Source organism: Kangiella sp. M94 (genome assembly GCF_054926195.1).
Genome location: NZ_CM142903.1, coordinates 1,954,246 through 2,011,916 on the forward strand (window position 1 = coordinate 1,954,246; position 57,671 = coordinate 2,011,916).

The 57,671-nt window shown below is 43.7% G+C and carries 52 protein-coding genes and 1 other RNA gene (2 of these 53 only partly in view); 14 read left to right on the forward strand and 39 right to left on the reverse strand.

Translation table 11 applies throughout. The features are described 5' to 3' along the window. Window positions 1-705 carry the final stretch of an EAL domain-containing protein gene (locus ACYTXU_RS09020; protein WP_462209400.1) on the forward strand. 1,365 nt of this gene lie to the left of the window's left edge, so only the last 705 of its 2,070 coding nucleotides appear in the window; its start codon lies off the left edge, out of view; it ends in the stop codon at window positions 703-705. An 18-nt stretch (window positions 706-723) separates the two neighbouring features. Here ACYTXU_RS09020 and serB read toward each other — a convergent pair whose 3' ends face one another. Beyond that, complete coding sequence (gene serB / locus ACYTXU_RS09025) at window positions 724-1,611, reverse strand: phosphoserine phosphatase SerB (RefSeq protein ID WP_462206360.1); 888 nt, start codon at window positions 1,609-1,611, stop codon at window positions 724-726. Window positions 1,612-1,731: 120 nt separating this feature from the next. On the opposite strand from serB, the gene ACYTXU_RS09030 reads away from it, so the two are divergent. Continuing rightward, window positions 1,732-2,826 carry a hypothetical protein gene (locus ACYTXU_RS09030; RefSeq protein ID WP_462206361.1) on the forward strand — a complete coding sequence of 365 codons (1,095 nt, stop codon included), beginning with the start codon at window positions 1,732-1,734 and terminating at the stop codon, window positions 2,824-2,826. A 93-nt stretch (window positions 2,827-2,919) separates the two neighbouring features. On the opposite strand, the gene parC is transcribed toward ACYTXU_RS09030, so the two are convergent. The 5 genes from parC to ACYTXU_RS09055 all read right to left on the reverse strand — a co-directional run bounded on the left by parC (window position 2,920) and on the right by ACYTXU_RS09055 (window position 9,229). Then, the gene (gene parC / locus ACYTXU_RS09035; protein ID WP_462209401.1) at window positions 2,920-5,160 is read right to left on the reverse strand and encodes a DNA topoisomerase IV subunit A; all 2,241 of its coding nucleotides are present in this window, start codon (window positions 5,158-5,160) and stop codon (window positions 2,920-2,922) included. Window positions 5,161-5,187: 27 nt separating this feature from the next. Next, complete coding sequence (gene parE, locus ACYTXU_RS09040) at window positions 5,188-7,077, reverse strand: DNA topoisomerase IV subunit B (protein WP_462206362.1); 1,890 nt, start codon at window positions 7,075-7,077, stop codon at window positions 5,188-5,190. A 148-nt stretch (window positions 7,078-7,225) separates the two neighbouring features. After that, window positions 7,226-8,008: a 3',5'-cyclic-AMP phosphodiesterase gene (cpdA, locus tag ACYTXU_RS09045; RefSeq protein ID WP_462206364.1), complete on the reverse strand. Its 783-nt coding sequence runs from the start codon at window positions 8,006-8,008 to the stop codon at window positions 7,226-7,228. Between the two features lie 81 nt (window positions 8,009-8,089). Continuing rightward, a complete protein-coding gene (locus ACYTXU_RS09050; RefSeq protein WP_462206365.1) occupies window positions 8,090-8,566 on the reverse strand; it encodes a DUF1249 domain-containing protein in 477 nt (158 codons plus the stop codon). Between the two features lie 33 nt (window positions 8,567-8,599). Beyond that, window positions 8,600-9,229, reverse strand: coding sequence for an NUDIX domain-containing protein (locus tag ACYTXU_RS09055; RefSeq protein ID WP_462206366.1), 630 nt, complete (start codon window positions 9,227-9,229; stop codon window positions 8,600-8,602). Window positions 9,230-9,412: 183 nt separating this feature from the next. Between ACYTXU_RS09055 and ACYTXU_RS09060 the strand changes: the two genes are divergently transcribed. Both ACYTXU_RS09060 and ACYTXU_RS09065 read left to right on the forward strand, forming a co-directional pair. Next, on the forward strand, window positions 9,413-10,081 hold the full coding sequence (locus tag ACYTXU_RS09060; RefSeq protein WP_462206367.1) for a protein-L-isoaspartate O-methyltransferase family protein: 669 nt from the start codon (window positions 9,413-9,415) through the stop codon (window positions 10,079-10,081). A 60-nt stretch (window positions 10,082-10,141) separates the two neighbouring features. Next, the gene (locus ACYTXU_RS09065) at window positions 10,142-11,515 is read left to right on the forward strand and encodes a TolC family outer membrane protein (RefSeq protein WP_462206368.1); all 1,374 of its coding nucleotides are present in this window, start codon (window positions 10,142-10,144) and stop codon (window positions 11,513-11,515) included. Between the two features lie 44 nt (window positions 11,516-11,559). On the opposite strand, the gene waaA is transcribed toward ACYTXU_RS09065, so the two are convergent. The 3 genes from waaA to ACYTXU_RS09080 are packed head-to-tail and all read right to left on the reverse strand — an operon-like array spanning window position 11,560 to window position 13,571. After that, the gene (waaA, locus tag ACYTXU_RS09070) at window positions 11,560-12,807 is read right to left on the reverse strand and encodes a lipid IV(A) 3-deoxy-D-manno-octulosonic acid transferase (RefSeq protein ID WP_462206370.1); all 1,248 of its coding nucleotides are present in this window, start codon (window positions 12,805-12,807) and stop codon (window positions 11,560-11,562) included. A 39-nt stretch (window positions 12,808-12,846) separates the two neighbouring features. Beyond that, the gene (locus ACYTXU_RS09075) at window positions 12,847-13,140 is read right to left on the reverse strand and encodes an RnfH family protein (RefSeq protein WP_462206371.1); all 294 of its coding nucleotides are present in this window, start codon (window positions 13,138-13,140) and stop codon (window positions 12,847-12,849) included. After that, window positions 13,140-13,571 carry a type II toxin-antitoxin system RatA family toxin gene (locus ACYTXU_RS09080; RefSeq protein WP_462206373.1) on the reverse strand — a complete coding sequence of 144 codons (432 nt, stop codon included), beginning with the start codon at window positions 13,569-13,571 and terminating at the stop codon, window positions 13,140-13,142. Before ACYTXU_RS09080 ends, ACYTXU_RS09075 begins: the two co-directional genes overlap by 1 nt. Window positions 13,572-13,711: 140 nt before the next feature. Here ACYTXU_RS09080 and smpB point away from each other — a divergent pair, with 140 nt between their 5' ends. Both smpB and ACYTXU_RS09090 read left to right on the forward strand, forming a co-directional pair. Further along, window positions 13,712-14,185, forward strand: a complete 474-nt coding sequence (smpB, locus tag ACYTXU_RS09085; RefSeq protein WP_462206374.1) for an SsrA-binding protein SmpB — start codon at window positions 13,712-13,714, stop codon at window positions 14,183-14,185. A gap of 192 nt (window positions 14,186-14,377) precedes the next feature. Next, window positions 14,378-15,325 carry a LysM peptidoglycan-binding domain-containing protein gene (locus tag ACYTXU_RS09090; protein ID WP_462206375.1) on the forward strand — a complete coding sequence of 316 codons (948 nt, stop codon included), beginning with the start codon at window positions 14,378-14,380 and terminating at the stop codon, window positions 15,323-15,325. A gap of 86 nt (window positions 15,326-15,411) precedes the next feature. Here ACYTXU_RS09090 and ACYTXU_RS09095 read toward each other — a convergent pair whose 3' ends face one another. From ACYTXU_RS09095 to ACYTXU_RS09105, 3 genes are read right to left on the reverse strand one after another with little or no spacing between them, the layout of a single operon-like run. Beyond that, window positions 15,412-17,136 (reverse strand): protein kinase domain-containing protein, encoded by a 1,725-nt coding sequence (locus ACYTXU_RS09095; protein WP_462206377.1) that lies wholly within the window; start codon window positions 17,134-17,136, stop codon window positions 15,412-15,414. Window positions 17,137-17,143: 7 nt separating this feature from the next. Further along, window positions 17,144-17,692 carry an FHA domain-containing protein gene (locus ACYTXU_RS09100; protein WP_462206378.1) on the reverse strand — a complete coding sequence of 183 codons (549 nt, stop codon included), beginning with the start codon at window positions 17,690-17,692 and terminating at the stop codon, window positions 17,144-17,146. A gap of 12 nt (window positions 17,693-17,704) precedes the next feature. Beyond that, entirely contained in the window at window positions 17,705-18,508 is an 804-nt protein-coding gene (locus tag ACYTXU_RS09105) for a PP2C family protein-serine/threonine phosphatase (RefSeq protein ID WP_462206379.1), read from the reverse strand. A gap of 136 nt (window positions 18,509-18,644) precedes the next feature. Here ACYTXU_RS09105 and ssrA point away from each other — a divergent pair. Further along, window positions 18,645-18,992, forward strand: a transfer-messenger RNA (tmRNA) gene (gene ssrA, locus ACYTXU_RS09110). A 543-nt stretch (window positions 18,993-19,535) separates the two neighbouring features. Here ssrA and ACYTXU_RS09115 read toward each other — a convergent pair. The 5 genes from ACYTXU_RS09115 to ACYTXU_RS09135 form a co-directional block, all read right to left on the reverse strand. Further along, complete coding sequence (locus ACYTXU_RS09115) at window positions 19,536-20,108, reverse strand: SCO family protein (RefSeq protein ID WP_462206381.1); 573 nt, start codon at window positions 20,106-20,108, stop codon at window positions 19,536-19,538. Window positions 20,109-20,123: 15 nt separating this feature from the next. Continuing rightward, a complete protein-coding gene (locus ACYTXU_RS09120; RefSeq protein WP_462206382.1) occupies window positions 20,124-20,933 on the reverse strand; it encodes a formylglycine-generating enzyme family protein in 810 nt (269 codons plus the stop codon). A gap of 31 nt (window positions 20,934-20,964) precedes the next feature. Next, window positions 20,965-22,320, reverse strand: coding sequence for a copper-containing nitrite reductase (nirK, locus tag ACYTXU_RS09125; protein ID WP_462209403.1), 1,356 nt, complete (start codon window positions 22,318-22,320; stop codon window positions 20,965-20,967). Window positions 22,321-22,743: 423 nt separating this feature from the next. Continuing rightward, entirely contained in the window at window positions 22,744-25,320 is a 2,577-nt protein-coding gene (locus ACYTXU_RS09130; RefSeq protein WP_462206383.1) for an EAL domain-containing protein, read from the reverse strand. Next, a complete protein-coding gene (locus tag ACYTXU_RS09135; protein ID WP_462206385.1) occupies window positions 25,310-26,734 on the reverse strand; it encodes a sensor domain-containing diguanylate cyclase in 1,425 nt (474 codons plus the stop codon). The genes ACYTXU_RS09130 and ACYTXU_RS09135 overlap by 11 nt, the downstream gene beginning before the upstream one ends. A 259-nt stretch (window positions 26,735-26,993) precedes the next feature. On the opposite strand from ACYTXU_RS09135, the gene ACYTXU_RS09140 reads away from it, so the two are divergent. Next, window positions 26,994-27,962, forward strand: a complete 969-nt coding sequence (locus ACYTXU_RS09140; RefSeq protein ID WP_462206386.1) for a calcium/sodium antiporter — start codon at window positions 26,994-26,996, stop codon at window positions 27,960-27,962. Here the strand turns inward: ACYTXU_RS09140 and ACYTXU_RS09145 are convergent. From ACYTXU_RS09145 to ACYTXU_RS09180, 8 genes are all read right to left on the reverse strand, one after another. Next, window positions 27,959-29,422, reverse strand: a complete 1,464-nt coding sequence (locus tag ACYTXU_RS09145) for an efflux transporter outer membrane subunit (RefSeq protein WP_462206387.1) — start codon at window positions 29,420-29,422, stop codon at window positions 27,959-27,961. The two genes, ACYTXU_RS09140 and ACYTXU_RS09145, sit on opposite strands and share 4 nt — an antisense overlap. A gap of 6 nt (window positions 29,423-29,428) precedes the next feature. Beyond that, complete coding sequence (locus tag ACYTXU_RS09150) at window positions 29,429-29,905, reverse strand: cytochrome c (RefSeq protein ID WP_462206389.1); 477 nt, start codon at window positions 29,903-29,905, stop codon at window positions 29,429-29,431. 17 nt (window positions 29,906-29,922) lie between these two features. Next, window positions 29,923-30,636 carry an ABC transporter ATP-binding protein gene (locus tag ACYTXU_RS09155; protein WP_462206390.1) on the reverse strand — a complete coding sequence of 238 codons (714 nt, stop codon included), beginning with the start codon at window positions 30,634-30,636 and terminating at the stop codon, window positions 29,923-29,925. Window position 30,637: 1 nt separating this feature from the next. Continuing rightward, on the reverse strand, window positions 30,638-31,840 hold the full coding sequence (locus ACYTXU_RS09160) for an ABC transporter permease (protein WP_462206392.1): 1,203 nt from the start codon (window positions 31,838-31,840) through the stop codon (window positions 30,638-30,640). Further along, window positions 31,837-33,018 carry an efflux RND transporter periplasmic adaptor subunit gene (locus ACYTXU_RS09165; RefSeq protein WP_462206394.1) on the reverse strand — a complete coding sequence of 394 codons (1,182 nt, stop codon included), beginning with the start codon at window positions 33,016-33,018 and terminating at the stop codon, window positions 31,837-31,839. The genes ACYTXU_RS09160 and ACYTXU_RS09165 overlap by 4 nt, the downstream gene beginning before the upstream one ends. A 2-nt stretch (window positions 33,019-33,020) precedes the next feature. Then, window positions 33,021-33,623, reverse strand: coding sequence for a TetR/AcrR family transcriptional regulator (locus ACYTXU_RS09170; RefSeq protein WP_462206396.1), 603 nt, complete (start codon window positions 33,621-33,623; stop codon window positions 33,021-33,023). Window positions 33,624-33,931: 308 nt separating this feature from the next. Next, window positions 33,932-34,378 (reverse strand): Rrf2 family transcriptional regulator, encoded by a 447-nt coding sequence (locus ACYTXU_RS09175; protein ID WP_462206398.1) that lies wholly within the window; start codon window positions 34,376-34,378, stop codon window positions 33,932-33,934. A 49-nt stretch (window positions 34,379-34,427) separates the two neighbouring features. Further along, window positions 34,428-34,841 (reverse strand): YbaN family protein, encoded by a 414-nt coding sequence (locus tag ACYTXU_RS09180; RefSeq protein ID WP_462206399.1) that lies wholly within the window; start codon window positions 34,839-34,841, stop codon window positions 34,428-34,430. Between the two features lie 283 nt (window positions 34,842-35,124). Here ACYTXU_RS09180 and ACYTXU_RS09185 point away from each other — a divergent pair, with 283 nt between their 5' ends. From ACYTXU_RS09185 to ACYTXU_RS09195, 3 genes are read left to right on the forward strand one after another with little or no spacing between them, the layout of a single operon-like run. Continuing rightward, the gene (locus ACYTXU_RS09185; RefSeq protein ID WP_462206400.1) at window positions 35,125-36,339 is read left to right on the forward strand and encodes an NnrS family protein; all 1,215 of its coding nucleotides are present in this window, start codon (window positions 35,125-35,127) and stop codon (window positions 36,337-36,339) included. Next, on the forward strand, window positions 36,326-37,015 hold the full coding sequence (gene ytfE / locus ACYTXU_RS09190; protein ID WP_462206402.1) for an iron-sulfur cluster repair protein YtfE: 690 nt from the start codon (window positions 36,326-36,328) through the stop codon (window positions 37,013-37,015). Before ACYTXU_RS09185 ends, ytfE begins: the two co-directional genes overlap by 14 nt. A gap of 2 nt (window positions 37,016-37,017) precedes the next feature. Then, on the forward strand, window positions 37,018-39,297 hold the full coding sequence (locus ACYTXU_RS09195) for a nitric-oxide reductase large subunit (RefSeq protein WP_462206404.1): 2,280 nt from the start codon (window positions 37,018-37,020) through the stop codon (window positions 39,295-39,297). A gap of 202 nt (window positions 39,298-39,499) precedes the next feature. Here the strand turns inward: ACYTXU_RS09195 and ACYTXU_RS09200 are convergent, their stop codons facing one another. The 5 genes from ACYTXU_RS09200 to ACYTXU_RS09220 all read right to left on the reverse strand — a co-directional run bounded on the left by ACYTXU_RS09200 (window position 39,500) and on the right by ACYTXU_RS09220 (window position 47,547). Next, on the reverse strand, window positions 39,500-41,662 hold the full coding sequence (locus ACYTXU_RS09200; RefSeq protein ID WP_462206405.1) for a TonB-dependent receptor: 2,163 nt from the start codon (window positions 41,660-41,662) through the stop codon (window positions 39,500-39,502). Between the two features lie 237 nt (window positions 41,663-41,899). Beyond that, window positions 41,900-43,243, reverse strand: coding sequence for a lysine N(6)-hydroxylase/L-ornithine N(5)-oxygenase family protein (locus ACYTXU_RS09205; protein WP_462206406.1), 1,344 nt, complete (start codon window positions 43,241-43,243; stop codon window positions 41,900-41,902). A 23-nt stretch (window positions 43,244-43,266) separates the two neighbouring features. Then, complete coding sequence (locus ACYTXU_RS09210) at window positions 43,267-45,120, reverse strand: IucA/IucC family protein (protein WP_462206407.1); 1,854 nt, start codon at window positions 45,118-45,120, stop codon at window positions 43,267-43,269. Then, on the reverse strand, window positions 45,117-45,740 hold the full coding sequence (locus ACYTXU_RS09215) for a GNAT family N-acetyltransferase (RefSeq protein ID WP_462206408.1): 624 nt from the start codon (window positions 45,738-45,740) through the stop codon (window positions 45,117-45,119). Before ACYTXU_RS09215 ends, ACYTXU_RS09210 begins: the two co-directional genes overlap by 4 nt. A 10-nt stretch (window positions 45,741-45,750) precedes the next feature. Then, window positions 45,751-47,547: an IucA/IucC family protein gene (locus ACYTXU_RS09220; RefSeq protein ID WP_462206410.1), complete on the reverse strand. Its 1,797-nt coding sequence runs from the start codon at window positions 47,545-47,547 to the stop codon at window positions 45,751-45,753. 161 nt (window positions 47,548-47,708) lie between these two features. On the opposite strand from ACYTXU_RS09220, the gene ACYTXU_RS09225 reads away from it, so the two are divergent. Genes ACYTXU_RS09225 through ACYTXU_RS09235 form a run of 3 tightly spaced genes read left to right on the forward strand, consistent with a single transcriptional unit; the run spans window position 47,709 to window position 50,794 of the window. Next, complete coding sequence (locus tag ACYTXU_RS09225; RefSeq protein WP_462206411.1) at window positions 47,709-48,962, forward strand: MFS transporter; 1,254 nt, start codon at window positions 47,709-47,711, stop codon at window positions 48,960-48,962. Between the two features lie 34 nt (window positions 48,963-48,996). Beyond that, window positions 48,997-49,248, forward strand: coding sequence for a hypothetical protein (locus ACYTXU_RS09230; protein ID WP_462206412.1), 252 nt, complete (start codon window positions 48,997-48,999; stop codon window positions 49,246-49,248). Then, window positions 49,241-50,794, forward strand: a complete 1,554-nt coding sequence (locus ACYTXU_RS09235) for a PepSY-associated TM helix domain-containing protein (protein WP_462206413.1) — start codon at window positions 49,241-49,243, stop codon at window positions 50,792-50,794. The genes ACYTXU_RS09230 and ACYTXU_RS09235 overlap by 8 nt, the downstream gene beginning before the upstream one ends. A gap of 53 nt (window positions 50,795-50,847) precedes the next feature. On the opposite strand, the gene fghA is transcribed toward ACYTXU_RS09235, so the two are convergent. The 9 genes from fghA to asnB all read right to left on the reverse strand — a co-directional run. Further along, window positions 50,848-51,684 carry an S-formylglutathione hydrolase gene (gene fghA / locus ACYTXU_RS09240; protein WP_462206414.1) on the reverse strand — a complete coding sequence of 279 codons (837 nt, stop codon included), beginning with the start codon at window positions 51,682-51,684 and terminating at the stop codon, window positions 50,848-50,850. A 9-nt stretch (window positions 51,685-51,693) separates the two neighbouring features. Continuing rightward, complete coding sequence (locus tag ACYTXU_RS09245; RefSeq protein WP_462206415.1) at window positions 51,694-52,818, reverse strand: S-(hydroxymethyl)glutathione dehydrogenase/class III alcohol dehydrogenase; 1,125 nt, start codon at window positions 52,816-52,818, stop codon at window positions 51,694-51,696. 610 nt (window positions 52,819-53,428) lie between these two features. Then, window positions 53,429-54,025 (reverse strand): hypothetical protein, encoded by a 597-nt coding sequence (locus ACYTXU_RS09250; protein WP_462206416.1) that lies wholly within the window; start codon window positions 54,023-54,025, stop codon window positions 53,429-53,431. Window positions 54,026-54,262: 237 nt separating this feature from the next. Then, window positions 54,263-54,754 (reverse strand): hypothetical protein, encoded by a 492-nt coding sequence (locus ACYTXU_RS09255; RefSeq protein ID WP_462206417.1) that lies wholly within the window; start codon window positions 54,752-54,754, stop codon window positions 54,263-54,265. A gap of 115 nt (window positions 54,755-54,869) precedes the next feature. Then, the gene (locus tag ACYTXU_RS09260; protein WP_462206418.1) at window positions 54,870-55,349 is read right to left on the reverse strand and encodes a hypothetical protein; all 480 of its coding nucleotides are present in this window, start codon (window positions 55,347-55,349) and stop codon (window positions 54,870-54,872) included. A 365-nt stretch (window positions 55,350-55,714) separates the two neighbouring features. Then, entirely contained in the window at window positions 55,715-56,119 is a 405-nt protein-coding gene (locus tag ACYTXU_RS09265) for a hypothetical protein (RefSeq protein ID WP_462206420.1), read from the reverse strand. Between the two features lie 100 nt (window positions 56,120-56,219). Further along, window positions 56,220-56,372 carry a hypothetical protein gene (locus ACYTXU_RS09270; RefSeq protein ID WP_462206421.1) on the reverse strand — a complete coding sequence of 51 codons (153 nt, stop codon included), beginning with the start codon at window positions 56,370-56,372 and terminating at the stop codon, window positions 56,220-56,222. A gap of 65 nt (window positions 56,373-56,437) precedes the next feature. Next, on the reverse strand, window positions 56,438-56,845 hold the full coding sequence (locus ACYTXU_RS09275) for a hypothetical protein (protein WP_462206422.1): 408 nt from the start codon (window positions 56,843-56,845) through the stop codon (window positions 56,438-56,440). Between the two features lie 181 nt (window positions 56,846-57,026). Next, window positions 57,027-57,671: the 3' portion of an asparagine synthase (glutamine-hydrolyzing) gene (gene asnB, locus ACYTXU_RS09280; protein WP_462206423.1), read on the reverse strand. The gene runs 1,374 nt beyond the window's last position; only the last 645 of its 2,019 coding nucleotides appear in the window; its start codon lies off the right edge, out of view; its stop codon occupies window positions 57,027-57,029.

Consider the following 57,671-nt stretch of genomic DNA (forward strand, 5'->3'; position numbering starts at 1 on the left):
CATATGACCCTCTTCTATCAACCTATGATGAGCCTGCAAGGGAGTCCTGATCAGCAATATATCTGCTACTTCCGCTACAAGATGCAAGATGGCAAGTGGGGCCTTGGTAAGGGTATATTTCCAATCTTCGAGAAGGTTGGTATTGATGCGGATATTGATAAAATCACATTCACCCATAGTTTGAAGATGCTTGCAAAGGAAAAAGCCGAAGGCAAATCAACCAAATTATTTCTGACGCTGCACCCCAATACATTATTGAGGGAAGATGCCAGCCGTTGGGTTCGCCAAAGCATTGCAAAATCGGGAATTGACAGTAAAAGTTTAATTCTAACGCTTAAGAGTCACTTTGCTGCGACCTACCTGAAAAAAGCTATTGAACTAAAAGATGTGTTTAATAAAGACGGTATTCAATTCTGTCTATCCGGTGTGCAAGCGAATGAATTAGAGCTTATTCAATCCGTTCGTCCTAACTACGTGGCTTTTGATGGACGCATGATTGAAGTATTGAAAGAACAAGGCACTGACAAGATAGCACCCCTGATAACAGCAGCCCATAATGTTCAAGCTAAAGCGATTATTACCAACCTGGAAGAGGCCTCATCGTTAGCGCAAATTTGGCCACTGGGCGTAGACTTTGTCACGGGTAACTATATCTCGAAACCAATGTCCAAACTGAACTATGACTTTGCTGATAACGATTTTTAAGTAACAGCGCTTACAAGCTTAGTCGTTATGCTTATGTCGCTGCTCAATCATGGGCAGCAATGCTATCAAACTGTCCAAGTAACCTACATTTAACACACAATCAGCCGACTTACCCAAAGTCGGCTTTGCTTTATAAGCAACACCAATTCCAGCCTCTTGCAGCATCTTTAAATCATTGGCACCGTCTCCCACGGCAATACAATGCTTGTCAAGCAAACCACCTGCTTCTGCCCACTCTTTTAAACTACGGGCTTTCACATCAGCATTAACAATCGGATGCTCCACTTCCCCAGTTAAGACTCCATTATCATCCATTAATCGATTAGCTTTAATCTGTAAAAAAGGAAGCCGATTGGCGAGCGTTTCTGCAAAAGGCATAAAACCACCGGAAGCAATTGCAATAGCACCTTTTTGCTTAACAAAAAAGTGACAAAATGACTCAACCCCAGGGTTAAACACTAGCTGACTCTTGACTACCTCGATCGCCTCCATCGATAACCCCTCGAGTTGCTTTACCCTTTGTTCCAAGCTTTGATTAAAATCAAGCTCACCACGCATAGCGGCTTCAGTAATGTTCGCTACTTCCTCACCAACCCCAGCCTGTACCGCCAGCTCATCTATAACCTCTATGGGAATCAAAGTGGAATCCATGTCAAACACAGCTAACTTAAATGGACCATATGACCTACCCACAGGCAGTAAACAATAGTCAAAGCGATGGACCAAGCTGTGCTCATAAAATGTAGACTTTAAAATGCTCTCAGAACCAGAAATCCTATATATGGCAATGGCTGAAGATTGAGTGCTTTCCTGAGTAAATGACTCTAATAAACCTGCATCTAGCAGTGGGTTAAGTGTGTATTCAGTGTTTTGTTGATTAAATAGATATAAATAATAGTCAGACATAAAAGGCTTCTGATTGGTTATCACAATAGAGACGATTCTATTCAGATAAAAAAACTATGGTATATTAACCCTCAAGAAAAGCCCACGGTAATTTATAGAATAAGGGATATTGGCATCAAATTGACATTATTCAAAAGCGCTAACACACAGGCACTGTTTTTTTCTGCTATCATTCTTGCTATTTCCAGTAGCCTGTTACATTTGTGGCTCACAGAGCAGCAGTATCAGCAGCAACAGAATTATATTAATAGCTATACTGAAATGCTAACTACAGCATCATCCAGTCAGTTGGGGAGTTTTATTCATACCGAGGATAAAGACTCGATAGAAGCTGTTGCCAAGGGCCTGTATGAGAACGATAGCATTTATAAAGTAACCATCTACCAACGTGATGGTAGCTTGATGTCCAATATGGAAGCAGATGAAATACCCAGCGACTTACGCTCTGTTGTCGCCGATATTTATTATCAGGATGAGAAGAATGGTTATTTAACCCTGTATTTCAGCCCCACCGCTCAAGCCTCTCTTATCTCACAAGCTGTTGCCCAGCCCATCATGATATGGATTATTAGCGGATTTAGCTGGGTGATTCTGTTATTCGTGCTATCTTTCAGAAATATTCGCAAGAGGTGGAAAAGTCGTAAACCCAAAGACCAATCCAGCGTAACCGGCAAAGAACCACCCAGTCAAAACCAATTGCTACGCCAACTCCTCAAGCATAGTAATGGTAAAAAAGAGCAGCAGGGTGGTGGCAGCCAATATGTCATTAAAGCCAATTGGGAACGTCTTGATGAACAAGCCACCCATCAGCTATTAACCGTTTTTAATCGCTGGCTGCCCAAAAACAAGATTTATTTTTTAAGCTTTAAACACTCTTTACTCATCCTGGGCAAAGATTCGCATAGGCTAGAGTCAAATCAATTAATACAGCTGCAGGTTCTGGCAAGAGCCATGAGACAACTCAAGCTTGAGCCTGTAATATTAATTCACAACCTAAATTTTGACCGTGATATCTATGAAACCTTTTTTGAAGTGATTGAGCCCGGAATCTGGTTGGAGTCGGATGTCAAACATCAGTCATTTATAGATAGTGAAGAACATATTGAGCTTGAGGTAGAATCAATCGGTGCAGTTGAGTTAACCCGGGTGCCTGATATCGAAGCACAGCAACGAAGTGGCATAGAGCGACAAGCCCGCTTCCTGCTAGGCAGTTAACTTATGGGGTTAACCAAACACAAACAAAAGGCCATCAGAAGATGGCCTTTTGTTTTTCCATGGATACTACAGTGTTACATACAGCGCGAATGCCTAAACTTTGCCGTCCACTTCGATACGCTCCACTCGCTGAAATCCGCGCGGTAGTTTATGGCCTCGACGACCTCGCTCACCTCGATAATGCTCCAGATCTTTTGGCTTCAGTGTGAGGTGACGTTTTCCTGAGTGGATCACCAAACTATCTTCTTCACTGATCGCCACCACAGCGACCATAAACTCTTCTCGTAGTTTTAGTTTCGCGGTTGGGATGCTAATGATTTTATTCCCCTTACCCTTTGCCAGCTCCGGCAAATCGGTTAGCGGGAAAACCAGCATTCGACCTTCATTAGACACAGCAACACAGAACTGGCTTGCTGGATCAGTAACAGTGCAAGGCTTAATAACCTTAGAGCCTGAAGGAAGATTCAAAAAGGCTTTGCCGTTTCGAGTCTTGGTCACCAAATCACTAAATTTAGCAACAAACCCATAGCCTGCATCAGTTGCGAACAGGAACCTATCATCGTCCTCTCCCATTAAAGTTGCCATAAACTCAGCGCCGGCAATAGGGTTAACCCTACCAGTTACAGGCTCGCCTAAGCCACGTGCAGATGGCAATGTATTGGCTAACAATGAGAAAGTTCTTCCAGTTGAATCAAGGAACACAGCGTATTGATTACTTTTACCTTGTGCTGAATCTAGGTACTTGTCGCCGGAGCGATAATTCATGCCCACAGCATCGACATCATGACCTTTAGCACAACGTACCCAACCCTTTTCGGAAAGAATCACAGTTACTGGCTCAGTCGGTAGCAATTCAGTTTCAGATAGCGCTTTGGCTTCCTTACGCTCTACAATCGGTGAGCGACGCTCATCGCCATATTGCTCGATAACTTCTTCAATCTCTTTCTTAATCAATGTTTTCATGCGCTGCTTTGAGCCAAGCGTTAGCTGCAACCAGTCCGCTTCATCTTCAAGCTCAGACTGCTCGCCTTTGATTTTCATCTCTTCAAGCTTTGCCAAATGGCGTAACTTCAACTCAAGAATGGATTCTGCCTGACGATCCGATAAATCAAAACGCTCCATTAATTTTGGCTTTGGTTTATCTTCAGTTCGAATAATATGAATCACTTCATCGATGTTCAGATAAGCAATCAATAAGCCATCCAAGATATGCAACCGGTCCATCACTTTATCTAAGCGATGCTGCAAACGACGGCGAACTGTTTCGTGGCGGAACTCAAGCCACTCCTTCAGCATCACACGCAGGTTTTTCACTTGTGGCCTGCCGTCGATACCAATCATGTTCATGTTAACGCGATAGGTACGCTCCAGATCGGTCGTTGCAAACAGGTGACGCATCAACTCTTCCACATCAACTCGGTTGGAACGAGGCTCTATCACCAAACGAGTCGGGTTTTCGTGATCAGACTCGTCACGTAAATCGCTAACCATCGGCAATTTCTTGGCCTGCATTTGGGCAGCAATTTGTTCAAGAATTTTAGATCCAGACGCCTGATGTGGCAGCGAGGTAATAACAATATCACCCTCTTCTTTCTCAAAGCGTGCTCGCATCCGAATCGAGCCACGCCCTTTTTCATACAGCTCAAGTATTTCAGACCTTGGCGTAATAATTTCTGCATCAGTCGGGAAGTCTGGCCCTTGTATAAACTCTAATAAGTCTGGCAACTCAGCTTTAGGATTTTCCAATAGATGAACACACGCTTTGCCCACCTCTGCTAAATTGTGTGGCGGAATGTCCGTAGCCATGCCAACCGCAATACCGGTGGTGCCATTAAGCAGAAGGTTCGGGATACGCGCAGGCAACACTTCCGGCTCATCCATCGTGCCGTCAAAATTAGCCGTCCAGTTGACCGTGCCATGCCCCAGCTCACTGAGCAACAGTTCAGCATAAGCTGCTAAACGTGATTCGGTGTAACGCATGGCCGCGAATGATTTAGGATCATCCGGAGCCCCCCAGTTACCTTGACCGTCGACCAATGGGTAACGATAGGAAAAGGGCTGCGCCATCAAAACCATGGCTTCATAACAGGCCGAATCACCATGCGGGTGAAACTTACCTAACACGTCACCAACAGTACGCGCGGACTTTTTATATTTTGCTGTTGCCTTTAAGCCCAGCTCGCTCATCGCATAAACAATACGACGCTGGACGGGTTTCAAGCCATCGCCGATATGCGGCAAGGCACGATCCATGATCACATACATGGAGTAATTCAAATAAGCCTGTTCGGTAAATTCCGCCAGCGACCTTTTCTCAATACCTTCGTAATTCATTTCTTCCACGACAGTTCACTTCTCGTTTTAAATTTCTGCTTTATTGCCTTTCAGCTCCAACCATTCTTTACGGTCAGAAGCACGTTTTTTCGACAACAACATATCCATAATATGCTCGGCCTCACCATCACCACCTAAGGTTAACTGCACCAAACGGCGAGTTTCGCGGGCCATAGTAGTTTCACGCAATTGCTTAGGGTTCATTTCACCCAAACCTTTAAAGCGCTGAACCTGAATTTTGCCACGCTTGTTCTCTGCTTTAATGCGATCCAATAAGCCCTGCTTTTCATCTTCATCCAGGGCATAAAAAACTTCTTTGCCCACATCAATACGATACAACGGCGGCATGGCGACAAACACATGGCCAGCACGCACTAATGGCCTGAAATGACGAACAAACAGAGCACACAGCAAAGTGGCGATATGCAGACCATCGGAGTCAGCGTCCGCTAAAATACAGACTTTGCCATACCTGAGTTTGCTTAAATCATCAGAACTTGGATCCAGACCAATCGCTACCGAAATATCGTGCACTTCCTGTGAAGCCAGAATCTGATTGGAATCCACCTCCCAGGTATTCAGGATTTTGCCGCGTAATGGCATGATTGCCTGATATTCTTTATCGCGTGCTTGCTTGGCTGAACCTCCCGCTGAGTCACCCTCTACCAGAAACAGCTCACTGCTCATGGCATCGGTGCCTGCACAATCGGCTAACTTGCCCGGTAACGCAGGGCCTTGTGTGACTTTTTTACGCACGATTTTCTTGCTTGCGCGCATCCGCTTGTGTGCATTGCTGATCGCACGCTCGGCGAGTGCATCGCCAATCACGGGGTTCTGGTTGAGCCACAAACTAAATGCATCTTTGACCACACCCGCAACAAAGGTAGCGCATTGACGAGACGATAAACGCTCTTTAGTCTGGCCTGAGAACTGGGGGTCATCCAGCTTGACCGATAGCACATAACTGATGCGATCCCACACGTCTTCGGCACTTAACTTAACACCGCGCGGTAATAAATTTCTGAATTCACAGAACTCACGCATGGCATCTAATAAGCCATTACGCAAACCATTGACGTGTGTGCCGCCTTGCGGCGTTGGAATCAGGTTGACGTAACTTTCTGCCAGGCATTCACCACCTTCCGGCAACCACATGAACGCCCAATCCACCGTTTCAGCTTCTCCCTGCAAAGAGCCAGTGAAAGGCTCTTCAGGTAATCTTTCAAAGCCACCCGCCTGCTCTAACAAATAAGCCGTTAAGCCATCTTCATACAACCATTCATCCTGCTCGCCTGCAGTCTTGTTATCAAAGACCACCTTTAAGCCAGGACATAGAATCGCTTTAGCTTTTAGAAGATGCTTAAGACGTGAGATTGAGAATTTTTCGCTATCGAAGTATTTGCTGTCCGGCCAGAATTTAACACTGGTTCCGGTATTGCGCTTGCCAACTTCACCAACCACTTCCAGATCTTTAACTTTAAAGCCATCTTCAAAGGCCATGAAGTATTGACTACCATCGCGCTTAACTGTCACTTCAACACGTTTCGACAAGGCGTTAACTACCGAGATACCGACACCATGCAAGCCACCTGAAAACTGGTAGTTTTTATTCGAAAACTTACCGCCTGCATGCAGTTTGCACATAATGAGTTCGACGCCCGGGATACCTTCTTCTGGATGAATATCAACCGGCATACCACGCCCGTCATCCTCAACCTCAAGGCTGCCATCTTTGTGTAAAGTCACCTTAATGGTTTTTGCATGTCCTGCTAAAGCTTCATCCACACTGTTATCGATCACCTCTTGTCCAAGATGATTAGGACGGCTGGTGTCGGTATACATACCGGGACGTTTTTTAACTGGATCAAGGCCGCTGAGAACCTCAATGGATTCAGCTGTATATTGATTATTCGCCATAAGTAAATTATTGATTTTGTGTTAGGAGAGTCAAATTGACTCAATATATTGTTATTCGGCTCTTATCCTATAAAGGCCGATCAGCAAGTGCAAGTAAAATTATTGAATGGTGTAAGGTGCTTTCAACAGAGACTAATTAAGCCGCTGATTAATAGCCAGAAATGGCAAAATTCACATTGGGTAAATAATGGTCAACCCGATAATGCTGCTTATCAATCGCCCCATCAGCATGACATTGATAGACTGCGTAGCCAGGAGTTTCTCCACTAGCAGCAAAGTCAGCTGAATGGCGTTTAAACTGAACACAGGTAGAAGGAACCGAGCAATAGACGGCATTATCAATTTTATACTCGGAGAATTGATGAACATGACCAAAGCCACATAGTTTCACTTGAGGATGCTCGGTCACTAACTCCAACAGATCGTCTTTATTACTGACACCAATTTCATCCAGCCAGTCACTGCCCACCGGAACCGGGTGGTGGTGCATATAGATCATGGTAGGTAAATCAGAGTTTTGTTCCAGGCAACGTCGAGCCCACTCAAGCTCAGATTGATCTATCTGACCATGAACTTCGTCTTCAATGTGACTCGCGACCATTAAAATCTGCCAATGATCGGTAAGAATTTGTTTATGGTTAAACAAGGGGGCTTCGGATAGAAAGTTGGCTAAGTACTCAACTTCGTCATGGTTGCCTGCGAGCGTAAAGACTGGCTTACCAAATTTAGCCATCTGCTTGGCAAAGAACTGATAGGAGGCTTTTGAATAGTCCTGGGAAATATCACCGGTGACGATAATCACGTCAGGATCGATAGCTCGCGCACGGATATCATCCAATACAGCGCAGAAACTTTCTTGTGTATTAACACCCAGCAGACTACCTTGGTCATCAGCAAACAAATGCGGATCTGAAAGGTGTAAAACAGTCATTTCAGGTCGCCCAATAAATAGGCGTTTGCAGTCGTAAGTCAAATCAATCTCCTATCTGTTATTAGTATTATCGCTTATATGCTATTGCAAAAACGCTAAGTGGGTCGTATTCGCAGTGTGAGATTGACCAAATTGTAGACAAAAGTTAAGCCATTCCCCCAAGAATCGATTCAATTGGAGCTTTTCATCGGGCTGTTTCATCTCGATATTGGGGTAGATATAGACAGGAGGTAGCATTCCTTCATTCAATCCTGACAAGACTTCGGCCATCTGGGCATCGTGGTATAGACGAACCAGGAATTCACGATTGACAGCCGCAGCATAGGGCGCCGAGCTATCGCAATACTGGCTCAAGCGATAGGTAGCAGTGTAACGACTCATTTGTTCCAGTGTTATTGTCACATCAGGTTGCTTTTCAACGCTCAGGTAAATCCCGTCAAACTCATGGCACAGTGACTCCCCAGCACTACCAATCAGTTTATTCAACTTAAGGTAGTTGCTGGCGCACAATGCCATAAACTCTTTCAGGTCCGGAACATATTTTCTTGCTAAAGGCATAAGCACCCATTAATAATCAATTATCTGTCCATGCTACGAGGGTCTGTTGACCCTTTCATCAGCAAGCTCCAGTTGCTGCTCATTCAATAAAAACCATTGGATGGCAATCAAAGCCATAGCATTACTAATACCGCCATTAGCCAGAAGTTGCAACATTTCTTGTCGCGACACTGCTAACACCTTGATATCTTCATGCTCACCATCCAAACCGGCATAGTCTACCAAGTTTGAGCTATCAACCAAACCCAGAAATAAATCCACATATTCCGTGCTACCACCTGGACTGACCCAGTAGCCCGGCATATCAATCAGTTTTTCGATGGTACAGCCGGCTTCTTCTTCTGCTTCTCGATGCGCTACCTGATGCGGCTCTTCTCCTTCTTCAACCATGCCGGCAATAATTTCCAGCAACCAGGGTGAGTCTTTATCTTTAAGGGAACCGGGGCGACACTGTTCAATCATGACAAAGCGATCAAGGCTTGGATCGAATAACAAGACACCAACTGCATTTCCACGCTCGAAAATTTCACGTTGAATGATTGGGCTCCAGTCACCTGCATACTGTCGATGGCGATAAATATATTTCTTCATACTGAAAAATCCCTGATAGAGATTTTCAGTCTTAATCATCTCAACATCATCTGGCCCAAATTGTTTTTTCAACTTCGCCACCTTTGATTGTTTAAAAACTGTGTTAGTAGAAGTGGCTAATGTAGCACCAACCATAGCCCAACCCAAGTCTGACCTTAGTCATCAACACGGTTAGCACTTCATAATCTGTTACACTTACTGTATTGTTTGAAATACCAATAATTACTATGCTTTAGCCAACCAAGAGAGGTGTCCATGGAGCAGCCGATATTTGATTTGGAACAGGCTCGACAAAACATGGTTGAACAGCAAATCCGTCCATGGAATGTGCTGGATAACCAGTTACTCGATTTGATTTCAGGCTTACCCCGCGACAGATTTGTACCCGAAGAATTTCGCTCACTGGCTTATGCCGACACGCAAATTTCAATCGGACATAGTCAATGCATGATGCCTCCTCGCGAAGAAGCTCGAATGTTACAGGCATTGCGCATACAACCCAGTGATGTGGTATTAGAAATTGGCACTGGTACAGGTTATTGTACTGCCTTAATGGCGCAATTGGCCCATAAAGTCTATAGCGTCGACATAGTTGGTGAATTTATTGAGCAAGCACAAGCTCGGACTTTGGAGCTTGGCCTTGAGAATATTGAGTTTGAAGAAGGCGATGCGGCGACTGGATGGCCACATTACAAGCCTTACGATGTTATCGCAATAACGGGTAGCTTTTATAAATTACCAAAAACATTCAAGCGTCATTTACCCATTGGTGGTCGTCTGTTTTGCATTGTAGGTCAAGAACCCGCAATGAAAGCAAAATTGATTACGCGAACAGGTGAGGATGAATGGCATGAAGAAATTTTATTTGAAACAGTTTTGCCTTATTTGATTAATGCAAAGCGCGCTGAACAATTTGAATTCTAGTTACAAGACAAAAGTAATAAGACCTCAGTACTTTTAAAACAATTAATGTTGGAATATGGTATGAAACCCACGCTAAAAATTAAACTGGTCGCTCTTGCAGTGCTATCAATGAGTAGCTTAACGACACATGCAAATACCGACCTCCTGGATGTCTATCAGGATGCACTGAAAAATGACCCGCAGTATAAAATCAGTGAAGCAAACTTACGAGCGACTGAACAAGGCGTACGCATTAATCGCTCAGGCCTGTTACCGCAAGTTAGTGCTTCTGCTATAAAAGGGAGAAGCGACTATGACTATTCAGGTCAAGGACTTGATGGTAGCCCTTCTGATCCTTTCAACAATGCAGTTGACTCAACAACTTACCGAGTACAGCTCAATCAATCGTTGTTTGATTGGAGCCTTTGGGTTGCCTTAGAGCAAGCCGAGATGCGAGTCAGAGTGGCGGAGTTAAACCATGCAGCCAATTTGCAGAATCTAATGACTCGCACAGCGCAGGCTTACTTTCAAACACTGAGTCGCAAAGAAGTATTAGAAGCTACCTCTTCCGAAAAAAGAGCTCTACAAAAGCAACTGGATTTAACCAGGGAACAATTTGAGTCTGGCCTCTCAACCGCAACTGATTTTTTAGACGCACAAGCTAATTTTGATCAGGCCCAAGTCAGTGAGCTGGTTGCTGAGAATGAATATAATAATGCCAAGGAAACCTTGCGCGAAATTACCGGTCAATATTATGCTGAGCTCGAAGCAACAGGCAATGACATCACTTTAACACCTCCAACACCAGCAAATATTGACGACTGGATGCGAGCGGCACGAGAAGCTAACCTGAGCTTAAAAGCTAAACAATTTGAGGTGAGAGTTGCTCGGGAAGAAGTGAAACGTAATCGTAGCGGCCATTATCCCACTGCTAATTTCAACGTTACTTATTCTGATCAGGAAACCGATACCGACCGTTTCTTTCCAGTTCAAAATATTGAGCAAAACACTTTGAATATGCAGGACGGTTATCAAGCGGGGATCACCGTTACCATTCCTCTATTCTCAGGATTTAGAACTTCAGCTCAAACTGAGCAAGCCAGGCAGAACTACTTGCGTACAACCCACGAGCTTGATCAGAGTGATCGATTGGTTCAAAAAAATGCTCGAACGGCCTACACCAATCTGCAAACAGCTATTAAATCATTTGAAGCCAATAAGCGTGCTTATGAATCAAGCCTAAGTTCACTTGAGTCAACCCAAGAGGGTTATCAGGCTGGTACCCGCAATATAGTTGATGTTTTAATTGCTACACGAGGAGCCTACTCTTCCCAACGTAATATGATTCGTGCGAAGTATGATTACCTCATCAGCAGTTTACAACTCAAAGCAGCGGCCGGAACTTTAACTGAGCAGGATTTAAAGATAGTTAACAATTGGTTAGAGCAATTCTAAACCGAACAACTTCATGTCGGTGTTATTGAGTAGCATCTTAATTACTACAGATACGATTCAATAACGCTGACCGTTTTATCTAATGCACCACGATTGGTGTTTATGACTACAGCAGCCTTAGAACCCATACTTTCTGCGTTCGACTTGCTTTCAAACAATTGAATGACAGCAGCGACCAACTCTTGCTGATCAGCTACCATCTGCGCGCCCCCGGCTTCAATTAAATCACCAAAAATTTCATTAAAATTGAAAATATGGGGTCCCGTTAAAACAGGCTTAGCTAATACGGCAGGTTCTATCGGGTTATGACCACCAATTTCTGCAAAGCTACCAGCGACCAAAGCAAGGTCTGAAATATTAAACGCCTGCATTAGCTCCCCCATCGTATCACCAAGTAAAACCTCAGCACTTTTGCACCAGGTATTAGGTTTCGAACGACGTGAAAGCTTAAAGCCAAAATCAGTAATAAGTCCCGCCACAGAATCAAAACGTTCTGGATGGCGAGGAACCAAAATCAAACGTGCTTGAGGAACTTTTTCACGAACTTTCTGATGTGCTTTCAGTACCAGCTCATCCTCACCCTTGTGAGTACTGGCAGCAATCCATACTGGCAATCCTTTCCAGTCAGGATAATAAGAGTGATCGGCAAACTGCGGAAGATCAATGTCAAATTTGATATTACCCGTCACCACCACGTTTTCAGCAGGCAACCCTAATCCTTTATAACGCTCAGCATCAGATTGATTTACAGCCAGAATTGCTCTGAATGACTCCATCATCTCTAATGCTAATGAGGACACTTTTTGATATTTTCTTGCCGAACGTTCGGACATGCGAGCATTCGCTAAAATGACTGGGATGTTGTTTTTCTTTAATTGGTGCAACCAGTTTGGCCACAACTCAGTTTCCATGATCACCAGTAATCGAGGTTTAGCACGGCGAATAAAGCGCTTGATGGTTCCCGGCAAATCACAGGGCGAATAATGATGTTTAACCCTGTCACCTAAACCGTTATGAATTTGTCGAGCACCTGTTGGAGTCGTAGTGGTTACGATAACATTGAGATCAGGATATTTAGCGAGAAGTTTTTTGATGATGGCGATAGCAGCATTCGACTCTCCCATTGAAACGGCATGAAACCAGATACTGCTTTTTTCTTCTTTATTGACAATGCCGAAGCGCTCGCGCAAGGGTTCTCGGTACTGTGGGGGCTTAAAACTTTTGTAGACCCAGCGTAGACACAGCAAAGGTGCAGCGAGGATATATAACAATGTATAAAGATAACGTACCAAGTAACTGTCTTCCTTATTGACTAAGGTCTTTTGACCTTATTATGTTTTATTTTTTTGTGCTCTTTGCTTACGAACTTCTTTAGGGTCTGCAATTAAAGGCCGATAAATTTCAACTCTATCCCCGTTGTGTAATGTATCCGTTAGCTTAGCCAGCTTACTGAAGATCCCAACCCTGTTTCGAGCGAGGTCAATCTCAGGATGTAACTCAAGTATGCCAGACTGATGGATAATGTCTTCAATGGTAGCTGACACCTCAACTTCTAACGACAATAATGTCTGTTTATCCGGCAAAGCATAGCAAACTTCTACTGTAATCTTATCGTCGGTTACCATTATGTATAGACCTTTCTTGCTCGCTTTGAGAAAGCATCCACAAAAGATTCTGCCATTTGATTAAATACAGCACCAAAAGCCAGATTAGCAAGGGGGTTAGAAAATTCAAACTTGACCACCAGCTCAATTTTACAGGCAGACTCGCTCAACTCATCAAAAGTCCATTGCCCCGACAAATGTTTGAATGGCCCCATTACCAGTTCCATAGCAATACTATTATAAGGCTGGTTTGTATTGCGTGTGGTAAACTCTTTAGCGAAACCGCCCTTTGCCACCGACAGAGTAGCGGTCACTGTATTCTCAGTTCTCTCAAGAACCTTGGCTTCATTGCAATTTGGCAAGAACTCAGGATATTTTTCGATATCATCTACTAAATCAAACATCTGTTTTGCCGAAAAGGGTAAAAGCGCTTGTCGCCGAATGGTTTTCATTGCCAAAAAAGCTAGTTATCAGGTTTAAAAGTGCGGCAATTGTAACACTGCCCTCCCCTTAAATACCAACTATTGAGCAATGGCAGCCAGACACCTATAATGCGGTCTAACTTTGCAACAACCTTGACACAGGATTAACCTTGGCTAAGAAAAAGGGCAAACCATCCGGCAATACGATTGCGCTTAATAAGCGTGCACGCCATGACTACTTTATCGAAGATACCTTCGAAGCAGGTCTGGTCTTGCAGGGCTGGGAAGTGAAAAGCATTCGTGCAGGCAAAGTTAACCTGGCGGAGAGCTATGTTTTACTCAAAGACGGTGAAGCATTCCTTTTTGGCTGCCACATAACACCACTAACCACTGCTTCAACCCACGTCATTGCAGATCCAACACGAACTCGAAAGCTATTGTTACACGACCGTGAGCTAGCCCAGCTATTTCGTGGAGTTGATCAGCAAGGCTACACCGTAGTTACTTTAGCCATGTACTGGAAGCAGCATCGTGTTAAATTGGAAATTGGCCTTGCCAAAGGTAAAAAAATGCATGATAAGCGCGCAACTGAAAAAGAACGCGAATGGAATAAAACTAAAGAACGGATCCTGAAGCGCCACTAAAGGCTATTCCTACAATCTTAAAATCCGTGTAAAGTGGTTGTTCTGTATAAGTGTGGTATAAGCCACATCAGACAGTTAAACGGTTTGATATCATAAAAAAGGTTCAGTAGGCTCTTGATTTATAAGATTTTACACCATTTAGTTTGAATATAGTCAGCACGATATTCGTCCACCGGAAAAAGGTACTATCTCTTGAAAGGTTACAGCACAATTTTTCTAGCACTGGCTCTAACAGGCTGCTCCTTTGTTGAAGACAGAAGTGAAGAGCCTGTCGAAATTATAGATGTCAGTGATGGTAGCCGTTCTTACCTGATCGGTAAGAGCGAACAACAATCTGATACAGTCCAATATACAGTGCGCTCCGGGGATACCTTGGGTTCAATCGCAAAAAAAATGCTGGGTAGTGCGCAGCGTTATCTTGAGATAGCAGAACTAAATGACCTTGAGCCTCAAGCGCCCATTTATGTCGGCCAGCAGCTGCAGCTTCCCAGCAAAGGGCTGATTTTAGTCAAACCCAAAGCCTCATCTCAAACAACCTCAAAACCTTCGCAGAGTCCCTCAGAGGTTGAATCTCAACCAACAGAAATGGATAGCTTGATATCAGAGCAACGTTATTACGAAGCAATTGAGCATGCTCGCGGCCAGGAGGATCTATCTGACAACAATGAACTTCAAGAAAAACTCATTATTGCCACTCAGAACCAAGTTCGCCTGTACCGTCAAGAAGGGCTGACTGGCGAAGCAGAAGAGTTATTGCAGGTGCTCATTGACGATAGCCGACTATCAGAATCAAGCCAGCAAATTTTACTCTCTAACCTAGCTGCGCTTAACGTTGAGCAGGATTTAGCGGAGGCCAAACAACTAGCCGATCAACAAGCCTTTGATAAATCTTACGACATATTACTCAGTGCTTGGCAGGTGTCAGGTACTCGCTTGGAATCTAATGCTTTATTTACAGGAGCTCGTAATAAGGTTAGTGAACACTATCATCAAAAAGCACTTCGCCTCTATCGCAACCAAGAGCTAGACGAGGCTTTACTTTATTGGGATAAAATTTTAGCCATTAACCCTTCTGATGATTTAGCATTAGTTTATAAGGACAGAGTAAAATCATTAAAAGAACGCCTCGACTCATTATAAGCATAACCAGTTAATGAAAACTAAAAAGGCTATCTGACGATAGCCTTTTTAGTTTAAACACATATCTAACACGCTACTTTCGTCACCTAATCTTTTTCTCGGCCTGACTCTTTTCTTATTTCAGCGTCAGTTTCATCCTGAGAAATAATCAAGGTTTTATCCAAATCGGTTATAGTTTCAAGCAAGCTGGGGTCGGGGGACGAGCTTATATACTGAGTTTGGGTCAAACCTGCCAACTTCTGAGACAGATCATTGACCTCCTGTTGCAAACGCCCCACCTCATCATGAGTATCAACCTTTAAAATATCAGCCTGCCCATGATTTCTAAGTTCGCGGATAACATGGCGAGTCTCGTTCACTCTCTGAATAAAGCGGTTGGCTAACCAGTAAACCCCTGAGAATACAGCTAACATGATTAAAAACATCCAGATAACCATTGCCAACAGTGACGACTGAGTTGCGCTCTTCAAGTTGCTACGGCTAATAGCAATAAACGCATGACCAATGGGTTTACTCTGATATGTGATTGGTGAGTCAAACAAAACCACTTCCTGCTCATAATCGGTAAGATTGGAGTAAATTCTCGCATCAAGTGTTTGTTGCTGTAACTTACTAGCATCTGGCAATATAAATGGTTTATTGATTTGCTCAGGTTGACTACTGCTTTGCACGATGCCCTGATCATCACGAATCGATAGATGCTTTATTTGTGTATTATCTGCTATATCAAGTGTAATAGCCTGCAAAGCAATATCTTCCCCCAATAATAATGGCTCGGCAGTTTCAGCAGAAATAATTTGCACCATTGAGTTTCCGTAATCAAAAACCAACTGATTCATCAATTTGTTCTGTTTGTTGTAAACCCAGATCATACCCAGAATCATAACCAGCAAAACTACAGCCGATAAACTGATGGCCCATCGTGCACGCATCGAAACAAAACGAATACCCGCCAAGCCCTCTTTATTCTGGGTTAACTCTTTAGCAAGCGTTTCAATTTCTTCCAATAACTCATCGCTTGTAGCATAACGGTGATCAGGATTCTTTTGTAGCAAACGGAAAATAATACTTTGCCACATAAAGCCCTGTTCAGACACAATATTAATAGGCTGAGGGTTTAAATGGAGAACTGCCTGCATCATGGCTGCATAGTTAGGTGCCTGAAAGGGAAGCTCGCCTTTAGTCACTTGATAAAGGATCACACCAAGCGAATAAAGATCGGTTTTAAAGTCAACGCCATGTCCGGTGATTTGTTCAGGGGACATGTAGGCTGGAGTGCCCATGATTTTATCTTTATTTTTGCCACCTTCATCTTCAAGAAAAAGATGTTCTACGTGAGCAATACCGAAATCGGTAATTTTAAAACGGCGTCCACCATCTAGTACCAGTATATTATCCGGCTTCAAATCACGGTGGATAACGCCATTTTTATGAGCATAATCAAGAGCCAGGGTTAATTGTTCAGCAAGATTGGATGCTTGCTCAAGGCTGAAGTTTCCATGTTGCTGCAAGTACTCATCCAGATTTTGCCCATCCAACAACTCCATGGCTATGAAGGGACGCTCTTGCCAAATCCCAACATCATAAATAGTAACAATACCAGGATGCCCTAAACGCCCCGCAGCTTTTGCTTCACGCAAAAAAAGCTCGCGATACTCCTCTTTTTCCACAAGTTCGTGCTTTAAGAGTTTTATCGCGAGCATGCGACCGATTTCTGGATCTTCTGCCTGATAAACGACAGACATAGCTCCTCGACCAATTTCTTTTACAATTTTATAGCGCCCAATGCGCAGCTCGTTATCTTGAGTCATCGGTAAATTACAAGAACAACCAGGTGAGCACTCCCAACAAGATAAGCGCAGCAACACCCAGTGAACCAATCAACATCCAGTTCATTTCTTCCTTCTCTTCCTGAGGTTGTGCTTCATTGCTATCAACCAAAGTAAAAAGAAACTCGGTGTGGCCAATTTGAATGCGGTCACCAAAGGATAATATGCGTTCAGATACTTTTTCGCCATTAACGATTGTACCGTTCGACGACAATAAATTTAGAATACGCCACTGCCCATCAGAAAAGGTAATTTGCGCATGAGTTGAAGAGGCAGCAGGATCGTATAAAGTCACGCTATTGCCCTTGCCGCGTCCAATAACATTCTTACCATATTCCAATAAGAATGCCTGTCCCGCATGCGGTTTAGTCGTTGCAAGCAAAGCAGGAACCTTTGTTCCATCATCTTCCAACTTTTGAATTTCCTCTTTAATCATCCTTTCTACTTGACTCGAATCGAAGACCAGTGTCCCTTGTGGTCCCGCTTTATCTTCACGAAATTCAGACTTGTGTTGTGAAGGATTTTTCTCAGAAGACATACCTACCTCACATTAACCTAGTTTAAGGATTGTTTTGATTTTTGTTATAAACTTCTCAACCGCAGTTTCTTGCTTCTTCGGCTCAGGTTCAGTTACCGGCGATGAAATCAGCATTAAAGAAATATTATCGCTACCCCCATTCTTACATGCCAATTCAACCAGATACTCAACCTTAGCCTGATTATCACGAGGAAGCTTCAGAGCCGCAATAATTTCTTGTCGGGACAACTCTTCATAAAGACCATCGCTTGCCAGTAGCAAAGATTCACCATACCTCCATTCACGCTTCAAAGAGCCGATATTGAGCTGATTCTCATTTTCAATGCCCAAACACTGGGTTATCACATGACGTTTAGGGTGAGTTTTAACCTCACTTTGATCGAGTAAACCGGCATTAACCAGCTTTTGGACCAAAGTATGATCTTCGGTCAACTGAGTGAGCTCCCCCGTTTCCTGATTCCACAGATAAGCCCGGCTATCGCCTACCCAGGCAACTTCATACTCAGAGCCGTTGGAGTGTACCGCGACCACAGTTGCCCCACGCTCCTCCTGTTCGTGACGATTATGCGCCTTAATAACAGAATGCGCAGAATGCACCGCGTTATGCAGATTAAAACCTTTAGAAATCGACTTTGAAATTTCTTCGACAGCGTATTGACTAGCTTGTTCGCCTTGCTTAAGACCACCGACACCATCAGACAACAACCACAAGCCTAATTCTGTGGATGCAAAAACCTTGTCATCATTTTTTTGGCGCGACATTCCTTGATGCGACAGCATGGCAAACTGTATTTTAGACGTTTGTATACTACTCATTGCCCCTCCTGTTACTCCAAAGGAGTGTAGCCTTTTGATCTTCAAATGAATGTTAACCAAGCCACAAATTATCTTGCCTCATACCCTTGATATTAATGTACTTGACCCAATAATGCACTATAATGGAAAAGAATCTGGGGACGATTTGGATTCGACGTGGATTACGAACCTCCTGGTGCATGTCGAGATGTCAGCGAATCTCGTAAAATCAAAGCTGAAACTTAATAGTTGCAAACGAAGACAACTACGCTTTAGCCGCTTAAGGCTAACTGTCTACTCTGAGCGTCCTTGGTAGGAGCTAGACAGTCAATACAGGGACTCGCAGGTAACTGTGCTCGGCAGCCAACTGTTAAACTTTCCTCGAGACCGTCTTTGAATGCCTGCCCATCGGCACGTCAAAGATTAAATTAAAGATGGACCTAAGCATGTAGATCCTTGAGCAGAGGATTCGCGGACGCGGGTTCAATTCCCGCCGTCTCCACCAAACAATAGAAAAGGTCACTTTATAAGTGGCCTTTTTTATTGTTCGCATGAAGTGTAGGAGTTGAACCCGCGGAGCGGGCGACCGCCAGGGGTGGCGGAAGTGCAGAAAATGCAGGAGCAATTTTCTGCGAACTAATGTCTAGCTCTAAAACAATTTTTGACAGCTTTAGCTGGCCTGAGCGCAGCGAAGGCGAGGCTCAAGGATGAGCCGAGCAATTCCCGCCAGCTGTCGAAATCACTTTGATGCCTTACCCTAACGAATGGATGGTGCGAATAATTCCCGCCGTCTCCTGGTTGATAAAAAGGACGAACGCAGTTCGCCCCTACAAAACATCATTCTATCAATAGGATGGGTTAGGCGGCAGCGGCAGCCGTAACCCATCAAACCAGCAGCTCGATGGGTTACACTTCGTTAACCCATCCTATAAAGTGCCGAACATGCTTGTCATTCTGGATTTAGTAAGAAGTTCAGCGTGCTTCGATTGCAATCGGGCGGGCACATTGGCACTCGCCCCTAAAAAATCATATTTAGTAAGTATCAGGACTACTGACCCGCGATTCTCGCTACAGCTTCATCAACTTTATTGATATCTCCTACTTCCTGAAAAACGATGCGACCTTGCTCATCAAGCAGGGTAAACATATTAGAATGGGCTACCTCGTTATCTTCGCTTTTCTTGTAACGAATATTCAATGCCATTGCGAGGCTTCGCACATCATTCGGATCTCCGGTTAATAGTCTCCAGCGCTGTTGGTTAAGCTTTCTCTTATCGGCAAACTCTTTCATAACACTTGGCGTATCACTATTCGGTGTTAATGAGACTAGAACGAATTCGGTATTGTCTAACACCTCTTTTGGTAGCTTTTTCTCAATATTCTGCATGGTTGCTACGATAGTTGGGCAGGTGTGCATACAGTGCGTATAAATCAAGCTAACGACTTGCCGTTTACCGGATAATGATTGGATATTAATGCTCTCGCCATCCTGAGTTTGCCACTCACTGTTCAGATGGTAAATGGAGTCGTCCGGCAACTTTTCTTTACTATTATCGGCGTAAACCTGACTGCTTACTGCCAATATCAAGGTTACAAAACTGATTTGAAGCCATTTGTTCATGATTGCCTCTCTTATTTATTGCTGATTAACATCAGCGGCACAGCGGAAACCCAAGTTCGGTAGTGCAAACTTAGCTTCCAGACTGCTTCTAAATCCATAGCGCATAAATGCCGCATAATCACCAGGGTCTACTGCACCACTGGCACCGCCAGCGCAGAATAACTTAGTATCAATGGTGCTATCACCCCGAGATTCGCCGGTAACCAGCGCTGAATTAAAATCTTCCGTCCACTCCCAGATCAAACCATGCATGTCGTAGACGCCCCAAAAATTCGGTTCGTTCTGACCGACAGCTGATAGTTGCTCCTGACTTGGCCTGCTATACCACATCAATATCTTTTGCTTATAACCTTCTTCAACGCTACCATCCGCCTGCTTTTCACTGGCTAACGCCGCCAGCTCCCACTCGCTCACTCGTGGCAAACGTTTTCCCTGTGCCTGGCAATAAGCATCTGCTGCAAACCAGGACACATTGGTTACCGGACTATTGACTAATGCCTCAGGGTAGGTGTTACCTGATTGCCAATGCTGTAGGTATTGCGTTTCGACAAATACTTTCGGAGCCTGATTCTTTGCCCATCCAGGATTATCGTTGACGAATTGTTGAAACTCATGGTTGGTGACAGGATATTGATCAAGGTAAAAGTCATCCACTACCTGAATTGGGCTATCCTTGCTCATATAAAGCGGTCGATACTCTCCACCTTCAACCAACGCCATGCCTTCTGCAGCTTTGGCAGTTTCTTTCGCGTACAACAAGCCGCTGTCACTGACTCCGAAAAGAGCCAGTGACATAGCTAGTAGTTTTAGATGATTATTAAGCATAGTGCTTACATCCTTTGATAGTAGGTAGTGATTAGTGAGGCTTTTGAGCTCTAACTTTTTTCACTTGCTCAACAGTGATTTCACCACCTTTGTTATCCCAGCTGTTAAGCAGATAAGTCATCACATTAGCAATCTCGTCATCGCTCAATTGCATAGCAGGCATAACGCTGTTAAATGACTCGCCGTTGACTTTGATAGGACCTTCAAGGCCATGAACAATTGCTCGTACACCTCGCAACGGGTCTTCATTTAGATAATCCGAGTTGGCCACCGGTGGGAATGCTGAAGGAATACCTTGGCCGTTAGGTTGGTGACATGCCATGCAGTTAGCATCGTATACACGTTTACCAAACTTGATTTTCTCTTCGAGATTTGCAGCTTTTACCTCAACCACTTTTTTGTCAACGCTTTGCACCGCTGAGCCTTCTGGACGGTAAATACGGTCATCGATTTTACCTGAGTAGATGGTTTTATTTTCTTTACCTTCTACCGCCAGCATACCTAACGCACCTTTGTTGAAAGCACGGAAGATTGAGTGATCAACAAGGATCAGGTTACCAGGAACCTCTACCTTAAACTCGACAATCGCTGAGCCACCTGCTGGAACCAAAGTGGTTTGAATGTTTTCATTCACAAGATTGCCGCCTTCGACATACACTTTGTCAAAAATTTCACCAATCACGTGGAATGAAGATACTAAGTTAGGACCGCCATTACCGACATAAAGACGAACAGTTTCACCAACTTTGGCTTTAAGTGATTTATCGCCTGTCAAGCTGCCGACAGCGCCATTGAACACAACATAATCCGCGTGCTCATTAATCGCTTTTTCCATATCGAATGGTTGCAAGCCTGCTTCACCATATTTACCTTTAGTATAGAAATCGCCTTGCATCACATAATATTCGCGGTCAACTTTAGGTAAGCCTTCTTTTGGCTCAACCAGAATCAAACCGTACATACCGTTAGCAATGTGCATGCCCACTGGCGCAGTTGCGCAGTGATAAACATACAAACCAGGATTTAAGGCCTTGAAGGCAAAGGTTGAAGTGTGTCCTGGGGCTGTAAAGGATGAGGTTGCACCACCACCAGGACCTGTTACTGCGTGCAGGTCAATATTATGTGGCATCTTTGAAGACGGGTGGTTAGAAAGATGAAACTCAATTTCATCGCCCTCTTTTACGCGGATGAAGCTTCCGGGCACCGTGCCGCCAAATGACCAATAAACATATTCAACACCATCGGCCATGGTACCTACTTTCTCAACGGTTTCTAACTCGACGACCACTTTGGCGTTGTGCTCACGCTCAATTGCAGGCGGCACTTCTGGTGGCGATGTCAATATAGCTTGCTCTTCAGGTAAACTCTTGGCCGCTACGCTGTTCATTAAACCAACAGCAACCAAACCCAAAAAACTTTTTTGAACTAAACTTGCTCTGAAAAAATTGCGTATTCTCATTAGAATGATCTCCCGAGATTGCTTGTTAACCAATATTAAAAATACTTATTTAAGGCTAGTATGGAGCATACAGGGATCTGCGACATGATCTGGATCAGTATTATTAATCGTCCCTGTGCCAAGGGTCTTAGATCGACTTGATCGCGAACCACTCTTCTCAAAACTATCTCCAATAACCTAATCCATTGATAGTTCTAACGAAAAAAATGACCTACAACTATGAACGGGTTCACTAGAAGGGAGAAAACCTTATCATTTGTATGGTTTATGCTCGCAGTTTGACCTGCTATTGCAGTAACCCTAGTTATTAGAAATGCTCCGTGTCTTACATTATTAATATTAATACAAACTCTAACCTAATTTGGAGGTCTTAAGCTTCTCCAACAATTCAAGAGCTGGAATCGGTCGACTATAAAGGTAACCCTGTGCAACATCACAACCCAGCGCTTTCAAGAACTCTGCCTGGGGCTGCTCTTCAACACCTTCTGCAACAGTTTCAAGCGCAAGTGATTTTGCTAATTGAACAATCGCTTTGCATATCACTTCATCATTGGTATCGGTTCCTATGTCTTTAATAAAGGAACGATCAATTTTAAGGCGATCCAAAGGTAAGCGCTTTAAATATGCCATACTGGAATACCCAGTACCAAAATCATCGACTGCTAATTTGACGCCCATTTTTTGAAATTCAGACATTGCCAAAGAAGCTTGCTCTGGATCTTGCATAATGGTCGACTCAGTAAGCTCTAAGAAAAGACGATCTGCAGCAAGACCAGATTCATTTAAAACCTCCTTGACCTGCTTAGGCAATAATCCCGTTTCGATTTGTTGCACCGAAATATTGACCGAGACACTACCCACTTTTAAACCCGCTTTTTCCCAATCAATCATCTGCTGACAAGCTTCACGTAAAACCCATAGTCCAATATCACCAATTAACCCTGTTTCTTCTGCGAGCGGAATAAATTTAAAAGGTGGGATTAAACCCATAGTAGGATGCTGCCAACGAACCAATGCCTCAACGCCAACCACTTCGACATCATCAAAGCTTACCAGCGGCTGATAATGAAGCACCAGTTCATTACGCTCAACAGCCATCCGCAACGCGCTCTCGAGCATAAGATTTTCATGCATTCCTTCAGACAGTCGGTCATTAAAGAACTCAAAACGATTTCTACCCGCTCTTTTTGCCGAATATCGTGCAATCTCTGCGTTCTTCAACAAGGTATCCGTATCCCGCCCATCTTCAGGGAAGATAGCAACACCAATACTCGCGGTGATCATCAGTTCATGCTCGTCAATTCTCAAAGGAACGGCAAATCGTTTAAGAACTTTTCGCGCAACCGCAGATACTTTGTTAACATCAACTTTGCCGTTAATGACAAAAACAAATTCATCTCCACCTACACGCGCCAGCACATCATCAACGTTTAGAATATGTTTTAAACGATCGGCAACTCGTAAAATTACAGCATCGCCCACTTGATAGCTCAAGGTTTCATTGATCTTTTTAAAACGGTCGATATCAATACTTAAAATAGCAAAACTGTCGTTCAACTCATTACAGCGCTCGATAGACTCTTCAATCCGCTCCTGTAATTTCTGTCTGTTTGGCAGGTGCGTCAAAGGATCATATTGAGCTAAAAACTTGAGCTTGTGTTCCCGTTCATAAACATCTGTTAAATCGCTCCAGGTACCGACAATTTCATTTTCACTATGGCTACTTCTAGGAACCAGTTGTCGCTCATCACGTATATAACGAACATTACCTTCAGCGTCCTTAACACGATATTCATAAACCATATGTCCGGTATCGAAGATCTCTTTAAATTGATCTAAGGTTTTTTGCCTGTCTTCTTCATGCAGAACACTAATCCACCAGTCATGGCTGTACAACTGCTCAGGTTTATAGCCGAATAATCTCTTAACATTTCTGCTGACCCAAACAGGTTTATAGCCAACTCCTTCTTGTCTGAGCTGATATAAAACTACAGGACTTGCCTTAAGCAAATGATTGAAACGCACATTCGTTTCTACCAATACTTTGGTACGCTTTCTCACTTGCCACCGTAATAGCGCATTAACACCGAACATAATAACTATCACGGCAATACCAGCAATTAATGCCCATCGCCATATCGGTGGAATCGCAGGCTGTTGCACCGGCACCATCGCACTCTTCAATGCATCATAATAAGGTGAGTCTGACTCCAACCTCCATTCCTCAATGTTTTTATCTATCGCAGCCAGAAGCTCCGGGTTTTGGCCTGCGGCCGTAACATAAAACAATGTGGCGGGATTCAACATAATAGGAGTTTCATAAAGACCGTATTTGCTAGCGTTCATATTGCCAAAGTGTATGTTGGAGATAGCGACATCGGCTTGGCCGTCAACAACCGCCTGAAAGCCTTCGGCGTAGTTATCGACTGCAATGGGCTCAAAGCCAATGTCATAACCCATCATCATTTTTTCCAATGCAACTTCCTGTATTGACTCCTTTAAAACAGCAATACGAGCGCCACGCAAATCTGGCAAGTGCAAAATGGATAAATCTTTTCTTGCCCAGATTCCTGACCAGCTATGCGTCACCGGAATAGAGTGAAAGTCGAAGCTCTTAGTGCGTTCATCAGTAATCGCTACATCCGGCATTAAATCTATTTCATGATTCGATAGCAGCGATAAACACTCCTGCCATTCACAATCCACATAGCTCAATTGCCAGGATTCTTCTTTAGCGACTGCCTCGATAAGCTCAATGAATAAACCGTCTGGTTTACCTTGTTCATCACGATAAATTTTGGGAGGGTTCTGGTAAAGACCAACTTTCACATCACGGGCATCATTGGAGTTTGCGTTATTAAAAGTCCAAACCATTGCTAACGTTAATAGCGCTACAAAGACTGCACTAATACCTACTTTATAGACCATGCTTTCCCCCCAGCTCATTTGCATCGAAGCCCTCGACTTCAACGCGGTTCCGCCCCCGATCTTTTGCTTGATATAACAACTCATCAGCTCTGTGGATCCACTTTTTCACAGTATCGATTGCGGGCTGATATTGAGTCACACCAATACTGATGGTCAGCTTAATATTTTCGCTCCCAATATTGATCGCTTGCGTTTCAATATGTTGACGCAACCTTTCGGCAACTTTGTTTGCTGACTGAATACTAGTCTCAGGAAGTAACAATCCAAACTCTTCACCACCAATCCTACCTAACAAGTCTGAAGGTCGCATCACATCTTTTGATAACCTGACGAAATGAAGTAAAACCTCATCACCCGCCTGATGGCCATATTGATCATTGATCTCTTTAAAATGGTCAAAGTCTATAACCATTAAGCATATATCGCTTTTATTACGATCTGCGCGTGATATTTCTTCTTCACAACGCTCCATAAATGCTCGACGGTTTGCAACGCCTGTTAACGAGTCAGTTGCAGCAAGCTCTTCAAGTTTTTGGTTCACAATTCTTAGCTCGATCAACGCGCGCTCAGACTTTTTCTTTTCTTGAATAATCTGTTGGAAGAGTTCTGTTTGACTGTAAATCGTTTTAAATGAGCCTGTTGTGAGAAATGCTTGCACAACACCAAAGCTTAACAGCAGGACTCCTGCAGCGAAAATAATATGTGCCAGCCACCACTGATGGTCCCAGACAGTAGCGATAGTAAATGATAAACAAGCCAGAGCGAACCAGGTCATGCCAATGCCATACAACATTGGCATATAGCCTCTGATTCTTTGCACTACCATCCATAACACCCCGCCGAGAAACATACTAAGCGAAGTGTACTCAGCTAAGATCCGCCACCAATTTAAATCGGCTGTAGTCAAATGAGCCGCCCAAAACACCAATACATTGATGATCAAAAATATCACTATAGGCAGGTAAAGCTGGTTTCTGTTGATCGTTTCAGGATTAACCATTTGACCATACTTTAACATGGCAAAGAGGAAGCAAAAAGCGAGCACCAAGCGCGAAGCAGGTCCCGGCAGTATAAAAGTCCAGATGTTGTCATTTGCATAATGAGTTAAAAATCCGTGAGGGGCATAAATAATGGTAAAACCGACAAAACCATAGACTAACCAGCGTAACAGTTCTTCGCCGGTTACCAGATAACAACGCCAGGTAATGTAGCTAAGGAAAGCACTAAAGAGTAAAGCTATACTGATAGCAATTACATGAAAGGTATGAGCAATAAATTGGTCTTGTGCGGTGCTTTCAAAATCTACGTAAAGAATCAGTAAGAAAGGGAAAAAGGTTAATAGCAGAATCAATAATCGACTGTACCAGACCGCGATCAGCCTAAGCGCTTTATTGTTACCCTGCTCATGTTTCAATCATTACTCCTTAGCATCAGGGGACTCTAATATACCCACCAAGGGCATTGCGTCTGTTCATTCCTCATTAACGCCATTTAATACTAGCATTAGCCTTGGTTTACGCAAAGTTATTGTTTTATATGGCTGTGACCTGTTTAGCATCCTCCCAAGCACAATAACTTACAATCAATCTTATGACTTTTATTTATTTGTCGTTAGAATAGCCCCACAAACAATAATCTTACGATAGATTACAGTTCTAGTTTTAAGGATCACGATGCTTGTTGCAATTTTAGCGGTTATTGCTGGCTTGGCTTTATTAGTTTGGAGTGCGGATAAATTTGTTGATGGCGCAGCCTCAACGGCTCGCCATTTTGGCATGCCTTCCCTGTTAATTGGCATGGTTATTGTAGGCTTTGGTACCTCAGCTCCTGAGATGGTCGTTTCCGCTCTAGCGGCTGGCCAGGGTAATCCCGGCATTGCCTTGGGTAATGCCTTTGGTTCGAACATCACCAACATTGCTTTAATTCTTGGCCTTACCGCAGTTATCAGCCCGATTGCGGTCCAATCAAAAATCCTGCGCAAAGAAATGCCGCTGTTAATGATCGCGACTTTATTAGTTATTGCCATCATGTGGGATTTAACTTTATCCAGACTTGATGCCATTATTCTTTTGGTTGGTTTTGCCGGGTTTATTGGTTGGTCAATCTGGCAAGGATTACAAAAAAAAACTGATGCTTTTGCCAGTGAAGTTGAGCAAGAAATGAAAGCTCACAGCACGCCGCTAAAAATTGCCGTCTTCTGGCTCATCGTCGGTCTACTGGTTTTAATTGCCAGCTCGCGTATTCTGGTCTGGGGTGCAGTTGAAATTGCGCAAATGTTTGGCGTTAGCGATTTGATAATTGGTTTAACCATTATCGCCATCGGCACCTCCCTACCCGAGCTTGCCTCCTCCATTATCGCTACCCGAAAAGGGGAGCATGATATTGCCCTGGGTAATATAATCGGCTCAAACTTATTCAACACCTTGGCCGTGGTCGGCATCGCAGGAGCTATCCATCCGCTCACTGTAGACGCCGAAGTACTGTGGCGTGATGCCATGTTTATGGGTGTCTTGACCTTATCTCTTTTCGTTATCGGCTACGGTTTTAAAGGCCAGGGACGCATTAACCGGGTTGAAGGTTCGATACTTCTTCTCGCTTATTGTGGTTACACTACTTACCTTATTCAGTCAGTTTTCCTCTAGTGTTCCTCTAAATCTTTTTGCTGAGCACTAGAGCGTGCTCCCATGGCCAAATAGAGAGAAACACTGTTGATTAATTGTTGCGATTGAGCATCAATCAGCTGCATTTGTGTCGATAAGTATTGTTGTTGCGCTAACAGCAGCTCCACGTAACTGGCCGCTCCAAGCTCATGACGCCTTGCTGTAATCTGCAAGGCTTCTTCTGAACTCTGGCTGGAATGAGCTAACATTTGCAACTTTTGCGCATCATTCTCAAGCTGACGTAAGGTGTCTGCAACCTCACGCAACGCCTCCAGAACAACATATTGGTAATTACTGGTGGCCGCCTCAAATTCAGCTAAAGCCGCTCGCTTCTCTGCTGGCAACCCAGGATTAAATAATGGCTGCGTTAATTGTCCTATCAAGGACCAGACCGCAGATTCACTACTGAACAAAGAAGCTGTCGATAGTGCCTGTGAACCTATCTGACCATTCAGATTTATGCTTGGGTACATATTGGCAATGGCAACACCATACTCAGCATTGGCCGCCTGCATAAGTGATTCTGCAGCTTGTATATCAGGCCGTTGGCGAGCCAATTTTGACGGAATAATTAGCGGTAGATTTTCCGGTAATGCAAAATCCTGCAGAGTAAATTCAGCAGTGATTTCAGAGCCAGGGCTTTGGCCAGACATGGTAGCTAATAGATGCTCGGTCTTTTGAATTTGATTGCGCAATACTGGAATATTGGCACGCGTCAGTTCAACTTCAGACTGCAACATCAAAACCTCATGTTTTGAAACCTGACCTAACTCGAGTTGCTGCTTGACGATACCAAGTTGCTGCTCCTGTTTTGCCACCAGCTGCTCAGTAACTTCAAGCTGACTTCTTAACTTAGCCTGATTGACTGCGGTATTAATTACCGTTGCCACCAAGGCTAGCTGCGTTGCCTCCAGCTCATAACGCTGATAATCCACTCGTGAAGCCAGCGCTTCCAGAGCGCGACTGTTACCACCGGACAAATCCAGTTGATAGCTAACATCTACACCAGCATTGTAGATACTAAATTCCTGAGGCGAAGCCTGCTGTCCAAAAACTCCAGGGTTAAACCTTTGTCTCTGTGCGCTGATATTGGCATCAACTTTAGGGTAACGTGTAGTGCCAACACGAGCCTGATACAACTCTTCGGCGCTGCGTAATTGTGCGTTGGCGGCTAATAAACTTGGGTTTTGAGATAATACTTTTTCGACTAAAAGATTAAGCGAATCTGACTTAAACTGGTGCCACCACTGCTGCTCAGTTGCATCAACCCATTGCAACGTTTGACCAGTGGCCAATTCTTTATTATTACCAACCACAACGGCATCATCGCTAGCTGTGTATTGAGAGACCGATGGCGGTTCAGGCTCTTTAAAATCAGGAGTCACAGCGCAGGAAGCTACCGTTGATAGTAACAATAAAGTAAGTGGAAAGCGGATATTCATCAGCAGCTACCTATAAAAGTGATCCACAAAAGGCTTTTTAAATTTTTGATGACAGGCGACGCAGGACTGCAATAAATCTGCATAGGTTTTTATTACTGCATCACCATCATCATTTTCTGCAACCTCCTTTAACATCATTGCAGTATCGTGCGTCACACCATCCAGACTCTTAAATGCTCCAGCATCCGAGCCCATAAAAGATAAGATACGCATTTTTTCAGTCATAGGCGGCTCATCATGGTCAGCAACCAAAGGAGCAATCTCAGCTACTGTCGCCAGGTCTTCGCGAATAATGGCGCTGGCAATCTTCTGCATATTGAGCTCTAAGTCCTGCATAATTAATCGCAGTGCCATTGGCTCTGAATCATTTTTTGTCTCATCCACTGTTTCCGCTGCATTCAACTGCATAGGAAGACTGCTTAAGCCAATCATCACACTGATAAGCAGTGTTTTTACGCTCGCTGCTAAATTTAGTTTATTCATATTACTGTCCTCATCGTTTATAGATCAAAGGCTCTGCCCTCACCTTTTTCTTCGTAAGTAACACCGTCACGAATATGATAGATTCGTTTGAATGTCGGAATGATTTTTTCGTCGTGAGTCACCACAATAATGGCCGTCTCAAATTTCTTTGCCATGTCATTCAGAATTTTTATTACAGCCAATGCTCGCTCACTGTCCAGTGGCGCTGTTGGCTCATCTGCCAGAATTACTGGAGGGCGATTGACCAGGCCTCTGGCTATGGCAACCCTTTGTTGTTCACCACCTGATAACTGCGAAGGCATTGCCTTGGCCCTATGTTGCACATCGAGCGCTTCCAAAAGCGCCAACGCACTCTTTCTCGCTTCTTTGTTAGCAACTCCAGCCAGCATTGGTGGCAGTGCGACATTATCGGTTACATCCAGAAAAGGAATAAGATACGGAGCCTGAAACACAAAACCGATTTTGTCTCGGCGCAAAGCTCGAATATCTTTTACTTTCCACTCACTGTCGTAAATGACTTCATCGCCCAGAGTCATTGTTCCGGCCGAGGGCTCAATCACTGCTCCCAAACATTTAAGCAAGGTGCTTTTTCCCGAACCAGAGGGACCAATTAATCCCACCACCTCGCCTGGCGCAACCACCATGTTCACTTCTTTTAAAGCATCAACAGCAGTGTCGCCCGAACCATATCGCTTTCTTAATCCTTCGATGCGAATACCTTTGCCGCTCATATCAGCCTCCCACCGCTTCAGCCGGATCAACTTTCAATGCAGCACGAATCGCAATTATGCTTGATAAAATACAAATGATGACCACAGCAACAAAACCTGCTGCTGAGTCCATGGGTTCCAGCAACACATATTTTGGAAAAGCCGGTGCACCAAAGGTTGCTGAAATTTTCCCCACCACAAAACCGATGACTCCGAGTGCAATTGCCTGCTGTAATATCATGCCGGCAATGGTTCGGTTGCGGGTGCCAATTAATTTCAACACTGCAATTTCACGAATCTTGCCCAGCGTCAGCGTATAAATAATGAAAGCTACGATAGCGGCACTGACCACGGCCAAAATAGCCAGGAACATGCCAATCTGTTTTGACGATGTGGCAATCAACTTGCCAATTAGAATGCCTTCCATATCCTCGCGCGTATAAACTGTTAACCGCTTCCATCTTTCGATTGCCTGAGCAACCTCGTCGGGTGAGTAGCCATTTTTAACCTGCACCAGAACCGAGTTAACGTATGGATTATTGGTCTGTGAGTTGTTTAGAGCCTCCAGTAGTCCTGGTGTACCCGGCTGAGAAAATTCTGGGTTTTGTGCATTACGGCGGCGTTGCTCGAGGATGGCATCATTGTCCTTTAAGAACTGAGCTTCCTGTGCATCTTTAAGGGGAATAAAGACCATAGGGTCACCGTTTGATGACACCATCCTACGAGTCAAGCCTACAACCTTATATTGATTACGACGGATCTGTAGCGTATCGCCCACTTTAAAACCTGTTGCTATATCAGCCACAGCTTCATAATGCCCTCGGGTAATTTGTCGACCATCAATTAAATAGGGCGGCCAGCCGGGTTGACCTGGCTGTCCTGCAGCAATACCCGAAATCATACTGCGCACATCTCGATCACCATGCCTGACCTGCATCGTCAGGTAAGTGACATTGGCAGTACGAGCGACTCCGGGCATACTCTGAATGCCACGCCATTCGTCGTCATAGATGCTGGATGATTCTGCATAGGGCCCGAGCGTATTTTTTTGCACCACCCAAAGATCGGCGCCACTGTTATCCAGTAATACTTTGGCGTCATCGACCATGCCGCGATAAACGCCAGCCATAATTAGAGTCACCCCTATTAACAGACCGAGGCCAAATCCTGTGAACACAAACTTGCCCCAGGAATGCAGAATGTCACGACCAGCCAGACTGATCATTTTGCTTCACCAGCCAGCTGCTCGACCACTTTGATACGGCTATTGTCAGTTAGTGCTTTTTCGCTATACAGCACCACAGAATCACCCACCGACAGGCCACTTTGGATCTCAACCAGACCATTCAAATCTGTCGCCCCGATAGAGACATGTGCGAACTCAAGTTCACCATCGACAATCTTCCAGATGCCCAGCTCACCATCAATTCGTTTTAATGCCGCATTAGGTATCGCTGTATTGGCGGGTAGCGCCTCCAGCTCAATAGTTACTTCCGCCAGCTCTCCGATTGACGGCAAGGGTTGTGGCAAAGCGTCAAAAGTAATCTTGGCTAAGAACTCTTCTGTTACCGCATCAGCAATAGGCTCGACTCGGTAAATTTCACCGAGCAATTCCTGATTGGATTTGGAGCGCAACTTGATATGAGCTTTTAACCCTGTATTCAGTCCTGTTGCGTGAATCTGATCAAAGCGTACATTCAGCCAAATATCTGAAGGATTAATGATTTCTAAAACCGACTGCCCCGCAACCACCGTTGTGCCAGGTTCCGCACTTCGGCTGACAATGAAACCATCAACCGGACTGATCAGTTCAAGATTATGCTGCTGAGCTTTCATCGCTTCTTGCTCGGCCTCTTGCCGCAACAACTCCTGCCTGGCTGCCGCGAAGCTTGCTTCAGCAATACGAAATTCTTGCTGCTTAACATCAAACTGCTCTTCACTTACTGAGCTTGCTGCTAATAAACTTTGATACCGCTTCAATTGGTGCTGAGCAAACTGATAACGCGTTTCGGCTTCACTTAATTTTGCTTTTGCTTGCATCAATGCAGATTGCTGAGCAGTCATCCGCTCCTCAAGATCGACCGGATCCATGACCCCTAATAGCTGTCCTTTAGTCACTAAATCACCAATATCTGCTTCTATTGTTTTCACTCGTCCAGGAACTGTTGGGCCAATTTTATATCGGTAACGCGTTTCAACAGTACCAATGCCAAATAAAGCTGGCGAAATACTTGCCTGAGTCACTTTCGTTTCAGTCACTAAAATCGGAGAGAGAGGACCCGAGCGTAGAATTACATAAATAAACAGTAGTGCTAACGGCAACATGATCGCAATCAGTGCCATAGTTCGCTTGTGTTCAAGTAGCTTTTTAATCGACAAGCCTTTAATCAATTTCTGCTTCATCTCTAGCCCCGTATACCACGTTGATAAATAGCGAAGACTCCCGGGGCATCCTTACGCATTTTTTTGACATCTCCAGCCAATAAAGACTGCATCACTAAACCCTGTATCGTACCGATAAACAACAGAGCAGCTGATTGAGTGTCTAGCTCAGGATCTAACTCCCCACTATTGATTCCCTCATCAAGTAGAGCCTTCAACTTTACGCTATAACCTTCAATCATCAGCTGCACCATACGCTTGGGCGCACTATCTTTTGCACCTTGTAGCTCTCCAAAGAGCATTCTCGGCACACCTGGGTGCTTACAGACAAAATCAACGTGAGCCATAAACATGGCCTCCAGTGCCGCAAGGGGCGATGAGTTTTTACTGATGGCTTTGTCGATGCGAGCTAATAAGCGTTTTGAAACCCATTCCATGACCGATGAAAGAATCGCTTCTTTGTTCGGGAAATGCCGGAATAAAGCGCCCTGAGTCACCCCCATTCTCTTTGCAATCGCTGCCGTAGTTATTTCACTGGGGTTTTGCTCTCCCGCTAACTCAACTACTGTTTCAACCGTAACTTCACGGCGTTCGTCAGCACGCAAATTCTTTGAAGAAGTTTTCATAGGTACACTCCAAAACAAATAAGATAGTAATTGATTACTATCTTTTCTGAATATGCTGTTTTCGTCAAGAGAAATTTAACAAAAACTAATATAAGGAAAGTAACTTATTGATTTTATGGGACTCAGCATATCTGGAACTTGTTAATACGATCCGCTGATAAGGTCATATATCGTGCAGAACAAACTGAGCAGTTAACTTAATTGAGCATAAGATTGTAAGATTTAGCTGATCGAATCAACCATTCAGATTGAATTTGAATATCACAAGCTCAGTTGTTAATAAGTCTGAGCACTGTACTTATAACGCACTAAGACACTTCGGATATTTTTAATAATCTGGCTAATTGAGGTTTGTACTCCTGCGGCAGCATATCTGCCAACGTATATTTATCTAACGTTGATAAGAAGTTTTTAAGGGCTTCACCGAGAACGGCTTTAAGACCACATACTGGAGTAATGACGCACTTATTGTCAGGAGAGAAGCATTCAACCAGGCTCATATCAGGTTCCATTTCTCTGACCAGGACTCCAATGCGAATTTCATCGGGATCCATACGCAAACGCATACCACCGTTCTTGCCACGTACGGTTTCGATGTAGCCTTTTTTGTTTAGTGCGTGCACCACTTTCATCAGGTGGTTACTTGAAATGTTGTAGCTATCGGAAATTTCCTGAATGGTGGACAGCCGATCTTTTTCCAAAGCCAAGAACAACAAAACACGTAATGAGTAATCGGTATAACGGGTTATATGCATCTATCTTCTCCGTAATCTGCTTAAAGCTCTAAACATTTTAAATCAAGCTCTATGCATTAGGTCGGCTGATTATATAGGTCATTAGCGCTGAGAAAAATACCGCTAAAAAGATTAATACCCCAATTTTCATATCTAATAACCATAAAACCAGCCAACTTGACGCCAACATCAAACCTGCAAGGTACTTTGCGAATAAGGGTATGGCACCTCTATCCCTCCATCCTGTTAGCAAAGGTCCGAACTGACGATGCTCCAATAACCATGTTTCCAGACGCGGTGAACTTTTACTGGCTGACCAAACCGCAACTATTAAAAATGGTGTTGTCGGTAACAAGGGTAATACAACCCCCAACATGCCCAAACCGGTGGTTACAAACGCCAGACAACGATAGCCCAATTGACGATTGAACAATCGCTTATGGGAACCACTCTGGCCATTATTACTGACTACCGATATTTTCATTCGAGCCCACCTCGCAAAACTATCTCAAACAATGCTTTAGCATCCATAATTACTATTATAGAACAAATAAACAATATATGTAATACATCTTATAAATAATGAGCAAACATTGATCTATGTCATGGTTAATAAAGATAATATGACTACCATAGGCGCTAATCAAGGCGTCCCAACCAATAAGATGTATTGGAAATATATTTTTTAGTTGACGTCTTTGTTTTTACTTTTTAACATGTATACAAAATACAGCTTTAAAGACACATAAGACGATCAGGGCAAATCAGTGAACAAAGTTAGCGCACAAAATCTATTCTTTCCCGCGGCCTGCATTCATGCAGCGATAACCGCGGTTTTAACTGTGCTTGCCTATCAGTTCAGCTCCGAATGGTTATTAGCTTTTGTAGGTTTAGGCCATGCCCATGAAATGCTGTTTGGCTTTGCCTTAGCATTAATCGCTGGCTACACACTTGGACAGATTGAACCACGCTGGCTATGGGCTTTATTCGGTTTATGGCTGTTTGCCCGTATTGGCTACTGGGTCGATCCGGCAGGAGCTATCGGACAGTGGTCCAGTCCACTATTTGCTTTAGTACTGGCCTGGAAAATCGTGCCACGCTTTTTTGCCGCTAAGAAATGGCGTAATCGTATGATTAGTCCACTGTTAATGGCTATTTGCAGCGTGCCTTTAGGCTGGTTAATTTTGCGCGAAATGGGCTGGCCAGTAGCGCCAAGCCAACTATCACAAGCCATGATTCTTTTACTAGTCATGTTAATGGCGTTCATCGGAGGGCGGATAATTGCTCCAGCAGTTGCCGGTGAAATGCAAAAACATGGCATCACTCAACAAGCTCGTGTGCAACCACGGCTTGAAGCTTTAATACTTCTGCTTTTACCTGCGAGCGCCATATCTGCCCTGATCCCAGGCGCTTCGCAGGTAGCAGGAGTATTATCTATTACCGTTGCAATCGTGATTGCTGTCCGTCTGGTGCGCTGGAAAGTCTGGCGTTGCGGCGACCGTGCCGACCTAATCGGTCTTGGCATTGGCTACAGCTGGTTAGCGATTGGAACCTTGGCCCTAGGCTTTGCCATCTTCTTTGAGCTGGCAACCTACGTATTACTCCACTTCATCACTGTTGGCGCGCTTGGCACTTTATCTGCCTCAGTCATGATGAAGAATAACTTACATCAGTTTAAACACCTTCCTCAGCCAAAAATCATGATCGTCAATATTTTGGGGCTCTTGTGTTTAGCGACTGTATTTAGAGTTTTGGCCGGAGCCATAGTTGACTCCTCTCCTGGTCTGACAGGACCTAACTTGTTGTGGCTCTCGGCCCTTTCTTGGTCAGCGGCATATTTTGCCCTGGCAATCTTCCTACTTTCTTCACAAAAACAGGCATCACTGAAAAAAGCATCCGCAGCTGAAACTGCGCCCAAAATAGTTAATGCTGCTTCAGTGGTAACTCAAAGCAAAAGAGGTCAATGCCATGACAGCATTTGATATAAATTTACTGGATAAATCACTCGGTGAAATAGCCCGTGATATCCCCGGCGCTAGCGCAGTGTTATTTAAACATGGGCTGGATTTTTGTTGCGGCGGACATCAACCACTGGCAACCAGCATTCAGGAGAAAAACCTGGAACTTGATGAAGTACTGGCTCAGCTAAATCAACTAACATCACCACAGATGGAACAGCACAGCCTTAAATTCGTGCCAAATGATGAGCTCATTAACCACATCCTTGAGCGTTATCACGAAGTGCATCGCGAACAGCTGCCTGAACTCATTCGTTTAGCGAAGCGTGTTGAAACGGTTCATGGCCCACATCCTGAATGTCCTACCGGACTTGCCAGCTTCTTAAGCGATGTTGAGCAGGAGATGGAAGCGCACATGCAAAAAGAAGAGCAGATTTTATTTCCCATGATTCAGCGTGGCATGGGCGGTTTGGCGAAAAGCCCGGTCGCTGTCATGCGCATGGAACATGATGATCACGGTGAGTCTTTAGCTCGCCTGGAACAACTTGCACACCACTTCCAGCTACCGGCGGAAGCCTGCAATACCTGGCAAGCACTTTACACTGGGCTTGCCGCCTTCAAGGAAGATCTGATGAACCATATTCACCTCGAAAACAATATTTTATTTGAACGCATTGATAACTACCTTGGAGGACACTAACTATGGGTAAATATCGCAAACTCTGGTTTACCCTGATAGGTGTATTAGCGGTAACTTTCACTATCCTCGGTTATTTTGGCCGTGAAGTGTATCGCGAAGCACCCCCTATCCCAGAGCAAATTGTAACAACCGATGGTCGTGTATTAATGACCAATGAATCGATTCTTGATGGTCAAACTGCCTGGCAATCTATCGGCGGTATGCAGTTAGGTTCGATTTGGGGTCACGGTGCTTATCAGGCGCCTGACTGGACTGCTGACTGGCTACACCGCGAGTTAGAAGCCTGGCTTGAACTGGCTGCGCAAGAAGAATTTGGTGTCAGCTATGCCGAGCTGGATGGCGAAAAGCAACAAACCTTGCAGTATCGCTTAAAGCAAGATTACCGCACCAACACTTATGATCTCGCCACCGACACGGCGGTTGTATCCGAGCGTCGTGCCAAAGCAATGGCAGAGGTTAACGCTTACTATCACAAACTGTTTAGTGATGCTCCAGAGTATCGCCAGCGTCGTGACAACTATGCGATGAAAGAAAATACTTTGCCAAAAGCAGAGCGTCGCGAAGTGATGAATCAGTTCTTCTTCTGGACTGCGTGGGCTGCATCAACAAATCGCCCTGGCACTGATGCCACTTACACCAACAACTGGCCGCATGAACCATTGATTGATAATGTACCAACTTCTGAAAATATCGTTTGGTCGATCATCAGTGTCATTCTATTGATTGCCGGTGTCGGTGGTCTGGTTTGGGGTTGGGCCTTCATGCGCAAACATGATGAAGAAGATCCGCCTGCTCCAGCGCAAGATCCGATCACCACTTTCAAACTGACTCCTTCGCAAAAAGCATTAGGCAAGTACTTGTTTGTGGTCGTGGCGCTCTTTACCTTCCAGGTGTTAATCGGTGGTCTCACCGCACACTACACGGTTGAAGGTCAAGGTTTCTACGGTTTCGAAATTTCCAAGTGGATCCCTTACTCACTATCGCGTACCTGGCACATTCAGGCAGCCATGTTCTGGATTGCTACTGGCTTCCTGGCAGCGGGTTTGTTCCTGGTCCCCATCATCAACGGCGGCAAAGATCCTAAACACCAAAAGCTTGGCGTCAACATTCTATTCTGGGCCTTGGTTGCAGTAGTCGCGGGTACCTTCATTGGTAACTACTTAGCCATCGCACAAATTCTTCCTGAGAATCTGAGCTTCTGGTTGGGTCACCAAGGTTACGAGTATGTGGATCTGGGTCGACTATGGCAATGGGGTAAATTCCTTGGCATCGTCTTCTGGCTATTCTTAATGTTGCGTGGTATCACTCCAGCATTGAAAAAACCGGGCGATAAAAACTTACTGGTGCTGTTAACTGCTTCAGTGGTTGCCATCGGCTTATTCTACGGTGCAGGCTTCTTCTACGGCGAAAGAACTCACATCTCTGTGATGGAATTCTGGCGCTGGTGGATCGTTCACCTGTGGGTTGAAGGCTTCTTCGAAGTGTTCGCTACCGTATCACTGGCCTTTATTTTCCACAGCATGGGTCTGGTCAATCGTTCAACCGCTACCGCAGCAAGTATCGCGTCAGCTTCATTGTTCCTGCTCGGCGGTGTTCCCGGCACCTTCCACCACTTGTACTTCTCAGGCACAACAACTCCTGTGATGGCAGTGGGCGCGACCTTCTCTGCGCTGGAAGTTGTACCTTTGATTGTGCTGGGTTATGAAGCTTGGGAAAACTATCGCTTGAAAACTCGCGCAGCCTGGATGGACAACATCCGTTGGCCATTAATGTGCTTCGTCGCGGTTGCCTTCTGGAACATGTTTGGCGCAGGCGTACTCGGCTTCATGATCAACCCACCGGTATCGCTCTACTATGTGCAAGGTTTGAACATGACTCCTACTCACGCACACGCGGCATTGTTCGGGGTCTATGGATTCCTGGCAATTGGTTTTGCCCTGCTCATCCTACGCTACATCCGTCCGCACATGGTGTTCGACGAAAGGCTGATGAAAACAGGTTTCTGGTGGCTAAACATCGGCTTGATGATGATGTTACTAACCAGCTTACTGCCTGTTGGCCTGATTCAGTTCTACGCCAGCGTCAGCGAAGGTTTCTGGTATGCACGTAGCGAAGCCGTTATGCAAAGCGACCTGCTTTACACCTTGCGTTGGATAAGAACTATTGGTGATGTGGTCTTCATCGTCGGTGCTCTAGCAGTTACCTGGCAGGTGATTAAAGGACTGCGTGAACCAGCTGAAGGTCTTAAACCAATTGGTAAGCCGATTGAAGAAGGCGCATAGATGTTAAATCAATAACAACACTCTTCACAAAACTTGAGGTGCCAATTGGCACCTCTTTTTTTTGTCTGTGATTACCCTGTAGGGGCGACCTGCGGTCGCCCTCATCTTCTGTGCCAGGACTCATTCCACCCCTTTTCTGCAGGCAAAAAAAGCTTAACCAAAACGGTTAAGCTTTTTAATAACTAGCAACTTTTAATTCTATCTAGTAATTAACTGTCCAATTAAAGGTATAAGTTCTACCACGTCCCTGGAAATTAAATAAATACTCTGGACCATAAGCTGGCGAATAGAAAGCTGTAGCACGTTGGCCCCAGACTGTGGTGTATTCTTTATCCAAAAGATTGGTAATACCCAGGCTAAACTTGCCGTATTCAGTTTCAGTATTTAGGGTAAGGTCAAAAGTTGTATAACCCACAAGTTCACGACCCGCATCATCTTCCATGTCGAATGCATGGTTAGCTTGCAAACGTGCTGTATAGTCTATATTGCTCCAACCAAAGTATGCAGTTGCTGATGGAACCGATGCGTAGCGAACATCGCGTTTTTGCCAGTCACCGTTAGCATCTTCCTGCTCTGAACGAACCCAGTGCAAAGTTGCGCCAGACTCAAAACCATCATCGAAGTAACGAGTAATGGCTCCCTCAAAACCGTAGTCACGCGTTTTATTATCAACAACAATGACATTGAGGTTTGCATCATTAGTTACGGCTTTATCTGACCATGAATAATACAATGAAGTTTGTGCCTGCCAGTTATTCCCTAATAAGCGCCAGCCCAGTTCAAATTGATCGGTTTCAACAGCAGTCAGTGGATTATCATTAACGTTCACATCCGGACTTTTACCATAGTATTTAGCTGGATCAGGAAGCTCGAAACCTTGACTGAAACGGAACCAGGTTTGGTGCTCATCCTGACGATACATAATGCTGGCGTTGAATAGGCTGGCATCATAATCATTACTACCGCCCGGAATTAAAACACTGAACCTCTGACCCATCGAGTCATAACTGTATTTATCAAAATCTTTAACTGTGACATCCATTTGTTGCTGGCGTAAACCTGCGCCCAGCTTCCAGTTTTCATCCAAAGTCCAGTCAGTCTGCACAAACCCTGATAAACCATCCACTTCATAGCTTGGGTAACGAGGCTCAATACGCGACTGATTTTGCACCAGGCCGCCGGTGGCGTCTGTGGTCGGTAAATCAAAGAACATCTGGTTCGCATCAAATTCTTCAGCATCAAAATCCACCCCATAAGTCATGCGGAAATTGTCGCTGAATTCAGCATCAAATAGTGCTTTAAAACCTGATAGCTGGGTGTTTTGTTTGGATGCACCGAACTCAATCGCATACCGCATTTCTGCCGGCATCAGTCGAGGGTATGGAAAGGCGCTGAAACTTGACTCTTCATTACGATAAAATGCCTGAAGATAAAAGCTCTGACTCAATAAATCAGTATGATGGTACTGAGCATTAAACATTTCACGATCCGTTGCCGGAGCACGGTCGGAATCAAAACCATCTCGAATCCGCGCACCGTCCAGACTGCCTATAGGTGCCGCATCGATATTGGGGAAATAAACCCCACGATCACCGCGGAACTGTGAACGATAAACCTGAGCATCTAAATCTAATGACTGCTGTTCATCAAGTTTAAAGCTCAAACTACCAAGTACATCAATCGTGCGATTGTCCTGCAAATCGGTTTGCGTAATATCTGGGAATACCTCAATACCCTTGCCATCATAAAAACGACCATTATCTTCATAAGCCACGCCCAGATAACCCTGCACATCCTGGCTACCACCACTGACTGATTGTTTCACGCGATGAGTCATGTCGTTACTATCATTAAAACCCGTAGTGAAACCAAGCTGAGTGGTCATTTCAAGACCATTGCCTGAACCTTGTCGGGTCACAATGTTGATAATACCGCCGGTTGCACCACCACCGTATAAACTGCTAGCGCCAGAAATCACTTCGATACGTTCGACATTAAATGGATCAATGGAATCAAACTGGCGAGAAAGCCCGCGTGAATTGTTAAGAGAAACACCATTGATGAGAACCTGTACACCACGGCCGCGCAGATTCTGGCCATAGTTGGTACGCCCTTGTGGTGCAAAATCCAGGCCCGGAACCAGTTTGCCAAGCATGGTTTTAAGATCAGCGCCGGTTTCCAGCTGTTGCTCAATGCTATTGCGATCAACAACCCAGACCGAGCTTGGTATTTGACTGATGCTGGTTGGAGTGCGCGAGCCAACAACCACCATCACTTCATCAGCAGATGTTGCCTCATTTGCCTGTAAACCCGTCGATACGCTAATTGCCACTGCGGCCAATGCAAAGCCTTTTATCACTTTCATGTTGCTACCCTGTATAACTTTATTGTGAATGTGGCGCGCATTTTACAGAGAGATACACTACATGTAAATGATAGTGATTCGCATTAGCGTTAATATTTAAGGTGTCAATTAAGCAGAAACATAGGATGGGTTAACGTCAGTGTAACCCATCGCTGTGTTATGACGGTGTGGATTGATGGGTTACGCCTACGGCGGGTCTGCCCCTTTGGGTATAACCCATTCTATAACAGCAGGCTACTAAGCGCTTAACCTTTGCTCAAGCTCACTCTGCTGTTGTGAATTACCCCACTCTACAAATGAGCAGTTATCACTCAGCTCAAAAATCTCCCGCCCCGCCAAATCATTGACAATGGTCGCTGAACGCCAGCACATCAGACTCATCTGCGGTTCAGATATTCCGTGTGTATATCGGCCAGCATTAACCGCATAGATTTTATTGTGACTCGGCCCATCCCATTCGATGGAATAATCCCGATTTAAGGCAAACTGCTGATCGGCAGTGATCTGCAATCGATCTTTCATAGACTCAAGGTAAGAAGGAATGACATTCTCAAACCCAGTGGCCAGAATAATCACATCGCTGTGAAAATCTTCATGGCTGCCATCAAATTTATTATGAGCCTCAAGTAGATAGTCATTAGACTTATGCGCAGCTATCAGATCGCGGTTTGGAGCCAAACGATAATTCTTATGCTCACCAGCAACCTGCTTCTCATACAGCGTTTCATAAATAGCCTGCAAGGTTGTTTCCGAAATTCCATCAGAAGCCAGTTTTTGCTCACCAACAATATCCTGCTTGGTGCCAGAAGGCAGTGGGAAAAAACTATCAATATAGTTTGGAGAAAACCATTCGTTGGTAAAGCAGGTCTCGTCCATGGGCAGAAAGTTACTACGTCTGGATATCCAGTTGACTTCAGACGGTGCCCCATCATGTCCCTGTAGCAAATGCAGGAATATCTCTGCACCACTTTGGCCACCACCAATTACTGTCACTCGCTTGCCACTAAAATCACGTGGAAGACTTGCCATATTGATGGCATGGAAACAATTGTGCTGGTCATGCAAATGATTGACAGCTTGAGGAATATGCGGCCGCTTACCCGTTCCCAGACACAGATTATTAGCTGCAACCACTTCTCCTGTGCCAGCCAGTGTCACCTCGAAATGGTCATCTTTAAAATCAACCGACTTAATCCCTTGATCAAAGTTTAAGTACTCAATCTGCTTGCTAACCCATTGCAGATAGTCATTGTATTCATGGCGACTTATCGCTGGGCGTTCATTATTTAAAAAAGCATAAAAGCGTTTCTTACTGACCAGGTAGGAAAGAAAACTAAAGGGACTCTGTGGATTCACTGCCGTCACTAAATCCTTTAGAAATGACGTTTGCAAATAGGTGTTAGGCAACATCATTCCAGGATGCCAATTGAAGTGACTTTTTTGGTCAAAAAAAGCAACATCCAGCTCGTCTATATCATGACATAAAGCGGCAATTGATAAATTGAAGGGGCCAATGCCGATTCCAACTAAGTCTTTTATATTCATTTTGTTATGTCTCTGCTTATGAGTCTGTCTATTCATGGTGGTGTTCCTGTGATGCATTATTATGGAGCGCTATAATTAATATGAGTATTCGCACTCTTGGTGGGGTGTAAGGGTTGATAATCCTGTGCCGCAGATCTTAGCAAGGCTTCATGCAGCGGATTGTTAAGGTCTTTGGCTAAAGCAGGAAGTGGGCGTTCGGCATTGTCCTGGTAGCCAATCTTGAAACGAACCGAGTTCAAACAAATGCGTTCGATCTTTGGTCGAAATAAATCAAACCATTCAAATCGCTCTTGGTATTGAGGATATGAAGCCTGGTAATCAGCAATAACGTCTGCCAATAGGCCATAAAATTCCTGCTCATTGAAATTTAGCTGCTCTTCAGCAATTGGAGATAAGAAGCGATAGACACTAATAAAGTGTCCGGTTAACAAATCGTGGATTAGGTGCTCTTTTGGCAGATGTGTCAGTAGCGATTTCACGTCCTCTGCAAGATCCGACTGTTCGGTAAGCCTTTCATTCAGCAACCTCAAGTCACCATGAAAATCTTTAATCGCTATAGCGTGCGGAACCCAGTTCTTAAGATAAACCACCACATTCTGGCCATGGGCAATAACGCCGACACCATACTTAACCATCAGGTGATAAAGCGGTACCGACATCACCTCAAACAATCTTTGTAACCAGTCTGCTGTGCTTAAACCGCTTGCAACAATCATTTCTCGAATCAATGAGTTTCCATCGACATCCCTTTGCAGCAACGCTGACAATAGAAAATGCTGCTCACTTGAAGATTGCACTTTGCTGACAGAAGATTCGCGCCAGATACAACCCAGCATCTCATGGTAGCGATACGGTGCTTGTCCTATCTGTTGCTGATAATCGTGCCGTACAAAACAGCCGGCGCTTTCTTGCTGAATGCGGAAGCCTCTATCATTCAGCAATGGATCCCTTGCAGAGATATTCGTCAGCCACTGCGAGATATGGTGACCAGCAGCAATAAACCGCTCTGGCACTCCGCGATAGCAGGAGGTATTCAGTATGGTAATCGCCAACTTTATATCAAACTGATATGGACGACTGACATTTGATAAGGTTCTGATCGATTGCTGGGGTTGATAATAGTCCCCGGCCTGTCCTAAATGAATCAGTAAGTTGTTTTGTATTGCCCACTGAAATTGCGGATTGATTTTGTGCTGATATTGCCATGGATGGCATGGGATAACTTGATAATCATCTATATGAGCATCTAAACCAATCTGTACTGTTAACCTCTTAACAAGTGTCTGGTAATCCTGCTCGCTCATCATTGATAGCAGCAAGCCATGATGATTGATGTCATTACCATAACCGGCAATCAACAGACTGTTATGCACGGCTAGATACTCTAGCTGGAATGACTGGAGTGACTCGGGCGCATATTGGCGATTGTCACTAATGCCCCAGCCTAAACGGCCTCTATTGGCAATAATTTTAGGATGCGCATCGAGTAAACCTTGAAGCCGTACTTCATCCAGTTGCAACAGTTCTTGTGCGCTGTAACTTTGAAGCTTTATCAGTCGTTCAAACTCATTACTTAAAGTATTCTGTACATCTTCCAACCAGTTGGCAGCGATAATATCGTCAACCTGCAAGGCATGTTTTAAGTCTAAGCACAGTTGCAACGCATCAAAGTGTGGAACGCCATTCCGGGTTATGCTTTGATGATTGATTACCAGTGAATCCCAAAGCGTATACTTGGCTTCAAATTCATAAACGGCATCACTTAATTCAACTCGGTAACAGTCTCCCTCACTGACGGTAGCTTCTAACTCCTGTTCATAGATTAATTCTGAAAGAGTACGTGCCATCATCTGTTGATTAGCCAACTGCCACAACTCAGTTTTAATGTGATTGGTTATAGCTGAGCGAATCATAGCTTAACCTCTTCATAAAAACGCTCTCGTTCGCACACTAATAAGGCGGCTCGTTTATGAGGAAAGTCGAACTCTTTGACCTTTTCGAAAGGGGTATGCGCTAGATATTTTAGAATACCGGCATTATCGGCTCTTGGTTCACCAACAATACGCTGGGTTCTTGGATCATCTTTGAAGATAAAGTCATTCACCAGATTTAACCAAAGCATGGTGTTGTGCTTTCCAAGGTAATTCTTATTGCCGATCAATAAGTGATAACCTCGATCATAAGGTGTGGCATCACAATAAGGTGCTATCCGATCAAAATAGGCCCAATAGATTTCAAAGTAAGCGCAAGGTTCATCGTTGATGTAACCAATGACCGGTTCAACCTGAGGCTCTTTTTCCAGCTTCTGCAAATACTCTCTTAGCTCATCCTTTGTTTGATTTAACTCCCAGAACTCATAGACATAGGGCTGATTATGCCAATCATGAAAAACTTCCAGATGTTCTTCTATACTTAACCTTCTCAACTTGAATGAATTAGCTGTTTTCACATCGGCGTACTCATAAAGCCACTCATTCGGATAGGTTTTAAAAGGTTTTTCAATCATTTCGGCAGTATTATTTATCGTGTTCATTGTTACTCCTCTATGCTGCGTTTGTTTTAACTTTTATTTCAGTCAACAAAGGATTATTGAGCTTGTGATAAATCGCGAAAGGATCAGTCATGGTGTTTTCATTGATAGCGTGCAAATTGCAAAAGAAATTACCCTTCGACCAGATGTCAGTACTGGTTAGCAAATAGTTAACCACGCGTGGATCGGGCAGTTCTTCTTTCTTTAGTTGCAATAGGAAATCACGATAGATCGACTGGGCCTTTTCTTCTGATATTAAGTCGGTAAGCGTTAAGCTACTGATGGTGTTAAAGCAGGCATTGACCATCAGATAGTAGGCGAACAGGTAAATCACCATGTCATCCTCAAAAAGATTACCGCTGCTCGCGGTGTCATTGAGTAATACTTCACCGTAAAGCTCTTTCGATAACGTCGAAAAGCCGGTGCCCTGACAATCTCTGAAATAAGTTTTAATGGGCATTAACTGTTCATCAAGTTGCAACACAATATTTTGCTGATGCGCACCAAACAGTAAGCCATACTTAGCCTGTGCGACAATAATTGGACGAATGGTTCTTTGTAAGAATTGCTCTAGAAATTGCTGTGCGATAGTGCTCGGATCTCGCCCTTCATCTGCCGCAAGTTTTCTTATACGTAAGCTGAGTCGATTATCCGGACTATCGGCACAATCCTGTAACAAGCCGGATAATACTTCGATATTATCCGCTGGACTTGAGTGTTTATAAAAGGGATTTTGTCGCCAAATGATGGCAGTGCTATCCAACACTTTTCCGGATGGAGCTTGTAGCGCAATACTGATTGGTTCACGCATCACTGAAAAAGTATCCAGCTCTTGTTCCATCTGTTGCGCCTTCTGTGTGGATAATACCTTTTCGATGACTTGCCCACGGATCATCTCTTCGGGCTGTAAATGACGAATCGAGTTAGTCAGCTGTGTGGTTAATGAAAACTTAAGCATCCAGGGTGAATCTTCCTGATATAGACTACGCAAGGAAGAAGTCGCACGCCACTGTTTGCCCTTATCACCCAGATAGACCAGCGTCTTATCATCAATAAAGTCTTTCAATTCAGGGTTATTGAGCCATTGTTTCGCCTGCCACGGGTGACAAGGGATCAGCAAATAATCCTTATCCAGATTATTCATCAGCAGGGTTAATTCAAAGTCATCCCTTATTAACTCCTCGCAGTATTTTTCAATCGGCTTTTGATTTCCCGCAAACACATACAAGTTGTCTCGGCTCACGGCAAACCAGGAGAGTTGAAAGCTGTTGCCATATTCAGGCACATAAATTTCCTCATCCAGTTCACTAAAGCCACTGCGTGACTTGGGACATGGATGGATCGAGTGCCCCACCAATAAGCTTTGCTCACTTTCAATAAAGCTCAACTGATCATGATAGATCGTGCTTAAGTCGTTACCTCGATAGGACACCACTTTCAAAATATTGTGCTGGCTCTCTTTGGCGCGCTGTAAGATTTTGTGCAAATTGGTCTGGTCAGGCTCACCCAGTTTTGGGTTATAGAACACCTCAGGGTGGTTGGCGAGATTCGCCAATAAATCATCAAATGAAACTTCCGTGGTTTGTTGCTTATCATCGACAATAAATCCATGCGCATGAAAATAACTTCTTCCAAATCGGGAATATTGAATCAGTGGTAAATATAGAACCTGCTGATTATTCAACTGACAACAATAGCCTTCACGACAGTCAGTCCTGGCTGATATTTCAGCCGGTAAGTCCACAAATTGCCAGGATTCAAACTCTCGTACTAAGGCGTTCAAGAAACAGTTGGCGCCAGAATCAAACATAGTTTTTCCTTTTTTCTTCAGCTAAGTTTTGTAAATTGATGTTCTGATTATGGGGCACACAATAAAACGAATGAGAATCATTATCAATAGCAAATGATTACTATTTGTGATAAATTCCCACTTTCTTTGAATCCATTCAAATTGTATTTCAGAAAAAACAAATGAGTTCCGTAGATTCTAAAACTGCCTTATCCACAAAACCGGTCTGGTTATTACTGCCTGTATTGATGGGACTTTTTCAAAGCTCATTGATAGCAGCAACTCCAACTTTCATCAGCGTCACCGGGCTCAGCACACTCCAATGGTCACTACTTTTGTCGATGCCCACTTTGTTGTTCCTGCTGTTGTCGCCGCTGTGGGGGAAATGGGCAGATCGAATTGGAGCTAGTTACCTGATTCGATATTCGGCTGTAGGTCTTGGGTTATCCATTGTCAGTCTGGCGGCCGTGTGGTGGCTGGGAACAGCTTTCGCTTTTGTTCCCGCTCTTTGGTTCGTCGCTATAGCTGTGACCCGTATCCTTTACGGCATCAGCGCCAGTGGTGTTATGCCACTATGTCAGTCGCTGGCTATTAACGACACTCAACCGTCAGATTCAACTGGCAAAGCTGAAAGTGGCGATAGGTCACTCAAGAACCTCGGATTAGTATCTGCTTCACTTTCTACTGGACGATTAGTAGGCCCGTTAGTTTTAATTGCGGTGCTTTCGAAACTCGATTGGTTATTAGCTTTATACAGCCTGCTAGCGATTCCGTTAGTGTGGCTCATCATCCAATACAGCCGCAGACATGCAAAGAAACAGAATCCCAAAACTAACCGTAGCGAAACTATTCCAGTAAAACTGGCGCCTGTTCTCCCCTATCTGGTCATGGCATTTTGCGTCACATTGTTTGTAGGCTATCTACAATTTGTATTGGGCCCCTTGCTGTTGGATTGGTTGGGAGATGCCAAGCAGGCGACCATGACCATGAGCATTGTTTTAACGCTGGTTGCCACTAGCGCTTTACTCTGCCAACTGCTGATCGTTAAGCACTTAAATTGGCGTTCGCCTTTTTTGTTAGTTGGCATAGCCTTGACCATGCTCGGAGCAACTCTGACTCTGTCAGCCATTAATAGCGTGATGGCTTTAATGTTAATTATGGTTCCGGTTGCCGCTGCCATAGCATTGATAACCCCAATCTATACACGCTCAGCCATGGCCCAGTGTGACGAAGGGAAAGGACAAATCAGCGGCAAACTGGCGGTGTGTCATACGGCGGGATACCCTCTTGGCAGCTTATTAGCTGGCTTATACTATCCCGCATTTGAGATCTGGTGGTTACCATTAACATTGATTGCCTTCACCTTGGTGTGCGTGACCTTAATCATTTTATGGTCAGCACAGTCAAAAAATAAACCCATTGCTGAATGCCAATAAGCAAAGCGATTATTAGATATTAGGAATTATCATCATGTTGAGAACTTTAAATACCAGCTTGCTGGCTTTTCTGGTTGCAACAGCCATCTGTGTGCTGATGGTTTTGTTTATGCCTGTCGAGCTGCACAACAAACTACTGCTGACCGTCGTTTTAATCGTTCCTATCTGGTTAGCAATCGCCTTATGGGTCACTCAGAAAAATAATATGAAACGCGTTCTAGTGACTCAATTGTCGGCACTGGTTATTTTGTCCATCACCATCACTCTAGGGCTTATTTATGGCTAACTTAAACCACAAGAAAAACAAAAAGTTTTCCATCAATATTCAAAACTTCACCCGGGTACATCGCCAGGTTGGCATTCTTTTTATGCCATTGCTGCTCATCATCGTACTCACGGGTCTCTGGTCATTGTTCCGCGCTGAGTTATTGCAGTGGCAGTTTCCTCAATATGACTTGCCACATACCAGTTTTCAGCAGAATGAAGAAGCAAACGATACAAGCTCCTCCGCACTGACAGCTCGAAAGAGTTTGCAGGAACTTATTGATATTGCCCGTAATGACTATGACTTTACCTTTAATGATTTCAGTATTCACGACAAAGAGCGCTTCGGTAATTTCCTACTCTTTTTCAACAAGTCCAATGGCCATGAAACCATGCTGTTTATCGACCCGGTAACAGGTAAAGCATTAGATTCTAGCCAGGCCAGTTTTAGCGAAACCGTTTATGATCTGCATTTGAAATTGTTATTGCCCAGCTCATGGGGCAAATATCTGGTTGGTTTAATGGGACTCCTGTTGACCTACTTAATCGCAACAGGATTCTTGGCTCATAAAAATATCGGCAAAAACTTTTATCAATTACGACTGCATAAAGGCAGACAAATTTTCACCACCGACCTGCATAAACTAGTCGGCAACTGGAGTCTGGTTTTCAGTGCCTTAATGGCGATTACTGGCGCACTGCTCGGTATCTTTATGCTCATTCTTCTGGTGTTGGCAATGGCAGCTTATGGTGGCGATGTTAAAGCGCTATTCGCTGATTTCTTAGGAACCCAGCCTTCGCCGGTGGGCGGTGTAGTTGATTATATGTCGCTGGACTCGCTGTATCAGTTAGCCTCGCAGCAATGGGACGGCTATAAAATCAGCGTCATAGAAATACATAACTATGCCGACCCTGCAATGCGAGTGACTTTTGAAGGCGAGCTTATGAACGGCTTTCTAACTCAGCAACATGTTACTTTTGATGCTATCAATGGTGGCGTTACTTTTATCACCGACTTTACCGATAAAGGTGCGGGCGGTTATATGTATAGCGTCTTACCCAGTCTTCACTTTGCCAGTTTTGGCGGCTTATGGCTTAAGCTTGTCTACTGGTTTTTAACGCTGATGCTTCTTTTGGTTATGGTCACGGGGATCACCATCAAATCACTGCGCTTAAGGAACCAACCTTTTGCTGTTGCAGACAGGATTGCTATTTCGTTAAGCCAAACTGTCATACTGGCAGCATCGATTGCAATACTCTTTGGCACAGTGATTACGGAAATCATCAATCCCGGAAATTATGCAACCTTGGTCATACTGACATTGATTGCCCTTGGCTACACCATACTATCCTATACAATCAGCAGTAGAACATTGTTTTCTGAGCGTCCATGGCTCAATAGCATTGCGCTGGCAGGTTACTTACTTCTGCTGACCAGTATTACCGCTTTGATACAAACAAAGCTACTGGTTATGTTGCTGTGTCTAACGCTCGGCGGTCTATGGTTGTTAACGCAAAAGATCGGAACAATGGTGGCACGCTCGGGTAAGCAGACAGCTATAGAATAACTAAACAGAACACATCACAACTTCACAGGCGCTCAGCACAGCGCCTGCTATTTTTAAGCTAAATGCTTAGCATGAAACCTTAAGTGCTGCTCAATAAAACTGGCGATAAAGTAATAGCTATGGTCATAACCATCATGTCTTTCCAAAGTTAACGGAAAAGGAATTCTCGCAGCTAAATCTTCAAGAGTTTGAGGTTTCAACTGTTCCTCAAGAAACTGATCGTCAGCACCCTGTGATATCAGCATCGGTATGGCTTCTTCACTCTGCTCTAACAAAAAACAGCTATCGTATTCCAACCATTTCGATCTATCACTGCCTAGATAGGCTGTGAAGGCTTTTTCTCCCCAGGGACAGTTCACCGGATTGGCAATAGGACTAAAGGCAGAGGTGGACACAAACATGCCAGGGTTGCGCAGGGCAATCATTAAGGCACCATGGCCGCCCATCGAATGTCCGGAAATGGCTTTTTTGGCAGTAACCTTAAAGTTCTGTTCAATAATTTCAGGCAGTTCTTTTACGATGTAATCATACATCTGATAATGTTTTTTCCACGGCTCTTGCGTGGCATTAACATAAAAGCCCGCGCCTTTGCCGAGATCATACCCTTCATGATCCGCTACATCATCGCCGCGCGGACTGGTGTCTGGTGCAACAATGATAATACCTAACTCGGCTGCGACGCGATGTGCACCAGCTTTCTGCATAAAGTTTTCATCGGTGCAGGTCAGCCCCGACAACCAGTACAATACCGGAAGCTTTTTGCCTTCCTCTGCCTGAGGTGGCAGATACACCGCAAAGCGCATATCGCAGTTAAGCATTTTTGAAGAATGACTGTACTGTTTATGCCAACCAGCAAAACTTTTATTGGCTGAAATTTCCTTGATACTCATATCAACCTCTTAGTAATGAATCACGCTACGAATACTTTTGCCTTCATGCATCAGGTCAAAAGCTTCGTTTATATCTTCAAGCGGCATGGTATGGGTAATAAAGTCATCCAGCTTAAATTCGCCAGCCAGATAACGCTCCACATAATCCGGTAATTCGGAACGCCCTTTAACGCCACCAAAAGCAGTACCTTTCCATACGCGCCCGGTCACTAACTGAAATGGTCTGGTGCTAATTTCCTGGCCCGCACCAGCCACACCAATAATCACCGACTCGCCCCAACCTTTATGGCAGCATTCCAGCGCTGAACGCATCACATTAACATTACCGATACACTCAAAGGAATAGTCCACACCGCCATCGGTCATCTCGACAATCACTTCCTGAATCGGCTTGTCGTAATCTTTTGGATTAACGCAATCAGTAGCGCCGAGCTTCTTAGCCAGTTCAAATTTTGATTCATTAATGTCTATCGCAATGATGTGGCTGGCTTTTGCCATTACCGAACCAATCACAGCTGATAAACCGATACCACCCAAACCGAAAATAGCGACAGTCGCGCCCTCTTCTACCTTGGCAGTATTCATCACCGCACCCATGCCGGTTGTCACGCCACAACCAAGCAAACAGACTTCTTCAAGCGGCGCTTTCGGGTTGACTTTGGCCAAGGAGATTTCAGGAAGAACCGTGTACTCAGAAAAAGTCGAGGTGCCCATGTAATGATAAATCGGCTTGCCATTAATGGAGAAACGCGTGGTGCCATCCGGCATCAAACCCTTACCCTGAGTTTCACGAATTTTTTGGCAGAGGTTGGTTTTGCCGGACAGACAAAACTTACACTCGCCGCACTCAGGGGTGTACAAAGGAATCACATGATCGCCGGGCTTAACACTAGTCACGCCCTCACCCACCGACTCAACGATACCACCACCTTCATGCCCTAAAATACTCGGAAAAACACCTTCAGGATCATCACCAGACAAAGTGAAAGCATCGGTATGACACACTCCAGTAGCCACAATCTTAACCCGCACCTCACCTTTCTGCGGCGGCTGCACTTCTACTTCCTCAATAGAAAGAGGCTTACCAGCTTCCCAAGCCACAGCAGCTTTACATTTAATCACTTCATTCGACATCGCTTATTCCTTACCTGCTTAAAATCAATCACTAAACCTTACAATAGTAGCCAATAATTGCAATCGAAGCTTTGAGTTAGCGTGATAAACAGCAACTATTGACATATAAACACACCATAACATTCTAGGGTGAAAAGTAAGTCATAGGCAGGCTTTACAGTGGAGAGAGAATAGATTTATGCTAAAATTATATTGATGCAGAGTAAAATTTCAGGTTATTCAAAAATGAACGGAGTTTGTGGGTGTCCAATACTTTATTCCTTATTTTTTTTTCAAGAAGACTTTTACTATTACCCGTTTAACTAGCTCAACCATAATACAAGTCATACCCAAATAAAATATATTATACACCTCATCGTAATTGACCTGATAAAACTCAGTGAGAATTATTGTCACTAGTGTATATACAATCAAACCTAAATATATACTGCTAGTTAAAATTGGTTTTAATTTCATAGACGGCTTCCTAGTACGATCATATAGGGCATTGGCTACAAAGTTGAGTGTTAATGGGGCCAAGGTCAGAGTACGTTTCAACAGCACACCCGAAATATCAAATCAGTTAATTTACTCTGACCCTATTAATTCAGTGGGTGTCATAAATTTTCTCCTAGTCTCCATTAATGCCTATGCAACGCTCTACAGTTTGCTGCAACTCAATCAACGTTCTGATAATTGGCAATGAAGTAGCAGATGTTTCTATTGTTTCTAATATTACTGCATCCTTATCAACTTTATGCTGGATTATGAACTCAGGAAGCCTGCCATCCAAAAAGTACGGTGGTTTTATATCAGTTTCAAAAGGCAGTACTATTTGTTCAAGGATCACATCTAGGCCTTCACAACTAGAGCTGTCAAGCTCAAATGTCTTTATGTCAATGAGACTGGATGCCTCTGTGAATGAAATTCGAGGTTCATTAATAAGTATCCTTTCGTATTGAGAAATTATTGACTTTTTATTGGAGTATAGAATTGCCAGTTTTTTATTCTTTAAATCTATTAGGTACATTTTAGTTTTAGCCCCTTGAGAGTCAGTGCGCTCTACAAAATATAGGTCAAAACTACTATTGATTTGCAAGTTTTGATGTTTCAAATACATCTGCTCATACGCTTTTGCTTGTAATACAATATCTCCCTTTGACATTTTTTCATATGTCTCACAACCAGACGTCAAGAAAATAAATATTAATAAGGTAATTTTTTTCATTCTTAATCCTTCAAGGATTTGTTTAATTCATAACGCCCATCACTATAAAGCTCTGAATAGTTTAACTTATTATCTACATGGCTTATAGACTCTGCTCCCAGGCGTCTTGCTATATTAATCTGAGGTAGTTAATGGGGTCAGAGTACACTTGAACGCCAACTCCGAAATATCAAATAAATTTATTTACTCTGACCCTGACGAATCCAAGCCATTAATATATCGATTTCCTGTGCTTTCTTAATGGCTTTCTAACTCACTCACAGCCAATTTTATTGCAGCTTCCAATGCTTCTTTTCTTGCCTGCTGTGTTCTATCACCAGAAATATCACTAAATGAGTTGTAAAAAACACTTTCACCCCTTCCCTCAAAGGTTCCTGTATCAGTTATAAGCTTAAGTGATATTACAACTTTAAAACTCCCAGTGTCACCTACGGTATAATTTAAGACATCCTCTAAAAGAACTTTCTTATAAGAGGTACAGACAGCCCTACTATCTACCTTTATTAAATTATCAGGTCTAAATGAGAAAGCAATATCACCCTTATACACCTCCCCTCCTCTCTTGTACCGTTTGTAGAAAACTGTAACCTTGTCTTGTTTAAAACTAATACAAGAAAATACCTCAATCGGTTCAGAGTTCTCTCCAATGACTAAAGTCTTAGGTGCAGAGAATATTGAACAAGATGCCAAACCCCATATAGAAATAATGATAGTTAATAGTTTAATCATTTATTTACTCTTATCAATAATAGGGTCAGAGTACATTTCTACGCCAACTCCGAAATGTCAAATCAATTAATTTACTCTGACCCTATTAATTTACCCTATTAATTACTTTCAGTAATTAATCTTTATTCATAACTTTGAGAAAGGCCTCTTTAATTGCTTCCCTCCTTGCCTTTTGAGTTGATTCAGAACTGAAATCTACCAAAGCATTAAAAACCGAGCTTTTGCCCTGAACTTCAAACCTGTTTCCGTTTACTCTCACTACAAAGTTTATAATAATCCTCTCAGTAACGTTATCTATAAAGGTTTGGTTATATGCTTCTATAATATAAATATCATGATAATCTATACACTTATCAATGTTTTCATCGGAAACGAGATCATTAGGGTTAAAGACAAACGCTAAGTCGCCCCTATACCTCTCTCCATTCTTCCTTAGCCTTTTATAGTAAACATCAACTGAATCCTCTTTAAAATTATAACAGTACTTTCCTCTAATTTTATCCTCTTCGTTTATGTTCAAATACCCTGGCGTCTTTAAATAACTGCAACCTCCTATAATAATAGCTCCTAGACTGACAGCAGTTAAAATCTTCATCCTATTTACCTTCATAGTTTTTAGAACAATAATAGCAAGAATAGGGTCAGAGTATATTTTTATTCTTACTTAGACTAATTATCACTACGCCTTCTACATTAGTTTTCTCTGACCCCATTAATTCGCAACGTCAATGGCAGTAGATTCGTCAGGGTCAGAGTACATTTCAATGCCAACTCAGAAATATCAAATAAATTAATATACTCTGACCCCATTCATTAATTACCATTAATTACCTGACCCCATTCATTAATTACCATTAATTACCTGACCCCATTCATTATGGCTGCCCTTTTTAAATTGAAACCAAAAAATAAGAAGAAGATAATCCTCGAGTTCGCTAACGCTCGTCGAGGCTACGCTAGCTAGATTTCTTTTAGTATCGATAATGGATCTAATACCTCTTTTAAATCAACGTCCAATCTTAAGCAGCTCTCCTGCTTAACCTCACATATAAATTCTCCGTCAGAAACGTAAGAGGTCACTTTTTCATTATCCGAAATATCAATTACTACTCTTATATTCTTAACCTTATTAAGTTTTCCTTTCTGTAGCGATGCTAACTTGAGCTCACCTTTTAGTTCTTCTATAAATGCAAAGTCGAAACTTTCAATCATAAATGTAGGGTTAGACTTGATATCGTTTATTGAATAATCATTCATTGGCTCAAACACCCAAGAGTTGACATATATTTTTATATCTTCTTCAGCTCTTACATTTTTGCATGATACCAAAAACGCAAAAATCAATATCATTAGGTATTTAATCATTCTATCTCCTTTATCATTCATTCCAAAATAACGGCTTATTTTCTATTGGGATACCACCGTGTAAACTTTGCAAGTTCTGAATTAATGTACTCTGACCCCATTAATTTCCTTCTTTGGCAGGCATAGAAATTTCTAATACCTTATCACCAAGGTTAATCTTGTGATGCATCATTTTCCCACTTCCAAAATCCTTTTTGCTGTATGTACAGCTTGTAACTAACAATATTGCTGCTAATAGTGCTACAGTTTTCATGATTGCTCCCAAGATGTATATTGGAGTTTCTGATCTACTAAATACGGTTCATTTTCTTTAGAGATCTAAGCAGTAGAGTTATTTATTTCATTAATTTTAGCATTAAGTAGTTCTAGCAACTCTTTTTTCTCTTCGTCTGTAGGAGTGAATGGTGAGCTTAAATCCATAACAACATTGACCTTATCATCTTCAGAAAGCTTTGCTAAACCAGTTTCATAATAATCAAACTGTCTTATTATTTGAGATTTTACATCTGCTCTATTAGAAAACCTCCTCCAATCTTTCCAGGTGCGAATCTCATCATACTTACCTTGCTCCTCAAGGATTCCTATCAAATCATCAACCGCCTGATTACAGAATCTTGCTGTATGCGGGCTGATCTGAACATACATATTTTCAGGTTTTTTGTTGAATTTCGCTTCAAGCAAGATCTTAATTAAAGCTAGCTGCTCAAAGTAATCTTTCTTTTTCATTGCAATCCTTTGAATACTCAGGAAACCCACAGAATTTTGGTTAAGGTTATCAGATATCACCCAATGACAATAACTGTTATTTTATATTCGACCTTCAAATCAGTATCGTTTTATCCGACATAAAAAAAACGGCAGCCATAATAAGCTGCCGTTTTATTTTATGTTAAGGATATGTCTTTATTTACGCCTGAGCTACCCACCCCAGTTCATGGGCTTTGGCGGCGGCCATTTTGGGCACATCATTTTCAATAAAGTGATGATGGAGAAGCTGTACGCCTAGAACATGGTTAAGGAGGGCATCCATTTGTACTTTTTCTTCACGCTTTACCGTTGGGTCATCATGTTTCCTGAGCATGTCTTGCAAGGCGCCATAATCTATCAAGCCTGCTTCAGCGACTTTTTCTTCGCTGGCGAACTCTTCCATCAATTCCATCAGGGCATTCCATTTTTTCTTGTCAGTGTGCGCTGGCGGTGCCATGAAGGCGAATTTTTGACGTTTGTATAGCGTTTCAGGCAGCAACCCTTTCATCGCTTCTTTCAATACGTATTTTTCTACCGGGCCTTTGATACGCATCTGTGGCGGAATATTGACGGCGTAGGCAGCAAGATGATGATCAAGGAATGGCGGGCGCGCTTCCATGGAGTTGGCCATATCCACACGATCACCGCCCCAGGTTAGAATCTGGCCTTCTAGCATGGTTTTAATCCAGACGTATTGCGCTTTATCCAGCGGGTGACGTCCTTCTAGTTCCGTTTCATCGAAATGCTCAGCCATCGCTGTGCCGGGATCATAATCGCTGATATTATCCTGATGATCTTTGTGCAT

What these genes read in the sequence shown, in the direction of transcription:
- ACYTXU_RS09200 (WP_462206405.1), bottom strand. Translation starts at nt 41,662, where the DNA reads ATGAAAGTGATAAAAGGCTTTGCATTGGCCGCAGTGGCAATTAGCGTA.
- ACYTXU_RS09095 (WP_462206377.1), bottom strand. Translation starts at nt 17,136, where the DNA reads ATGACTCAAGATAACGAGCTGCGCATTGGGCGCTATAAAATTGTAAAA.
- ACYTXU_RS09270 (WP_462206421.1), bottom strand. Translation starts at nt 56,372, where the DNA reads ATGAAAACTGTAGCACTATTAGCAGCAATATTGTTAGTTACAAGCTGT.
- ACYTXU_RS09150 (WP_462206389.1), bottom strand. Translation starts at nt 29,905, where the DNA reads ATGAATAAACTAAATTTAGCAGCGAGCGTAAAAACACTGCTTATCAGT.
- ACYTXU_RS09060 (WP_462206367.1), top strand. Translation starts at nt 9,413, where the DNA reads ATGGAGCAGCCGATATTTGATTTGGAACAGGCTCGACAAAACATGGTT.
- ACYTXU_RS09205 (WP_462206406.1), bottom strand. Translation starts at nt 43,243, where the DNA reads ATGAATAGACAGACTCATAAGCAGAGACATAACAAAATGAATATAAAA.
- cpdA (WP_462206364.1), bottom strand. Translation starts at nt 8,008, where the DNA reads ATGACTGTTTTACACCTTTCAGATCCGCATTTGTTTGCTGATGACCAA.
- ACYTXU_RS09065 (WP_462206368.1), top strand. Translation starts at nt 10,142, where the DNA reads ATGAAACCCACGCTAAAAATTAAACTGGTCGCTCTTGCAGTGCTATCA.
- ACYTXU_RS09235 (WP_462206413.1), top strand. Translation starts at nt 49,241, where the DNA reads ATGGCTAACTTAAACCACAAGAAAAACAAAAAGTTTTCCATCAATATT.
- ACYTXU_RS09180 (WP_462206399.1), bottom strand. Translation starts at nt 34,841, where the DNA reads ATGAAAATATCGGTAGTCAGTAATAATGGCCAGAGTGGTTCCCATAAG.
- ACYTXU_RS09115 (WP_462206381.1), bottom strand. Translation starts at nt 20,108, where the DNA reads ATGAACAAATGGCTTCAAATCAGTTTTGTAACCTTGATATTGGCAGTA.
- ACYTXU_RS09230 (WP_462206412.1), top strand. Translation starts at nt 48,997, where the DNA reads ATGTTGAGAACTTTAAATACCAGCTTGCTGGCTTTTCTGGTTGCAACA.
- ACYTXU_RS09210 (WP_462206407.1), bottom strand. Translation starts at nt 45,120, where the DNA reads ATGATTCGCTCAGCTATAACCAATCACATTAAAACTGAGTTGTGGCAG.
- ACYTXU_RS09225 (WP_462206411.1), top strand. Translation starts at nt 47,709, where the DNA reads ATGAGTTCCGTAGATTCTAAAACTGCCTTATCCACAAAACCGGTCTGG.
- serB (WP_462206360.1), bottom strand. Translation starts at nt 1,611, where the DNA reads ATGTCTGACTATTATTTATATCTATTTAATCAACAAAACACTGAATAC.
- ACYTXU_RS09255 (WP_462206417.1), bottom strand. Translation starts at nt 54,754, where the DNA reads ATGATTAAACTATTAACTATCATTATTTCTATATGGGGTTTGGCATCT.
- ACYTXU_RS09160 (WP_462206392.1), bottom strand. Translation starts at nt 31,840, where the DNA reads ATGATCAGTCTGGCTGGTCGTGACATTCTGCATTCCTGGGGCAAGTTT.
- ytfE (WP_462206402.1), top strand. Translation starts at nt 36,326, where the DNA reads ATGACAGCATTTGATATAAATTTACTGGATAAATCACTCGGTGAAATA.
- ACYTXU_RS09275 (WP_462206422.1), bottom strand. Translation starts at nt 56,845, where the DNA reads ATGAAAAAGAAAGATTACTTTGAGCAGCTAGCTTTAATTAAGATCTTG.
- ACYTXU_RS09265 (WP_462206420.1), bottom strand. Translation starts at nt 56,119, where the DNA reads ATGATTAAATACCTAATGATATTGATTTTTGCGTTTTTGGTATCATGC.
- ACYTXU_RS09195 (WP_462206404.1), top strand. Translation starts at nt 37,018, where the DNA reads ATGGGTAAATATCGCAAACTCTGGTTTACCCTGATAGGTGTATTAGCG.
- fghA (WP_462206414.1), bottom strand. Translation starts at nt 51,684, where the DNA reads ATGAGTATCAAGGAAATTTCAGCCAATAAAAGTTTTGCTGGTTGGCAT.
- ACYTXU_RS09220 (WP_462206410.1), bottom strand. Translation starts at nt 47,547, where the DNA reads ATGTTTGATTCTGGCGCCAACTGTTTCTTGAACGCCTTAGTACGAGAG.
- ACYTXU_RS09175 (WP_462206398.1), bottom strand. Translation starts at nt 34,378, where the DNA reads ATGCATATAACCCGTTATACCGATTACTCATTACGTGTTTTGTTGTTC.
- ACYTXU_RS09050 (WP_462206365.1), bottom strand. Translation starts at nt 8,566, where the DNA reads ATGCCTTTAGCAAGAAAATATGTTCCGGACCTGAAAGAGTTTATGGCA.
- ACYTXU_RS09120 (WP_462206382.1), bottom strand. Translation starts at nt 20,933, where the DNA reads ATGCTTAATAATCATCTAAAACTACTAGCTATGTCACTGGCTCTTTTC.
- ACYTXU_RS09215 (WP_462206408.1), bottom strand. Translation starts at nt 45,740, where the DNA reads ATGAACACGATAAATAATACTGCCGAAATGATTGAAAAACCTTTTAAA.
- ACYTXU_RS09170 (WP_462206396.1), bottom strand. Translation starts at nt 33,623, where the DNA reads ATGAAAACTTCTTCAAAGAATTTGCGTGCTGACGAACGCCGTGAAGTT.
- ACYTXU_RS09100 (WP_462206378.1), bottom strand. Translation starts at nt 17,692, where the DNA reads ATGTCTTCTGAGAAAAATCCTTCACAACACAAGTCTGAATTTCGTGAA.
- ACYTXU_RS09260 (WP_462206418.1), bottom strand. Translation starts at nt 55,349, where the DNA reads ATGAAGATTTTAACTGCTGTCAGTCTAGGAGCTATTATTATAGGAGGT.
- ACYTXU_RS09075 (WP_462206371.1), bottom strand. Translation starts at nt 13,140, where the DNA reads ATGGTAACCGACGATAAGATTACAGTAGAAGTTTGCTATGCTTTGCCG.
- ACYTXU_RS09245 (WP_462206415.1), bottom strand. Translation starts at nt 52,818, where the DNA reads ATGTCGAATGAAGTGATTAAATGTAAAGCTGCTGTGGCTTGGGAAGCT.
- ACYTXU_RS09080 (WP_462206373.1), bottom strand. Translation starts at nt 13,571, where the DNA reads ATGAAAACCATTCGGCGACAAGCGCTTTTACCCTTTTCGGCAAAACAG.
- ACYTXU_RS09165 (WP_462206394.1), bottom strand. Translation starts at nt 33,018, where the DNA reads ATGAAGCAGAAATTGATTAAAGGCTTGTCGATTAAAAAGCTACTTGAA.
- ACYTXU_RS09130 (WP_462206383.1), bottom strand. Translation starts at nt 25,320, where the DNA reads ATGGTCTATAAAGTAGGTATTAGTGCAGTCTTTGTAGCGCTATTAACG.
- ACYTXU_RS09145 (WP_462206387.1), bottom strand. Translation starts at nt 29,422, where the DNA reads ATGAATATCCGCTTTCCACTTACTTTATTGTTACTATCAACGGTAGCT.
- ACYTXU_RS09140 (WP_462206386.1), top strand. Translation starts at nt 26,994, where the DNA reads ATGCTTGTTGCAATTTTAGCGGTTATTGCTGGCTTGGCTTTATTAGTT.
- parE (WP_462206362.1), bottom strand. Translation starts at nt 7,077, where the DNA reads ATGGCGAATAATCAATATACAGCTGAATCCATTGAGGTTCTCAGCGGC.
- ACYTXU_RS09155 (WP_462206390.1), bottom strand. Translation starts at nt 30,636, where the DNA reads ATGAGCGGCAAAGGTATTCGCATCGAAGGATTAAGAAAGCGATATGGT.
- ACYTXU_RS09105 (WP_462206379.1), bottom strand. Translation starts at nt 18,508, where the DNA reads ATGAGTAGTATACAAACGTCTAAAATACAGTTTGCCATGCTGTCGCAT.
- parC (WP_462209401.1), bottom strand. Translation starts at nt 5,160, where the DNA reads ATGAATTACGAAGGTATTGAGAAAAGGTCGCTGGCGGAATTTACCGAA.
- ACYTXU_RS09250 (WP_462206416.1), bottom strand. Translation starts at nt 54,025, where the DNA reads ATGAAAAAAATTACCTTATTAATATTTATTTTCTTGACGTCTGGTTGT.
- nirK (WP_462209403.1), bottom strand. Translation starts at nt 22,320, where the DNA reads ATGAACAGCGTAGCGGCCAAGAGTTTACCTGAAGAGCAAGCTATATTG.